This is a genomic window from Methylobacterium sp. J-059, assembly GCF_022829485.1.
Taxonomy (GTDB): domain Bacteria; phylum Pseudomonadota; class Alphaproteobacteria; order Rhizobiales; family Beijerinckiaceae; genus Methylobacterium.
Map to the genome: position 1 here is coordinate 1 of NZ_JAKSYA010000069.1, position 57300 is coordinate 57300.

A 57300-nucleotide genomic window follows, 5' to 3' on the forward strand; every position below is an offset into this window, starting at 1 on the left:
GCGCACCCATGCCTGGTTCAACCGTTTCCGACGCCTGCCCGTACGCTACGAGCGCCGCGCCGACATCTACGAGGCCTTCACCAACCTCGCCGCCAGTCTCATCACCCTCAACCAAATCAGGCGGTTCTGTTAGGCGCTCTAAGTCCCACCCTACGGGATTTGGACGTTTTGCCGCGGCGCTTAGCAACGAAGATCCAGTTCCATTCCTTTTATGGACAGTCACCAGCGGATCTATCGCTGGGACGCACCAATTTATCTTTTGATGATTTCGCATCGATACGATAAAAGTTTATAATTTAAGACTTTATTAGATGTCTAGATTTCACTTTACGCACCAGAGATAGCCTTTCCAGACCGATGCCCTGCCCGAACAATAAGCGTCGTCCCATGGTATTGTCACACGCGCACATAGCTCGGGCACGTCGTATCGCGACGTCAAGCCGACCAGCCCCTTCACGAACAGAGCTTTGCTGCATGCGCTCGGACCTCTCCCTCAAGGTTGCACTGCCCGCCGCCTTTAGCCTTCTCGCTCTGATCTGCGTGAGTCAAAGTGCTCTATTTATCCACAAGACCGCCGATTTTCGTCACGGCGTCACGCGGGTCGCAACCAGCTGGCTCCCTTCGCTTACTGCAATCAACGAGAGTAAGGGCGCGGCGCCTGAGGTCAGGATCAAGCAGCTGAGTTACCGCACCTGCTCTAATATCACCTCTCGGCTTGCTGAGAATGAGGCGCAGCTCACTGTCCCCCATGCCAAGCTAGCGACCATACGCAAGGCCTTTGAACCACCGATATCCCCGGCCAAGCAGCATGGGTTGTACGAGGCTTTCTCTGATACCTGGACGGGGGTGGCTGCGAGCGAGGTGCTGGCCACGGCTCCGGAGCGATCCCCCCAGGTGATGACCCTCACCGCCGAGGTTGGGCACTTACTCGTCACCGTCCGAGCCGCATAAGATAGCAATGGCCGAGATCCTCCCCTTCACTGGGCAGCTGAGTCGCGAGGGCGCAGAGCGTCTGACGACCGTCCTGGCGCAAGCCTTCGCCAGCGGAGCCGACCTCGGCTCGCGCCGGTCACATATCCGCGCGCTCGGCCTCTCGCTTGGATCCCTTGTCGAAGCCCTGCGCGCCGAACTCGATCGACTCGATGACTGCCTAGCGGGTACTTTCCTGTCATCGTCCGACTATCCTGAGTTCCGCGCGCTACTCGCCGATTTCGAGCGCTTCGCCGACCTAGCCAGTGCCTACCGTGCCGCCGACACGCCCGATGTGCTCGACCGCCCGGTATCGTGATCCTGATCCTCCATCCCCCGATCGCGGAGTTAGACGGTGTCCGATTCCTTTGCCTCGCTCGACGAGGAAGGCCGCCTGCGGGCGCTCGCCGCACTGGCTGCGCACGACTGGCTTAGCGCGTCCCCTGATCCCGCACTCACCCACATTGTAGAAATTGTTGCGCGCTTGCTCGACGCGCCTGCTGCCTTCGTTTCGCTCGTCGACAAGGATCGGCAGGTGTTCCATGCCAAAGTTGGCATCGGCTTGTGCGAGACCGCCCGGGACATCGCGTTTTGCGACCAGACCATCGCGCAGGACGGCGTCCTTGTGGTGCTGGATGCTTCGCGTGATCCGCGCTTTCAAGACAATCCACTTGTTACCGGCGATCCGTTCATCCGCTTCTATGCGGGAGCACCGCTACGAACCGCCGACGGCCATGCCATTGGTACGCTCTGTCTCGCCAGCCCCGAGGCACGCACCGTCTTTACCGAGGCCGACCGGCGCACCCTGTCCGACCTCGCCCGCCTTGCGCTCGATCGGCTAGAGCTGCGCAGACTCGAGGTTGCCCGCTGTGCCCTGCAAGCTCGGTTCGAGCACATGGCATCGACCTCGCCCGATGCAATCATCTGCGCGGATAGCTGCGGGCAGATCACCGTCTGGAGCGCGGCGGCCGAGCGTCTGTTTGGATATACGGTACCTGAGGCATTGGGCCGGCCCGTTGCCCTGATTTTACCCGAGAGGATGCGCGGAGGTAACGAGGGCGACCTACGTCGGATGGCGAGATCCGACGGCGGTCTGAGCGGCCGCACCGTCGAACTGATTGCCTGCCATCGGAACGGGGATGAGTTCCCGATCGAGTTGTCGCTGTCGACGTGGCACGAGGACGGAAAGGCCGCCTTCGGCGCGATCGTCCGTGATGTGCGACAGCGCCGTGCCGTAGAAGACCGCCTGTTCCGTCTTGCGCACCTTGACCCGCTGACCGAGTTGCCGAACCGTGCCGTCCTGCGCGGTCGGATCGAGGCGGCGATTTCGGGCGGGCGCGCGGCTGCCGTCCTGATGATCGACCTCGACGGGTTTAAAGAAATCAACGATGCACACGGCCATGGCGTCGGGGATGCCGTGTTGCAGACCGCCGCCCGGCGCCTACGCATTAGCGTTAGTCCTGACAGTATCGCAGCTCGGTTCGGCGGAGACGAGTTCGCTGTTGTGCTGCCGGGCATCGGCGACCCGTTTGCGGCTGTCGGCACGGCTGAGGCGGCGATCGCTGCGCTCTCCGAGCCGTACGATATCGAGGGCTTGGTCCTACGAGTTGGCGCTAGCGTCGGCGTCGCGCTCAGCCCGGCCCACGGCGCGCGTGAGGAGGATCTGGTGATCTGCGCCGATGCTGCCCTGTACCGCGCCAAGGCGGACGGACGCGGACGCTGCCGCCTCTTCACGCCCGATATGCGCGAGGCCGCCCAGCGCGATCGAGCCTGTCGCGACGGATTGCGCAGAGCGGTCGAGCGCGGTGAGTTCGTGCTGCACTACCAGCCCCAGGTACGCCTCTCCGACGGCGCACTCACAGGTGCCGAGGCCTTGATCCGGTGGCAACACCCCGAGTTGGGCTTGCTGGCGCCAGCCGCGTTCCTAACCGTCCTTGACGAGGGGCCAGACGCTGCTCGGATCGGTGATTGGGTACTGCGCACCGCCTGCGCCCAAGCTCGGGCGTGGCGCGACGGCGGTCTACCATCGTTCCGGATCGGGGTGAATTTATGCGTAGCCCAGTTCCGCCGCGGGGATCTTGTCGAACGCGTCGCTTCAGTGCTCACCGAAACCGGCCTGCCAGCGAGCGCACTGGAATTGGAAATTACCGAGACGATCATCCTACGAAACGATCCGGGTGTGGTCACTGCGCTACGGGACTTGCGCAGGTTGGATGTTGGGATCGCCTTCGATGATTATGGCACGGGATACGCCTCGCTCAGCCTGCTCAAAAGATTCCCTCTGACACGCCTCAAGATCGATCGCAGCTTCGTCAACGGGCTGTGCGAAGACCCGCAGGATGCAGCAGTCGTGCGGGCAGTCATCGAGTTAAGCCGCAGCTTCAACTTGGAAGTGATCGCCGAGGGGATTGAGACCGACGAGCAGCGCCGCCGCTTGCTGGCCAAGGGATGTCAGGAAGCTCAAGGCTATCTCTTCGGACGGCCGATGGCAGCGGATGCGTTCGCGGCACACTACGGTGTGGGCAATTGTCGTGCCGACGGCCGAGCAAGAGGTCGTCTTGGCGATTAGCGCGTCGGCCGAGAACCACGGTTTGAAGCAAGCAGACATAAGTAAACTGATAATATTCAGCTCAATATCGAATAACTTGAGCGTATTATTGGCTAACCAAGCCGGACCGACCGTGCGCTTGTCGTCCTATCTATAGTAGCTCGATCGGTCCGCTTCTTGGCGCACCACCCCTAAAGCACACAGACGTGCCCAAGCATTTTCGATCGCGGGCCACAGCTTCATAAGTGTGGCCAGTTCGCCAATCTCATTTTGCGACAAATCTATAAGAAGAGCATTAAGAATTATGCACCGAGCATTAGCGATCGATTTGGTGTAAAATCTAAGATATTCGATCATGATTAAACAAAATTATAGACCAAATGCTTTCGTGCCAAGTTTCGCATTAAAGATGTCATAATATGATGACACCTAAAATGGGCTTTGTGTTTCAATACTAGACACGAAAATATATTAAAGAGTACCCCGAGAGCTTAAGTGAAGATAATTCTGATTGAAGTCGCAGAAGGCTTCTAGGCGCGCGACATCTGGGATGTCTACTTGGCCGCGTTTCAGCATGATCAAATCTTGGTCACACAAATCGCGCAGCATGCGGTTGAGATGCACGACTGTAATTCCGAACACGTCAGCGAGTTCGTTTTGCGTCATCCGAAGCTCGTAGTTGCTCGCCGTGGCACGACCGATAGTTTGCATGCGGATCAGCAATTCGCAGAAGAAGTGCGCTACCATCTTGATCGCTGAACGCTGGCCCATGCTGGTCATCCACTCCCGCATGATCCCCTCGTCCACGAGGGTGGCCCACCAGAAGGCGTTGGCGATATGAGCGCTGGTTGTGATCAGGTCGAGGATCTTCGCGCGAGGGATCGACGCCACCTCGCAGGGGGTGAAAGTGCCGATGCTGTGATCGCGCTGCGCCAGGATCGTCACATGGAGGTCGCAGAAATCACCCGGTAGCAGCAGGCCCAGGATCTGGCGCTTGCCATCGGGCAGGATTTTGTAGCGATACGCGAGGCCTTCCACCATGAGCAGCACAGCCTCAGGGCGGTCCCCCTCACGGCTGAGATCGTAGTCTGCCTCGACCTGCCAAGTCGTGTCCAAGAGTGACTGGAGCGCGACTCTGTCGGCCTCATCAAGATCGCATGCGTGTTCGAGCTTCTGAATGAGCGCGTTCATAGCTGCGCGTGGCCTTTGCGGGAACGGCCTCGTGTCATCCGAGCGAAGTAAGCTCTGCAACGTCCCGAGTTCGGTCACGCTTTTTGGTGCTGTCGCAGCCATCGCGTTGCCTCCTCCAGCGTGGCGAAGATCGGCGCTGAGATCCCGAAAAGCCGTCCGAAGGCCGCCTCGACGAACCAGCCCTTGCCCATTTCGTGGCCCGGGGTATCGAGGCGCACCAACACCACGATCAGCAAGCCGTTGGCTAGGACCAGTCGCCCTTCGCAATCTGGGCTGCTAGTATCGACCATGATCGGCTGCAGCACGAGCAACGTCTCGACGTTGTCTCGCGCATCCATGTCTAACCTCCGCGGAGCTGATTCAGCCATGGCTCGCTCCGGCGTGCACCCCAACGGGTGTTCTTGAGATGGAGATAGTTCGGCGTGAACCGGCAGAACGCCTTCAGTCTCTCGACATCGTGGATCGTCAGAACGCGCTGTTTGATCGTAATCAGGCCGAGATCACGAAGCTCTCGCAACGTGCGGTGCACGTGAACGGCAGAGAGGCCCATCGCATCCGCAAGCTCCACCTGCGTGAACGGGAAGGCGTAGCTGTCGTTCGTGACCTTCCCAACAGCATCGAGCCGGACCAGCAGTTCGCAGAGGAGATGAGCGAGACGCTGGTCCGGTGTACGGCCACCAAGATTGACCAACCACTCGCGCAGCACCGCCTCATCGACGAGGGCGCACCACCAGAAGGCCCGAGTTATCTGGGGGTGAGACCCAGTGATCTCGTCGACTGCCCGACGCGGTATGTCGACGACCTGGCACGCGGAGATCGTGCCGATGTTGTGGTCCATCTGATCGAGGATGAACACATTCAGATTGCAGAAATCCCCTGGGACCATCAGGGCCATAATCTGGCGTTTGCCATCCGGCAGCACCTTGTAGCGGCAAGCGAGGCCGTCGAGGATTAGATGAACGTTCTCTGGTTCGTCACCCTCTTGGATCAAATCGACTCGTGCACCGACCTGCCGGATGCGTGGCACCAGACCCTCCAGGGCCTGTCGATCTTCATCCGACAGGGCCTCGAAGCATTCCAGCTTTCGGGTCAGTGCATGCTGCATCACGTCTCGACTTATATATGGATATCGGGACCGTATACCAAAAAAAACCTTCAGGATTTCATCATTTGATGACTTAATAACCCATAGCGCATAAATTTTACCCTCTGATCTATCCTATCAGCATTCAAAAATTCTTCGATTAGGAGCTGAATGTTCGGCGATGGTCGATAAATCACACTTTTGATGTATTTTCCTTCCTCTCAATCTGATACTGGTAGGTTCTGGCGAACGTAGGCGAAAAATCGCTTCCGCCTGATTGTGCGGAGTGTTGAATGCTTCGGTATTATTTTCACGTCTATGACGACGATCATAGCTCGGACGATGAGGGTGTTGAATTCTTGAACATGCGAGCCGCCGGTGTTGAGGCATTTCGTTTCGCCGGGGATCTCATTAAGGCCAAGGCAGAGCAGATGCTAAGCGGAGAGCCGTGGCATATGGAGGTCAAAGATCAGGAGGGCCTCGTAATTATACGGCTCGATCTTAAGCTGAGCGGTTTTCTCCTGGACGCATCTGCTTCATAGTCAGGTGTTATTATGCGCTCCTTGGTTGGGCGCTACCCCTGTTGCCCCGATCTGACGGCGGATGGCGTCGCTGTCGTAGCTCTTGCCGGCCAGCATGAGCTGACAGGCCGGCGAGCGCTTGAAAAGTTGCGCTCCCGCCTTGCAGTCCGACACCTGATATAGATGAGGGCATCGCGCTCTCCTTCGAAAGCGCCCCACCGAATCAGACTGCGCGCCTCACCGCTACCCGCGACTCAATTCGAACAGGAATGGCTCCAGCGACCCTGAAGCGGAGAAGACGGTCGAGCTCTAGCCGTAGCGGGGGATGTAATATGTCGGTCATGCGCCCTGATGTCGTGGTCGGCCGTACCGGGGCGCCTCAATGCTTCGCGCCTATGATGCGTCGTCGATCATGTGGAGATGACAACGCACGCATGCGGCGAGGCTGCAGTTCGGAAACGTCCAGGAGAACTTTCGCCCCCTGGATGGCAGAGAGGGTTACGGGACTGGCCCCCTGCCACCGCGCTTCGTACTCCAGCATATCTAACTGCTCGATCATCGCCCGAACCGCTTGGTCACTTTGCCCGGTCGGAAATTTGCTCAGCAGATCGATCAACATGTCCATGTGCCGGCACGCGGCCGGGGGGGGACCACTCAGCGCCATATTGATCGTCCTGTACCGCCCCGTGAGCAGGGATCTTGCCAGGATGCTCCGGGGTAGGCGCTCTCATTTGATGATTGGCGTGTCACACTCTCCGCATCACCGTAGCATCTTGCCTACCACCCGAGCCCGAGGGCGCGGGTGTCCTCGCTAGGCTCGGCGGTACGTATGTGCTCAATCACTGCTCTCAGTGCGGGAAGGGCTGCCGCGCGGGTCTCGGCCACTCTCGCCTCTGGCTTGTCGTGTGGTTTGGCGAAAGCAGCGGACGCCCCCAGCGCTACGTCGAGTGCCATGTCGAAAGGTGGCAGGGTGTAGATCCGCTGCCAGCACCTTCTCGACCCTGTCGGAGCGGAGGTTCATCACCGGCGGCTTGGACTGACGCTTGAGAGGAATGATAGTCGCGCTCACCTGATTCCGGCGTATCGAGATGGCCTCAGGCCGCGGCCTGGGAAGCTTGGCGTACCTTGCGGGTCGCTTGATCGACCTGCTCGCTCGCTCGGGCGATGTCCTCCATGCCGCTGGCAATCGTCGTTACCCCATGCGCGGCCGTTTGCATGCTGCCTGACATCTCCCGAGTCACCGCGGATTGTTCCTCGACCGCAGCGGCGATGGCACCTGAGACCTCATCGAGCGAGCGGATTGTCGCCTGGATCGAGCCGATGGCATTGACCGCCTCGCGCGCAGCGGTCTGGGTCGCTACAATCTGCCCACGGATCTGGTCGGTCGCCTTGGCCGTCTGCTCGGCTAGCGCCTTCACCTCGGAGGCAACCACGGCGAAGCTTTTGCCCGCCATGCCGGCGCGAGCCGCCTCGATGGTGGCGTTCAGTGCTAGCAGGTTGGTCTGGGCCGCGATGCCCTGGATCAGGGTCACGACATCGCCAATCTGCGCCGCCTGGTCGCTCAAGCCAGCAACGATGCTGCCCGTGCGCTGTGTTTGCTCAACCGCCTGTCCAGCCATTCGTGCAGCATGGCTTACCTGCTGACTGATCTCGCCAACCGACGCCGACAGCTCCTCAGCGCCAGAGGCGACAGACTGGATGTCGTTCGAGACCTGCCCCACCGTGCCTGCTGCGTCGACCGTTTGACGAGTGACATTCTCTACTGCATGGCCGATCGCATCGAGGGCAGCGCCGATCGCGTGCTGCGCTCTGGCTCGACGCTGTCGCTCGTGAACCTGTGCCGTGATATCGGTAGCGAACTTCACCACCTTGAACGGGATGCCATCTCGGTCGCTGATCGGATTGTAGGTCGCCTGGATCCAGACTTCATGACCGTCCTTGGCGATCCGCCGGAACTCACCTGATTTGAACTTGCCCTGACTAAGATCAGCCCAGAAGCTGCGATAGGCCTCCTCCTTCCGCTCGTTGGCATCGACGAACAGGCTGTGATGCTGCCCACGGATCTCATGGAGTTGGTAGCCTAGCGTACCTAGAAAGTTCAGATTTGCGGTCAGGACAGTGCCGTCGAGGGCAAACTCAATGACCGCCTGCGAGCGGTTCAGAGCGGCAAGTTGGCCTTCCTGGTCGATCGCACGCTGGACTTCGGCCGTGATATCGGTAGCAAACTTCACAATCTTGCGGACGCGGTCGGCGCGATCAAGAATTGGATTGTAGGTCGCCTGGATCCACACGTCGCGACCGTCCTTGGCAACGCGCTTGAACTCGCGGGTCTGCACCTCGCCCCGACACAAAGCATCCCAGAACGCATGATAGGCCGGTGCATCGCGCTCCGCAGGAGGGACGAGGTTCCGGTGGTTCTGTCCCTTCAGCTCGACCAATGTATAGCCAACGAGACCAAGAAAATTGTCATTGGCATCCAAAATCTTGCCGTCAGGAGCGAACGTGATACGGGCATTTGAACGATCGATAATATCGAAAAGCGCACGTAAGGGAGTGACGAACAGGCGCACAGGCGAACTCCGAACGAATAGGCAGGGGCACCCGCTTATATAAGCTGAGTTCCAAGAACAATTCCTTAAAAAAATCACCCAATCAAATGAGTTTCATCAATGATCAAATGATGAATATGACTCTAGATTGGTCATAGAGGGGGGATAAAATTTTCTGAGGATGAGAATTTTGATAGGATGGGTGATTGGCGCCTCGCCGGATTTAGTTCTGGCGGCGCCCTGAACGCGCCTTACAGCAATTTGAGAGGCACCGCGCGGGATGCACTCGATAGGTGCTTGCGCCTTCGAGGCCGCCCCTGCCCAGCAGTCCCTCCGGGGCGGTTGAACGCTTGCGCTTGGCTACGCTACGCGAGATGTCGGCAGAAGCACCAGCTAGCTAGGCGCTGATATTGTGGTCTACCAGCGCGATCAGGGCATGAGGTGGGACACCGGACCGTCGATACCGCCGCCGGCCTCGTTATGCTTTACATAGCGGGATTATAGCTGATCAGATCGGTATCCGGCCCCGGAAGCCGAAGGCGTTGTAAGGGTTAGAGAGGATGAAGGGTAAGCTGCGGCCGAGCTAACATTACCGGCTGACGCTGCGGGCGGACTACGCCGCTATGCCAACAGCGATCAGGAAATCCCTGGGCTAATGATGATGGGTTTCGTCGAGCCGATCGAAGCCACTTCCGCGGACTGTTCGAGGGGGTGGGCGATTACTGATGGGGGCCGAACGGCAGCTGGGTTGGGTCGGGACCGGTGCGCCCGCTGCACGACCGGATCGGGTGTTTTACGGTCGGTCCGTTATCGGGCCACAAATTCGATAAACAGACGGCCGCCACTCAAACAGCCGGCTGAAAGGTGCCGCTGTATCACTTCTCGCCCCAGATCCTGCGCACCCGCGTCACGGCCGGCCGTGCGATCATGCGCTTGTAATGCCCGGCGAGGTTGGGTGGGAGTGCGATGCCCTCCTGCGGCGCCCAGCGTGTCGCGTAGAACAACGCGCTGTCGCCGATCGTGAACGCATCGCCCGCGACGTAAGGGCGGGATGCCATCTGCCGATCAAGGATAGCTAGAGCCTCGTCGATGATCGCGCGACCCTGTTCCTTCACCGAGGTCTGCCCGAGCTTGAGCGTCTGGTGCAGCATGTCCTGCGGCTCGTAGTTCGCTGTCTTGAACAGCCGTCCGAACCCCTGCAGATGCAGCGTACCGATGGCGTAGTCCATGACCTCGATGCCCCGACGCTCCGCTTCCGGGTCGGCGGGGATCAGCGCCTTGTCCGGGTTGGTGCGAGCCAGCCATGTGGCGATCGCGCCGTACTCGGTCATGATCGTCCCGTCGGCAAGCACGAGGGCGGGGACCTTGCCCTTCGGGTTGATCGTCTTGAACGGCTCTCTTCCGGCCTCGCCGCCGGCGACATCCATCTTCACGCTCTCATAGGGCTTGCCGATCTCCTCCAGCAGGATGTGAATGCCGATCGCGCAGGTGTGCGGTCCCCAGTAGAATTTCATCGCTTGTCCCGTGTCTTCGAGGGCTGCGGTGTGGATCGGGGCAACGACGGAAAATCGTCTACCCGCGGCATTTAGGTCGTCCCGATGCCGAACGTTGCGCGCTCGGTTTGGAAAGCAGGGGGTGGAGGCGAAGTTCCTCCATCACACCGCCTGCCAGCACAACGAGCGAGGTCTGCTTTCAGGACGATAGGTGTACGCTGTGGATGGCCGTCATGGGCGAAAGCGGCTTGAACTGGGGTGAGTCGAAGGACCGCTTTCGGGCTCGGCTTAAATTGAGTTCTGCGACCGGCTCGGGTCGGAGGCGGAACGGCCGCTTCGGGACGTATGGTCGATGTCCGAGGCTATCTTCGACCGGTCATTCGCGTAACACGCACATACGGAACACGGCTTAGTCGTTTTTCCGCCAGATCTCCTCGGCGAGCAGCGTCGCGAATGACACCCACGCGACCAGCGGGGTGCCGAGCTTACCGGCGGTCTTGTCGGCCTGACTGGCCGCAGCCACGTAGCCAACTGCACTTGCGCCCAGCGCGGCCGAGGCGACGGCGCCCCATCCCGTCGAGCGATGACCGAAGAACACCTCACTCCAGCCCGCGATGCCGACTTGGTTCGCAGCCCAAAACGCCAAGGCTGTCGTCCGCTCGGGCGACCCCTCGGCACGCAGTAGCCGGTAGCCGCCATAGGCGAGCGACGCCTGGATGCCGGTCCAAGCGACCGGATAGACAAAGGACGGCGGCGCGTAGTTCGGCTTGTCGAGACGACGATACCACCGCTGCGTTCGAGGGTGTTCAGGCGTCGGGCTCGCGCGCCGTCCAATCAAAAGCGCCGCCGTGACGGCGCCGATCGCAAGTACCGCGGCCTGGGCCGGGGACAGGCCTCCCGTTCGTGCTTGAATTGCCACGATGATACTACTCCCTTAACTTCGGCCGTTGATGTGGCGCGACAGGGGACATCGGCCCAGGGGCGGGAATCTATCGGTGGTGATTTATTTGGGTTGAGAGCGGTCGCAAGCGCCAGTCTGAGAAAGGCGTACCATTTCCAGAACACCGTCCCCGTCCGCTTTCGACCCTTCGCAGAACCTCAGAAGGTCCGCTTCGCGGCACCTTGGTGAGGATGATCTACGTCCGTGTCGGGTGGAAAGCAGCTTGTCTGCTACTCGCGCATTAAGGGCCAGGGCAGACGTTCGTACTGCGCCAGCCAAGTTGCCTCACGAGACATCGATGCAAGTTCGGTATCGATCGATCCAGCAATTGAGTTGGACGGCATTATCTTGCCGCCGCATGAATGGGGTTCGGCAAACAGCCACCGCTGGTAGTTAGTTCCTGCGAGAATGGCTCAGCCTTTCTGGAGGAAAGTCATGTCTCAAGAGAGGCAGGGTCTGCACAGTACCAAGATCAGGTATGTCATTCTAGCGCTGATCTTTCTGGCGACAACGTTTAATTATGTCGATCGAGCCACCTTGTCCGTGGCCGCCTCCGCCATGCGAACTGAGTTCGGCTTCGACGCCATCACGATGGGTTTGGCCTTCTCGGCGTTCGGCTGGGCGTACACGGCCCTTCAGATCCCCGGCGGCTGGGTGCTCGACAAGTACGGCGCCCGTCTGGTCTACGGGACAGGCCTGATCCTATGGTCGGCCCTCACGATGATGCAGGGGCTCGTGCACCTCGTCACCTTCACGTTCGTCGCGCTCTTCGCCCTGCGCTTCCTCATGGGCATCGCCGAGGCGCCGGCCTTTCCTGCCAACAGCCGGCTGACCGTGATGTGGTTCCCGACCAAGGAACGGGCCTTCGCGACCTCGATCTTCCAGTCGGCCCAGTATTTCGCGCTCGCCGTGTTCACGCCGATCATGACGTGGATCCTGCACGCCCATAGCTGGCAGGCGATCTTCTTCTGGGCCGGCGGCGTGGGCATCGTCCTCGGCATCATCTGGCTCGTCTACGTACAGGAGCCGCGTCACCACAAAGGCGTAAACCAAGCCGAACTCGACTACATCGAGGCGGGCGGTGGCCTGCCGAACATGGGGGACAAGCGCGATCGGATCCGGTGGTCCGAGGTGAAGGCGCTGATTGGCAACCGCATGATGATCGGCATCTACATCGGGCAGTTCTGCCTGACGACGATTACGTGGTTCTTTCTGACGTGGTTTCCGACCTACCTGCTCGAAGCGCGCGGCATGTCGATCCTCAAGGTCGGCCTCGTAGCCGCGATCCCGGCGATCTGCGGGTTCCTCGGTGGGCTGGCCGGTGGCCTCTGGTCGGACTGGTTGCTGCGGCGCGGGTTCAGCCTGACCGTCGCGCGCAAGCTCCCGATCATCCTTGGCCTGATGTTCTCCAGCACAATCGTGCTTGCGAACTACGTCCAGTCCGACGTGTTCGTGATCGCTGTGATGAGCATCGCCTTCTTCGCCAAGGGCATCGGCAATCTCGGCTGGTGCATCGTCGGCGATGTGTCGCCAAAGCAGATCATGGGTGTCAGCGGGGGCATCTTCAATCTGTGCGGCAACCTCGCCAGCATTGTCACGCCGCTGGCCATCGGCATCATCGTCAAGGAGATGGGCTCCTTCGACCTGGCGCTCGTTTACATCGGCACGGTCGCGCTGATCGGTGCCCTATCCTACCTCGTCGTCGTCGGGCCACTGAAGCGGCTTGAGATCGGAGAAGATGAGCAAGCCACGGACAGGCCATTGGTCCGGCCGGCATCTCTCCATACCGCGCAGGCCTAAGCGCCCAAACGTGTCGGCTACCGACAATGACTGAACGCCGGAGAAGAACATGAACGAGACCGTCACTGGGATCCGCCTGCGCTCGGTCTACCTGCCGCTTAAGACCCCAATCAGCGACGCCAAGGTGCTCACCGGGCGCCAGAAGCCAATGACCGAGATCGCGATCCTGTTCTGCGAGATCGAGACAAGCGCGGGACATCGCGGCCTCGGCATCAGCTATTCCAAGCGGGCCGGCGGACCGGGACAGTTCGCCCATGCCTGCGAGATTGCGCCAGCGCTCATCGGTGAGGATCCGAGCGACATCGGCAAGGCTTGGGACAAGCTCGCCTGGGCGGGCGCCTCGGTCGGCCGCAGCGGCCTTGCCGTTCAGGCTATCGGCGCCTTCGACGTGGCACTATGGGACCTGAAGGGGAAGCGGGCCGGCTTGTCGCTGGCCAAACTGCTCGGTGCGCAACGCGAGGCAGTTCGTTGCTACAACACCTCCGGTGGCTTCCTTCACACGCCGCTGGACGAGCTGCTGGTCAACACCGACCGTTCCCGTGAGAAGGGCATCGGCGGCATCAAGCTCAAAGTCGGCCAGCCGGACTGGGCCCTCGACATCGCGCGCGTTTCGCGGGTGCGCGAGCACCTTGGCGATGCCTTCCCAATGATGGTCGACGCCAACCAGCAATGGGACCGGCCGACCGCCATGCGGATGGGCCGCATCTTCGAGCGGTTCAACCTGATCTGGATCGAGGAGCCACTGGATTGCTACGACGCCGCCGGGCACGCAGCGCTTGCGGCTGCGCTCGACACGCCGATCGCCACCGGCGAAATGCTCACCAGCGTCTCCGAGCACTGGGACTTCATCCGGCAGAACGGAGCGGACTTCCTGATGCCGGATGCCCCCCGGGTCGGCGGTATCACGCCGTTCCTCAAGATCGCCACGCTCGCTGAATTCGCTGGTCTGACTATCGCACCGCACTTCGCGATGGAACTGCACATCCATCTCGCCGCAGCGATGCAACGTGAGCCCTGGGTCGAGCACTTCGAGTGGTTGGAGCCGTTGTTTAACGAGCGTCTAGAGTTGAAGGACGGTCGGATGATTGTGCCGACGCAGCCCGGTCTCGGCATCAGCATGAGCGAGCAGGCGATTGCCTGGACCCGGGAAACCGTGGGGTTCGGCAGCCTGGACTGAACCGCGCGAAAGTTCGTTGGCTCGACCCGAAATGACTGTTTTCGAGTAGCTTTCGATGGGCGAGGGGTGACCTATTTGGGTCGCAGACGGAACGTCCGCTTCGAGGCAAGTGGCCAACTCCCGCTTCCCACCCGTTACCGACTTCGCTGGTGGGCACCAAGCGTCAGATTTGGACTACTAGCGAGGGGTGATCTCGCCCTGCAGCCATCCCTGGAGGATGGCGAAATGGACGATGTGCGCGCGGCTGTTGATCCCCACCTGCAGCAGGCACGCGCCTTCTGGGCTTCCACCGCCTTCGAGGTCACCCCGACATCCTCGACCGCATCCGCCACGGCGACCGCGTCGAGGCCTATAAGATCCAGCGCCGGCACAAGGACGGGCACGTCGTCGACATCCTCCTGCGCGTCTCGCCGATAAGGGACGGCAACGGCAGGGTCATTGGCGCCTCCAAGATCGCACGCGACATCTCCGACCGCCGGGCGGCCGAGCGGCAGCAGCGGCGGCTCAAGGACGAGCTGAACCATCGGGTGAAGATCACCCTGATGACCGTTCAATCGCTCGTCAGCCAGACCCTGCGCAGTTCGCCCGACCCGGTCGCGTTCAAGCATTTCTTCGAGACGCGGCTGGTCGCGTTGTCGCGCGCCCATGACCTGCTGGAGAGGGGGCAATGGAAGGGGGTCGAGCTTCGCGACCTCATCACGCGCAACCCGGCGCCTTTCGCCGAACCCGACCGCATCGGGATGACGGGACCGACGGTGCGGCTCGGACCGGAGGCGACGGTGTCGCTCGGGCTCGCCTTCAACGAACTGACCCTGAACGCGCTGACCGTCGGGGCGTTGGCCGGGATCGACGGTCACCTCTCCGTCACCTGGGAGACGGCGGATTCTGGCGACGGGCGAGGCCCGTGCCTTCACCTCGACTGGGTCGAGCGGCACGACCGGATGCGCGGGATACCGACCCGCAGGGGGTTCGGGCGCCGCTTCCTGGAGAATGCGCTCATGCGGCAACTCGATGGCGGCGTCACGTTGGCCCTCGGTCCCGACGGCGTCCATTGCCATCTCGACCTGAGGCTGGCGGCGCTTCATCCTCGGCGTTCAGGCCATGAGTCCCCCGGCCGGGGATGGTTGCTGCCGGGACATGAACGGCGAGTGCATTGGACACACCCCGGGAGGGAACGGCGTCGATGATACAGAGCGCCTCGCCACGATGGTCCGGTACGGCATCCTCGATACGCCCGGCGAGGAGGCCTTCGACGGCATCGTGCGCCTGGCGACCAAGCTCTGCGGCACGCCCATCGGCATGATCACCCTCGTCACATCCAAGCGGCAGTGGTTCAAGGCACGCGTCGGCCTCGACGAGATGGAGACGCCGCTGGACCGGTCGATCTGCGTCCATGCCCTGCCCGAGCCCACCCTGTTCGTCATACCCGACCTGACCCGGGATGCGCGCACGATGGCGAACCCCGCCGTCACGGGCCCCTCTGCGATGCGCTTCTATGCGGCGGAGCCCCTGCGTACCGCTTCCGGCCATGGGCTCGGAACGCTGTGCGTCATCGACCGCGAGCCTCGCGAGACCGGCCCCACGCTTTCACAGGCGGAGATCCTGACCGCCTTGGGCGATCGGGTCATAAGCCTGTTCGAGGCCCGTCGCGCCTCGCTTGCCGAGAAGGAGACCGCGTTGCGGCTCCGGCCGAGCGAGGCGCTCATCCAGGGCGTCCTCGCGGCGTCTCCCGATTGCATCATGGTGCTCGACCTCGAAGGCAACCTCGTCTTCATGAACGAACCGGGCATGAGCCTGATGGGGATCGACGACTTCGGTGCCATCGCCGGATCCTCCTGGCATCGGTCATGGACGGGGTCCGCCGGGGCAAAGGCCCGTCAGGCGGTGTCGACGGCGAGGGCGGGGACCCCCGCTCGCTTCGAGGGGTGGGCCGACACGAGGCCCGGCATATCCAAGTATTGGCATGTGATGGTCACCCCCATCGCCGGTTCGGACGGGCGGCCGGACCGCCTGTTGGTCGTATCCCGCGACCATACGGAGACGAAGCGGGATGTGGAGCGCCAGGCCGGGCTCGTGGCCCTGAATAGAACGCCTGCGGGGCATCGCCGACCCCACGGAGGTCGGCGCCCGGGCCGCCGAGATGGCCGGGCGTGCCCTCGCCCTGTCGCGGGCCGCTTACGGAATCGTCGACCCGTCGGCAGGGGCCATCGTGTTCGAGCGTGATTGGACGCGTCCCGGACAGCGCAGCGTCGTCGGGCGCCATCGCTTCGCGAATTACGGCACCTACGCCGAAGACCTGAGCCGCGGCGAGACCGTGGTCATCCCCGACGTCCGCGCGGACTCCCGGACGGCGTCGAAGGCGATGGAACTCGGCCTCTACGGCATCGCCTCGCTTCTCGACGTGCCCGCGATGGCCGAGGGACGCCTCGTTGGCGTCCTGTGCCTCCACGATGCCGATCCGCGCGATTGGACGGAGCGGGACATCGTCTTCGCGCGAGCCGCGGCGGAGCGAGGGCGCGCCGAACTGGCCCGGATCGCGGCGGAGGAGCAGCAACAGCTCTGGACACGCGAGGTCAGCCATCGCTTCAAGAACCTGCTCGCGAAGGTCCAGGCCATCGCCACCCAGACCATGCGGTCGACGGACGACTTCAAGGTCGCAAGCGACATCCTCGCCGGGCGTCTCGCCGCAAAGCATGCAGTTCAGGTGGAGATTAGTGATCCAGACGGCTGCAGATCTGAATCACAACATTGTCAGAACGAAGAGGTGGCCAGTGCGACCCTCGCAGCCGCGATTATGGGTGCCCGCCCCCTCCACGGCGTCCGGGGCGATGAACTGGTTTCCCGCCACGACGCGCCCCGGGGACGGGTCGACGCGGCCAAGGCCCAGGACGGCCTCGCCGCGCAACTCGCCGGGGCCTTCCGCGGTGACGTCATAAATTTCTGTCACGACGTCCGAAGCGCCATCCCGTCGGCCAAGCCGTGCCGGCTGCTCCACCCCGAGGGAATGCGGGACCCGACGACCCGGGGCGAGCTCCGGGCAGGCAATCTCACGCGCTGAGGATGGGACAGGCTTTTCGCCGTCGCCCACTTCCTCGGCCACGAAGTCGTAATTACCCTGCACCCCCGGTCGGCGGTCGCGGATTTCCCGCTGGCAGCGCGGTGACGCCCAGGATCGCCTCGACCTTCCGGACGATCTCGCTGTCGGGATCTGCGCCGGGCGCCAGTCTCAGGCTCACGTCGCGCGGATACCCCGCCCTCGAATTGTAGAACAGCGTCAGCGCCTCGGACGCCGAGGGCGCCAGGTCGACGTAGCACCGGCCCGTTGTCGTCCCCCGCTGTCCCGTCTGCCGCATCGTCGCCAGCCCGGCCTCGACCAGGGCGTCCATCGGTCCCCATAGCGCATCCCGGGAGGCTATGACGGACGCCTGCCTGCTGAAGAGCTCCTCTATGTACTCGGGGGAGGCAAGCCGGACGGGCCGCGTGCCGTCGAACGGATCGACCTCCGGCTCGTCCCTGACATCCGCGTCCGCCGTCGCCGGCTTCCAGTCCTGCGCCTCCTCGTCCCAGGCCTCCTCGGCGGGGCCGCGCGTCCACCGTCCCTCCAGCGGGACGAGTGCCCCAGCCCCCGGGACGCGCGTCCACTCGATGAGGCCGTCCCGCACGGTCGCTTGGCACAGCCCACCGTCCCACGCCTCAAGGCGCGCCCAGGCCGCGCCGCATGCCAACCGACGGGTTTCGTGGATGCCGATGAGCGGGTTCGCCATCCCATCCGGCCGCCACGCGTCGACGGCCTTGGCGACCTCCATGTCGATCTCGTCACTCTGGCAGGCATCCCCAGGCGAAGCCTCCGCCGGGAGCCTCGGCTTCGGGTTGTCCGCCCCGGGGACGGGCGGGCGCCAGCCAGGGGGGAGCGGGTCGCCCGCCTTCCAGGCGGGCCACCACCATGACCCGCAGGGGAACCCGGTCGTCAGGGCCGCGTCGACGGCATCCATGAAGGACAATTGCTCAGCCACGATCAGGCCTCCGCCGACCCGAAGATCTCCGCCCTGAGCTCCGGGCGAAGCTGTCGCCGGTGCCGCCAGACGGCGGCCAGCGCCTGGCTGCCCTCGATGGTTGAGAGCTCCTTCAGCGAGCCAAGGACGTGGCCCACGTGGGTGTGGCTCTTGCCCCAACCCGCATCGTTTCGGATCGAGGCGCGGTCCTCGTCGAAGGAACAGAGGATCTTGACGCCCGTGTGCACCGCCTGGAGGACACCCGGCACCTGGGCCCGGGCCAGCCAATCGTGGCTGGGGTCTCGGGCCAGGCGGTCGCGCACTTTTTCTATGGCCTCGTCGACTTGGCGGACGAGGGTCCGGGCGACCTTGGCGCCCCCGATTGTCGGGTACCCGCCGACGCCCAGCGGCTCCTTTAGCAGCGTATCGGCGAGCAGGCGTTTCTTCGTCGGCCAGGCCCAGAACAGCTTGTCGAGGGAGACCCGCAGCGCATCGAGGTCGGCCTGCCGGCCGGGCCCGTTCGCCTCCGCCTCCTTGATCTCACGCTCACGCAGGTAGGCCTGGACACGCGCCTTGCCTTCGTCCTCGGCGACGATGGCGGCCTCGGCGGCGGCGATGGCGGCCTCGGCGGCGGCTTCGTCCGCGGGGATGGGCTCCCAGCAGCACGGCGTCAGGACGCCCTCGCGGGCCTCTGTCCTGTCGTCGGTCCACGAGTACCCGGCGTCCCGGAGTGCCGTGCGGGCCACGTTGTACGCCCGGCTGTAGATGGCCGGATCACCGAGGCCAATCCAGAGCACGCGGTCGCCGTACCGGGTCTTGAGTTCCCGGTCCCGGCGCCAGGCGAGGCCAAGCGCGGAAACGGGGATGGCCTCGGCGACGGGGAGCGGCCGGGCCGAGGCCGCGTAGGCCTGCGCCGCGATGAAGGCGAGGCCGATGAGGAGGAGGGCGAGGGTGACCATGGCGGGGGCTGTCCTGGAGTCCTGTTGGCTAACAGGATTAAACCACAGCCCATCTGTAATGGGCAAGCTCCGGTAAAGACGACGACGACCGGTACAATGTACCGATCACACTCTGTGGGGCCGTCCGACTAGGCCATGTGGCCTATGACCAAGGTGACGCACCCCCATGGTTTTCGATTTGGAGGCGTGTAGGCTGTTTGGGTGCCCCGGAGTCGCCGGTGCACGCACTCAATACTTGCTTCGAAAGTCGAAGGATCGCATCCATGGCCACTCCAGAGACGGAGCGGGTTGTCGCCCTGCTACGGGAACGAACCGAGGAAGCGGGGTCTGTCCGCGCATTCGCCGACCAGCACGACACGTGTCACACGTACGTCTCGGACGTGCTCAAGGGGGCCAAGCTCCCCGGCCCGAGGATCTTGGTCGCCCTCGGGCTGATGAAGGTCATCTCGTATGTCGAGATCGACGGGGGCCGCCCGTGAGGCGCGGACAGACGGTCGACGCGCACATCTACGCGACGCCCGATCCCGCCGTCGTCGCCCGGATCATCTCGACGAAAGGCGTCGAGGCCGCGCAGGAGAGGTGGCACTGGTGCGAGAAGCGCACCCTGATGGCCATCGCCAGGTCGGGGCGCGCCCGAACTGGCATTGCATCGAAGGCGACGCACGTCCGGACGAGCGCCCTCGATGGACTGGAGGCCGTGGCGGTCGAGGCGACGCACGTCCTCGGATCGATGGCGGCCGTCGATCACGCCCTCGGCGTCGGGAAAAACGCGACGCGGGCGCTGTACTTCAAGCGCGGTCTCGACCTGCCCAAGGGCCACGGCGAGCGCGTCGCCGAGGGATGCCTGGGACGGCGCATCAATGCCGGCGACGCAACCGCCGTCGCCGAGCGCGAGGCCAAGCGCGCCCACGCCCGAGCGGTCTGCGACGTCCTGGTGGGGGCCCTCGCCCTGGTTCCGGATCAGCCCATGACCGGACGCTACATCCTCCCCCCGGTCGACGACGCCCTGCGCGACGCCCTCGCGGGCCTGCCCCAGTCGGCCGTCGAGGCCGTGTTCCCGGACATCGCCCCCGTCGCCGCCCCGGCTCCGGCCGAGGATGCCGTCACCCTCGCCATTCCCCTTCCCGATCCCGTTCCCGCCGAAGAGGCTCCCGCCGTGACCGAGACCATTCCCCCTACCGCCTCGCGCCGCCTCCGGTGGCCCGACGAGGCCACCGTCCGGGCCGATCACGCTGACGGCGAGGCCATGGTCGTCCTGGCGGCCCGCTACGGTGTCCCGCCCGCTGCGCTGTATTCGCGGTGGAGGCGTTACGGCCTGGCCGGGACCGGGCGTCTCGCCGGCTTCCTTGACGCCCGTCGAGAGGTCTCCGCCCGCGTCAAGGCGGCCCAGGCGGATGCGATGGATCAGATGAAGACGGCGGCGGACGTCCCCGCCGAACCGGCGGCCCAGGAGCCCGTGGCCCCGCCCCGGCAGATCGACCCCTATGGCGCACTCTCGTTCGAGGACGCCGTAGCCGAGATCGCCTTCATCGAGGGCGCGGCGCCGCTCGGCACGCGCGACCTCGCGCGTGCCGTCGACCTCGCGGTCGAGAAGGGGCTCGACCGGGCGACCGCCATCGCCTGGATCAGGGCCGACATCCGGGCCGTCGCAGAGGCGCGGGTCATCATGACGACGGACCAGATCACGTCGGTCGCCAACGACGTCTTCCACGAGCTGATGCTGGCCGACGAGCGGGGGACGCGTCAGTGACCGCCCCGGGGCTGCCCAAGGCGGGCGAGAAGGGCACCGTCGACCGGATCGAGGCGGACGAGGGATGGTTTTGGGTCCGCCTCATGACGCGCCAGGCGCTGGAGCGCGAGGGCGCCGCCATGTCCCACTGCGTCGGGGACGGCGATTACCGTTACCTGTGCGGGGGCGAGGAAATCACGGACGACGCGATCTGGTCCCTGCGGGACGCCGAGGGCGCCTCACGCCTGACGGTCCAGATCACAGACAACGACATCGACAGCGCCAAGGGCCCGCATAACCACGATCCGGGCAAGCACGCCGCGATGCAAGTCCGACACCTGGTGTCCGCCTTCAAGGCGGCCGGCAAGGACCTGATCTGCCGGACGAAGGATATCGTCCTCGGTCCAGACGGGCGGACCTTCCGGCACGACCGCGTCCCGGCCGACGTGCAGGCCGCCATCGACGCTGCGAGGCGGGAGGCCCAGGAAGCCCGCGAACGTCGGATGCGTGAGGCCGAGGAACGTCGCGCGACGGAGCCGGTCTATCGGCTCGCCCCCGGTCAGGTCATGTTCCGCATTCTCGATGGGCAGGACCGGACCTGGAGACAGTTCGGTGACGTCGAGAGCTTCGAGATCCGCACTAGAGAGGCTCCCCTCAGCCCCGTGCTCGCGATGATCCCGCAGATCGCCTTCGGGATGACGTTCACCCCCGGCGCGAACCGCATCGGCCGGCCACCCCATCCGATCTTCGGCATGTTCGAGGACCTGCCGAACCCCCTCATCGCGATGTGGTCGCAGGGCAACGGCACCGGCATGACCCTCGGCCTGCAGGACGGCCAGGAAATCCGGCTGACCGCCGATGAAACCGCCGCCATCGCCGTGCGCGGCGACAGCCTGATTGATCCGGGCGGGCTCCTGCACGGGAAGGTGATGGCCCTGCAGCCGGCGGACGATGCCGCCGGTTCCATCCGCATCCAGTCCCTCCCCGAGGTCCGGTGCGCGATGGTCCATCTCCTCGCCCACGGCGCGAAGGTGGCCGCGGTCACCGCCCAGGGCGTCGATCTCGTCGAGCGCGACGACTTCAGCGTCTCCCCGCTCAGCGGCCGCATCGCGTTCCATGACGACTTCCGGGACGTCGAGATCCTGTGGGAGAGCCCACGCGTTCCGCCGGCGCCCAGGACCATCCGCGAAGCCGTCCTGGATCGCGTCCGCGCCCGGCTCCTCGTCACCGTCGACGAGACGGAGCGCAGTCCCTGGGGGAGCTTCGCCCTCAGCGCGGACGTCGCCAGCCTACGCGTCGGGGGCACGCCATGACCGGGTACGACTGGCAGGCCGAGTCCGTGATCGTGGACGCCCTGGCGGACGCGCTCCTCGCCGGGGACGGCCCCGCTGCGGCCAGGGCCGTCGAGGCGGTCACCGATCCGGGCGCATCCGCCCGGATCTGGGGTCGCGCCCGTCTCATCGTCTTGTGGACCGAACTGGCAGGGAAGGACTGATCCATGACCCGCAACGAAACGAACGACATCATTACCGAGCAGGTCGCCTCGGACGCCCGGCCGGACCACGTGAGCCGGCTCGTCCACGCCATCCGCATCGGCGGCGTGGATTTCGCCATCGACGTCCTGGCCGACATGCACGACGTGAACTCGGACGAGGAGCGAGATGCCCTCATGGCGCGGGCGGAGGCCGTCTCCGACGCCGTGGGCCCCATCGATCCGGCGACCCCCGGGGCGGTGCCGCTGCAGCGGATCGCCGAGATCCTCGGCGCGCCTGAGAACTACTGGACGGTCCGGTCGTGGACGTCCCAGGGCTGCCCGCACGAAGGATACGGCTCCACGCTGCGTTGCGATCCGGTTGCGCTCGCCGCCTGGTGCGCCGCGAAGGCGGACGGCATCTCCTCGGAACCGGAGGCCCACCGGTTCCGGACGCTCGCCCAGCGCCTCGCCGATCACGCCGCCCTGCAGGCAGCCTGATCGGGCGCCGGGACCGCCAGGGCCACGATCTTAACCCTGGTGCTCATCGCCGATTGCGAGCGACCAAACATTAGGCGATTCTCCACGCAATGACCGCGACTTACACCCTGATCACATCCCTGGACGTCGCCCTTGACCACTCCGAGGGCGCCCGCCCGATCCTCGCCGCTTCCGGCGACGACGTGCCGTGGGCGCTCCACCGGGCTGTCTGGGCGCCCGAGCTCCAGGGCCTGTGGGGCTTCCCAGCCTACTCCGTCGCGGATCTCCGCGGCGCGATCAGGCGGGGCGAGCTCAGGGTGAGCCGTCGCGGTCGCCTCATCGAGGTGTCGCGCCGGCAGCTGCGCGAGTGGAGGAACGCGTGGCAGTCAAGCGACGGAAGGGACCCCGCAAGCTCGGGGTCACAAGGAGGGGCGAGCCCTATCTCTGGTACCGCCCCGGACGCATCGGCACCGACGGCATCGAGCGTGGTGGCGTTTGGATCATCCTCCACCGGGCCAAGCAGGTCCGCAGCACTGACTGCGGCCTTGGCGAAGGCCCGGAACGCGAAGCGCTCCGGCAGCTAGAGGACTACAAGGCCAGCCTCGCCATCGCCGCGGTCGAGGCCACGCCCGTCCGCAAGGGCAGGCCGGCCGGGGAGGTCCTCGTCGCCGAGGTCCTGTCCCGATACCTCGACGCGAAGAAGGGCACGCCCGACCCGGTCACCGGCGAGCTCAAGGGCGGCGTCGCCCGGTACGAGGAGCTCGCGCAGCGCGTGATGACGCTCCTCGAATGGTGGGGCGAGCGTACGCTGGACGACGTGGACAGCGCCACCTGCAAGGCCTACGTGACCGCCCGCGTCGGGACGCCATGGAAGACGCATGCGCGCCTCGGAACCGGCAAGGACGGCAAGCCCGCCCGGCGCGGGCACTCGAAGCCGACCAAGGCACGCGTGGTCGGCGAGGGCGGCGCCCGGCGGGAGCTTGAGGACCTGCGCGCCGCCGTGAACGACGCGGTCCGGGACGGGCTCACGCGCGACGCCGTCCGGGTGACCCTGCCGGCCAAGGCCGAGGCCCGGGACCGGTGGCTCACGAAGTCGGAGGCCGCCCGCCTGGTGCGCGCCGCCTGGCACAAGCGCGAGGTCCAGACGATCCATCGCGGCAGCCGGAAGGGCGAGACCTACCTCACGCCGCGGCGGCCGAGCCGGCACCTGGCACGGTTCATCCTGGTGGCGCTCCGGACCGGCACCCGCTCGGGCCCGATCTGCCAGGCGAGCTTCATCCCCGAGATCGGCAAGCCGTGGATGGAGCTAAAGACCGAGACGGTGACCGAGTCCCGCGTGGAGCGGGTCACCGTCGACGGCGTCGAGTACGAGCGCCGGTTCGACGTCCAGGCCGAGAAGCGGGTCGCGCTGTTCCACCGCAAGGCGCTCGGGGCCGCGGCGAAGAAGACCAAGCGCCAGCCCACGGTCCGGATGCCCGACGCCCTCGTCGCGCACCTCTGGCGGTGGCACCACGTCCTCGGCCAGCGCTACGTCGTCGAGTGGCAGGGCAAGGCGGTGGGCTCGACCAAGAAGGCCTTCGCGAACCTCGTCCACGACGTCGGCCTCGGCGACGACGTGGTCCGCCACTCGCTCCGGCACACGGCCGTCACCTGGGGCGTCCAGGCCGGGACCGACCTGTGGGAGCTGAGCGGGTACGTCGGGATGACCGTCGAAATGATCCAGAGCCGGTACGGCCACCACGCGACGGACCACATGGAAGGGGCGCGCGAGGCGATGGGCCGGGGCGGCCGGAAGGTCCGCAAGGCGGCCTGACGGGGTCTGTGCGAAAACCGCACACACCCGGGCCTTGTCCCGTGCGGGGCCGGGGCGCACATTGACGGCATAGGGGAGCGGCTTCGGCCGGTCAGCCTCACGCACCCCCAGCGGGTTCCTCACATCGCACCGGCGCCAGGCGCCGGGCAAGGAACCACGCCATGCGCACCGTCGACGCCACCGCCATCGAGCCCTTCATCCGCGAGGCCCTGCCGCTCGCCACCGACGACGAGGTCGCCGCGATCCTTGAGCGGCTGGACGGTCGCGTCGTCCGGCCCGAGGAGGCCGAGCGCGTCCGCCCCGGGCAGCTTCGCCTCAGGCTCGATGACAAGGTCGACCGGCTGCGGGGCTTCATCACGCACGCCATGACGGGTCAGCCCGGACAGGGGTATTGGCCGTCCATCATCGCCCCGAACACCCGCCGCCTCGTCGACGTTCCGGCCAGCCGCGAGGCATAGGCCGGGGCGCGCGAACGCGACCGATGTTTGGTCGAATGTTTGGTCGGGGAAATCCTCTGCGCCTCGGGAAGGCTCGTTGCAGAGGGGAAACTTGGTCGGAGTGGCAGGATTTGAACCTGCGACCCCCACGTCCCGAACGTGGTGCGCTACCAGACTGCGCTACACTCCGAAGGCCGGCGGCTTCGCCAGCGAGCGGGGGTATAGCCGGCACCCGGGCGGGCCGCAAGCGGCATCTCGCGGAGCAGTGCGTTTCGCGGGCGATCAGCACGGGGGGCGGTCCGGCCAATCCGGCGGCAGGGCGCAGCGGGCGATGGCCGCGCCCGGCGCCCGGATCGCCGCGGCGCCGACCGTGCCGGGTCCGGGTTCGAGGTGGTGGAGGCTCCAGGCCTCCGGGTCGTCGCCGGCGATCGCGACGAGGCGGGGCGGCGCCGGCGGCAGGGTCAGGACGAAGCGGTCCAGCGGCAGCGACAGGCCGGCACCCAGCGCCTTCACCACCGCCTCCTTGCGCGTCCACAAACCGGTGAAGGCGAGACCGAGCGCCTCCGACGTCAGGGCCGCCAGCGCCTCGGCTTCCCAGGGCGCGAAGTGCGCGCGGGCGATGCGCAGGACGTCCGGGATCGGGCGGACCGCCTCGACATCGACGCCGATCGCGGCCGTGGGCGAGACCCCGACGAGGGCGCGGGTGCCCGAATGCGACAGGTTGAAGCGCAGGCTCCCGGCCAGCGCGCCGGCCAGCTCCGGCTTGCCGGCCGGCCCCGCCGTAAAGGCGAGCGCGTCGCCCCCCAAGCCGAGGGCCGGGGCGAGGATCAGGCGCAGCGCCGCGTGGCTCGCGCGAAAACGGTCGCGGTCCTCCGCACGCAGGAAGCGATCCGCCCGGGCGGCCTCGTCGGGCGAGAGCCGCGCGTCGCAGCGCGCGAGCTGGCGCGCCGACAGGGCGAGATCGATGCTCCACACCCGGATCGCCATGCTGGGTCCGGGTTCGGTGACGACCCAGGCACCGTTCACAAGACATACGCCGAAGCCGGCAACGCGTACTTCCCTCCCCCCTCTGCGGGGGAGGGTGGCCCGCGAAGCGGGTCGGGAGAGGGGAGCGCCGTATCCGGTAAGGTCGCTCCCCTCTTCCGACCCTCGCTGACGCGAGGCCCTCCCTCCCCCGCAGAGGGGGGAGGGAGAAGCGCGCGTGCCTTGCCGCGCGTTATCGTATGGTCGGGGCCGGACGAGCGGGGCGGATCTGCGCGCAATGAGGAGCCTTCGGGAATGAGCGGCGCGGAGGATCCACCGGCGCGGGCGGCCCCGCAAGCCGGAAGCGCCGTCGCGATCGCAAGCTTCGGCATGCGGCTGCCGACCCTGCAAGATCGCGGCGCCCGCTACGGCGTGTTCTTCGCCACCTATCTCTACCAGGGGCTGGTCGCCGGGTTCTCGCTGACCGCGCTCGCCAACCATCTTGCGGCGCAGGGCGTGTCGAGCGCCGAGGTGGGCGTCCACTTCGCCATCGCCGGCCTGCCCTGGACAGTGCAGCCGATCCTGTGGGGGCCGCTGGTCGACCGGGCGAGCGGGTTCGCGATGGGGCGGCGCCGGGCCTGGAGCGTGCTCGCGATCCTCGGCTGCCACGCGGCGCTCGCCGGGCTGCTGCTGGTGCCGGACGCCCGCGCGCTCGGCGCTCTGGGGGGCGTCTTCCTCGTGCACAGCACCTTCGCCGCCCTGCTCGACACCGCCTGCGACCGGATGGTGATGGACCATGTCCCGCCGGGCGAGCTCGGGCGGATGAGCGCCTGCACGCGGGCCGGCTTCGTCGCCGGCACCAGCCTCGGCGCCGGCCTGTTCGGCTGGCTGCTCGCCGCCTACGGGTTCGGGTTCAGCACCGCCTGCCTGCTCGCGACCGCCATCCTCGCCGGTCTGCCGATCCTGCTGGTGCGCGAGGCGCCGGGCGACGCCCTGCTCTCGCCGGCGCGGCGGCCGAGCGCGGGGGGCGGGCGGAAGGTCCCGTTCGCGCGGTTCCTGCGCCGGCTGGCCCTGGGCCTGCGCCGGCCGAACGCCCTCCGGCTCGTCGCCCTGTGCTTCTCGGTCGACGGGGCGCTCGCGCTGTTCGAGCTGCCGTTCTCGGTCGATCTCGTCCAGGCGCAGGGCTGGGATGCCGCCGGGCTGTCGCGGCTCCAGGCCGGCATCGCCTTCGCCGGCGGAACCCTGGGAGCGCTCGGCATCGGCCTGTGGTGCGACCGCGCCGGGCCGTTGCCGGCCCTGCGCACCCTGTTCGCGGCGAGTGCCGCCGCGTTCTTCGCCACCGCGTGCCTGATCGCGGGCGGCTTCGCCGGATCGGCCGGCCCGCTGATCCTAGGCTTCACCAACGTCCTGCCCGGCCTGCTGATCGTCGCCCTGGTGCCGGCGCTGATGCAGGCGAGCCGAGGCCGGGCCGGCGCGGCGACGCAGTTCGAGGTGTTCATGGCGGTGATGAACCTCGGCTCCGTCGCGGGCGGGGCGGCCTCGGGCGTGCTGGCGCCGGTGCTGCCGCTGTCGGGGGTCGCCCTCCTTGCCGGGCTGGTCCTCGTCGGCGCGGCGGCGCTGGTCCGGCGCCCGGACCTGATCCTGCCGCGGCAACGGCCCGGCGATGCACGATCGCTGTGAATCGCGACGCTTCGGCTCGGTCTCCAAGTGATCCCGGCCGGGGGGAAATCGGTTAGAAGCCCGATCGCCCCCTGCGGAAGTCTCGAGCCCGATGCCGAAGCCCCAGCCTGCCGCCTCGAAGTCTGCCGCCCCGAAATCGGCCGGCGTCGAATCCGTCGCGCCGGAGGCCGACACGCTCACCGCCGAGGCGGCGCGGGCGCGCCACGCCGCGCTCTCCGCCGAGATCGCCGAGGCCGACCGGCTCTACCACCAGGAGGACGCGCCCGAGATCTCGGACGCCGCCTACGACGCCCTGCGCCGGGAACTGGAGACGCTGGAAGCGCAGGTCCCCGACCTTGCCGGCACCGGCATCGCCAGCGCGTCGGTGGGCGCGAAGCCCTCCGAGAAGTTCGCCAAGGTGCGCCATGCGGTGCCGATGCTCTCCCTCGGCAACGCCTTCGCCGACGCCGAGGTCGAGGAGTTCGTCGCCCGCGGGCGCCGCTTCCTCAACCGCCCGGAGGAACCGCTCGCCTTCACGGCCGAGCCGAAGATCGACGGTCTTTCGCTGTCGCTGCGCTACGAGGACGGGCGCCTCGTCACCGCCGCCACCCGCGGCGACGGGGAGACCGGCGAGAACGTCACGGCCAACGCCCGCACGGTCGAGGACATCCCCCAGGCGCTCGCCGGCAGCGGCTGGCCGGCGGTCTGCGAGGTGCGCGGCGAGGTCTACCTCTCGCACGCGGATTTCGCCGCGATCAACGCCCGCCAGGAGGCGGCGGGCAAGCCGCTTTTCGCCAACCCGCGCAACGCCGCCGCCGGCTCGCTGCGCCAGCTCGATCCGTCGATCACCGCCGCGCGGCCGCTGAAGTTCTTCGCCTACGCCTGGGGCGAGGTGGTGCCGCCGTTCGAGGGAACGCAATCGGGGGTGATGGACCGGTTCCGCGCGTGGGGCCTGCCGGTGAACCCGCTGACCGTCACCTGCACGGATGCGGCCGGCATGATCGCGCATTACCGGCGGATCGAGGCCGACCGGCCGACGCTGGGCTACGACATCGACGGCGTCGTCTACAAGGTCGACGACCTCGCCCTGCAGAAGCGGCTCGGCTTCGTGTCGCGGAGCCCGCGCTGGGCCCTGGCCCACAAGTTCGCGGCGCAGGAGGCGTTCACGGTGGTCGAGGGCATCGACATCAACGTCGGCCGCACCGGCTCGCTCAACCCGCTCGCGCGCCTGCGCCCGGTGACGGTCGGCGGCGTCGTGGTCTCGAACGCGACGCTGCACAACGAGGGCTACGTCAAGGGCGTCGGCGGCGACGGCGAGCCGATCCGCGACGGCCGCGACATCCGCGTCGGCGACACCGTGGTGGTGCTGCGGGCCGGCGACGTGATCCCGAAGGTGATGGACGTGGTGCTGGAGAAGCGCCCGGCCGACGCGAAGCCCTTCGACTTTCCCGAGACCTGCCCGGCCTGCGGCAGCAAGGCGGTCCGCGAGATCAACCCGCGCACCGGCAAGCCCGACGCGGTGCGGCGCTGCACCGGCGGGCTGATCTGCCCGGCCCAAGGGGTCGAGCGGCTGAAGCACTTCGTCTCGCGCAACGGCTTCGACCTCGAAGGCTTCGGGCAGACCTACATCGAGGTGCTGTTCGAGGCCGGGCTCGTGAAACAACCCGCCGACCTGTTCACCCTCGAATTCGAGCCGCTGAAGGCTGCGATCGTCGCGCGGCGCGAGGCCCTGTCGGCGGAGCGCCGGGCGGAGGGGGCGCCGGCGCCGAAGAAGCCGACCAAGAAGAAGGGCGACGCGGAGGACAAGGCGATCCACAACCTGCTCGCAGCGGTCGCCGAGCGCCGCAGCTTGCCGATGAACCGCTTCCTGTTCGCCCTCGGCATCCCCGACATCGGCGAATCGACCGCCAAGGCCCTAGCCAAGCGGTTCTCGGGCTTTTCGGAGCTGAAGGCGGCGCTGCGGGCGGCGGCAGACGCGCAGGCCGGGCCGGACTGGATCGAGCTCTCAGCGGTGCCGCGGATCGGGCCGACCACCCGCGACCGGCTGCTCGAGGCCGGCCTGCCGGGCGAAGCGGCACATTCGGCTGACGCGGAACCTCCGGCGGAAGCGGGCGATGCCGAGGAGGGCGAAGCCGCGCCGGCGGACGCCGGCAGGATCCGGTTCAGCACCAGCCAGCGCGCCAGCCTGATCGCCCATTACGGCAGCCTGGACGCCGCTCGGGCGGCGATCGCGCGCGCGGCCGAGCAGCGACCCGGGGACGCCTACCGGGTCTTCGCCGACGACGGCGAGATCGGCCCGGTGGCGACCGACTCGCTGATCGCGTTCTTCTCCGAGCCGCACAACGACGCCGCCGTCTCGGCGCTGCTCGCCGAGGTGACGGTGGCGCCGATGGAGGCGGCCGCGCGCACGGCGGCGTTTTCGGGCAAGACCGTGGTCTTCACCGGAACGCTGGAGAAGATGACCCGCAACGAGGCCAAGGCCACCGCGGAACGTCTCGGGGCGAAGGTCTCGGGCTCGGTCTCGGCGAAGACCGACCTCGTCGTCGCCGGCCCCGGCGCCGGCTCGAAGCTGAAGGATGCCGAGAAGCACGGGGTGCGCGTCGTCTCGGAAGACGAATGGCTCGCGATGGTCGCAGGCGCTTGAAGCGCGAGTCCGCGGGTCATAGACCTGGGTCATGACACCCCCGCGGCCGTCCCGTTCAGGCACATGACCGTCGTCGCCCTCGATTTCGAGACCGCCAACGAGCGGCGCGACAGCGCCTGCGCGATCGGGCTCGCCTGGATCGAGGGGGGCCGCGTGGTCCGGCGCGCGTCCCGGCTGATCCGGCCGCCGGAGCTGCGGTTCTCGCCCGGCAACATCCGCGTCCACGGGATCGTCCCGGCCGACGTGCGCGACAAGCCGAATTTCGGCGAGGCGGTCGCCGAGTTCCTGCCCGACCTCGCCGGCGGGCTGATCCTCGCCCACAACGCGAGCTTCGACATCGGCGTGCTGCGGGCCTCGCTCCAGGCCTGCGGGCTGCCGGCGCCCCCCTTGCGCTACCTCTGCACGGTGCAGGTCGCCCGCCGCGTGTTCCCGGACCCGGAGGGCTGCGGCCTCGGCAAGGTCGCCCGCCGCCTCGGCATCCGGTTCGAGCACCACGATGCCGGCGAGGACGCCTATGCCTGCGCCGAGATCGCGCTCGCGGCCGTCCGGCAGACGGAGGCCGCGGACGTGCCCGACCTGTCGCGGGTGCTGTCGCTGCCGGCGACGCGGATCGACGGGACCGCCGCGATCCCGCGGGCGGGCGCCGGCGCGATCAGCGGCCGCATCCTGCGGGCGCTCAAGCCGGCCGAGCCGGACGCGCTGCGCTTCGCCATGCGCGGCAGCACCGGCAACCGCTACGAGGTCTCGCTGGAGGACCGCAGGAGCGGCTTGATGCTGCGCTGCACCTGCATGGCCGGCCGCCACGGAGTGCGCTGCCGCCACGTGAAGGCGCTCGTCGTCGGCGACATCACCGACCTGCTGTCGAACAACCACGCCGACGTCGAGGTGCTGCGGCGCCGGCTGGCCGCGGTGGGGTGAGACGGGACGCCGTCTTGAATCCAAACGCCCACGATGCCGTGAGCTCCCTCCCCCTGAAGTGGGGGAGGGAAAGGGCGATCACGCCGCCTGCTTCGCCGCCTCGCCGTAGAACGTGCCGCCGCTCTCGGCCATGGCGCGCAGGTTGTCGGGCACCGCGAAGCGCGGGCCGTGCTTGGCCTCAAGCCCCTCGGCCAGGGCGACGAAGTCCTTCGCGCCCATGAAGTCGATGTAGGACAACGCGCCGCCGGTGAACGGGGCGAAGCCGAAGCCGAGGATCGAGCCGACGTCGGCCTCGCGCGGATCGGTGATGACGCCCTCGCCCACCGTGCGCGCGGCCTCCAGCGCCTGAACCACGAGGAGCCGGTGCTTCAGCTCGGCGATGTCGAGGGTGTCCGGGTCGAGGTGGGTCGGCTGCAGGTCCTTCAGCCCGGGCCACAGGCGCTTCGGCGCGCCCTCCGGGTAGTCGTAGAAGCCCTTCCGGTTCTTGCGCCCGAGCCGCCCCTGGTTCTCGACGAGCTCGACGAGCAGCGCCTTCTGCGCCGGGTCGACCGCGTCCGGGCCGAGCTGCGCCTCCGTCGCCTTGGCGATCTTCAGGCCGAGGTCGAGGGCGACCTCGTCGTTGAGCGAGAGCGGGCCGACCGGCATGCCGGCCATCTTGCCGGCGTTCTCGATCATCGCGGGCGGCACGCCCTCGTTGAGCATCTTGTGCCCTTCCAGGATGTAGGCGCCGACGCAGCGGTTGGCGAAGAAGCCGCGGGCGTCGTTCACGACGATCGGCGTCTTCTTCACCGTGCGGACGTAGTCCAGCGCGGTGGCAAGCGCCCGGTCGCCGGTGGCCTCGCCCTTGATGATCTCGACGAGCATCATCTTCTCGACCGGCGAGAAGAAGTGGATGCCGACGAAGGCTTCCGGGCGCGAGGACGCCTTGGCGAGGCCGGAGATCGGCAGCGTCGAGGTGTTGGAGGCGAAGATCGTGTCGGGGCCGATCACCGCCTCGACCTTGGCGATCACCTCGGCCTTCACCTTCGGGTCCTCGAACACCGCCTCGATGACGAGGTCGCAATCGGCGAGATCCGCGTAGTCGGCCGACGCCTGGATGCGGGCGAGCAGCGCGTCGCGGTCGGCGGTCTTGGCGCGACCCTTGTTGATCTGCCCGGTGATCAGCGCGTGGGCGTAGGCCTTGCCCTTCTCGGCCGCCTCGGTCGACTGGTCGACGAGCACCACCTCGAGGCCGGCATTGGCGGTGACGTAGGCGACGCCGGCGCCCATGAAGCCGGCGCCGACCACGCCGACCTTGCGCAGGCTGGTGGCGGGCACGTCCTTCGGGCGGCGCGCGCCCTTGTTCAGCTCGCCCATCGAGATGAACAGCGTGCGGATCATCGCCGCCGCCTCCTTGGTGCGCAGGATCATCGCGAAGTAGCGGCTCTCGACCTTGAGGCCGAGGTCCATCGGCAGCTGCAGGCCCTCGTAGACTGAGGCCAGGATCGCCTTCGCCGCCGGGTAGTTGTCGTGCGTCTCGCGCCGGTAGATCGCGTTGGCCGGGGGCCAGATCATCATGCCGGCCGGCGAATAGACCTTGCCCGACGGGGCCTTGAACTTCGGCACATCCCAGGGCGCCACCGCCGAGCCGCCGGCGAGGATCCAGGCCTTGGCCTTGGCCACGATCTCGTCCTTGCCCGCGACCTCGTGGACGAGGCCCATGCTCCTGGCCATCGCCGGGCGGATCTGCTCACCCTTGAACAGCATCTGCAGGGCGTCGCCGGTCTGCATCAGCCGCGCCACGCGCTGGGTGCCGCCGCCGCCGGGAAACAGCCCGACCTTGATCTCGGGCAGGCCGACCCGGGTCTTCGGGTCGTCCGAGACCACGCGGTGATGGCAGGACAGCGCCAGCTCGAACGCGCCGCCGAGGCAGAGCCCGCTCACCGCCGCCGCGAAGGGCTTGCCGGAGGTCTCGAGCTTGCGGAACACCAGCGAGAGCCGGCGCGACGCCTCGAAGAAGTGGCGCATGGCGGGCTCCTCGCCTTGCTCGCGCTTGAGCTTCTCGTATTCGAGCCCGAGGCCCTGCAGCATCGTGAGGTCGGCGCCGCCCGAGAAGTTGTCCTTGCCCGAGGTGATGACGCAGCCCTTCACGGCCGGATCGGCGACGACCGCGTCGACGATCGCCTCGATCTCGTCGATCACGGCCTGCGTGATGACGTTCATCGAGCGGCCGGGGCAATCCCAGACGGCCAGGGCGACGCCGTCGGCATCGGTCTCGAAGCGAAAGTTCTGGAGATTCATCGCTGATCCTCGGATGACCGAACGCATGTAGTCCGGCGCGTTAACAGTGTGGAGATACTTGCTCTTCAGAAGGCTTGAGGGGGTCGAGCAACGGAAACTAGCCCATGATCGTCGATGCCGAGCCTGCCGATGCCAGACCAGCCGACGCCGCGCCGGCCGACGGGAAGGCGACCGCCGGGAAGTGCCGGGCCTGCCGCAACGGCGAGGAACTCGGCTTCGCCTTCACCATGGCGTTCCAGCCGATCCTGGACACGGTCGACGGCCGCGTCTGGGGCTACGAGGCCCTGGTCCGCGGGCCGGAAGGACAGTCGGCGGCCTCGATCCTCGACCGCGTGACCGACGAGACGCGCTACCGCTTCGACCAGGCCGCCCGGGTCAAGGCGATCGAGCTCGCCGGGCGCCTGTTCCCGAAGGACGACCGGACGCGCCTGTCGATCAACTTCATGCCCAACGCCGTGTACGAGCCGGCGGCCTGCATCCGCGCCTCGCTCGAGGCCGCGCGCCGGGTCGGCTTCGAGCACCGCCGGATCATGTTCGAGTTCACCGAGAACGAGCGCTTCCGCGACATCGCCCACGTGAAGCGCATCATCGCCGAGTACCGGCGCCAGGGCTTCCTCACCGCGCTGGACGATTTCGGCGCCGGCTATGCCGGTCTGAGCCTGCTGGCGAACTTCCGCACCGACCTGATCAAGATCGACATGGACCTGCTGCGCGGCATCGACGCCGATGCCGGGCGCGGCGCGATCGTGGCGGGCCTCGTCGCCATCGCGCGCGGCCTCGACGTCTCGGTGCTGGCCGAGGGCGTCGAGACGCAAGCCGAGTTCGACGCCCTGCGCGACCTCGGGATCACGCTGTTCCAGGGCTATCACTTCGCCAAGCCCCGGTTCGAAGGCCTGCCGGAGGTGGCGGGCTTTCCCGGGTCGGAGCGATCCGCGCAGGCCGCCTGAGCTGGGCTGGGGGGCCATGCCCGGATCGCTCCGCCGCCGACGTCAGCGCGCCGGGGCCGGCGCGGGCGCCGGAGCCGGCGCAGGCATCGGAGCCCCGGCCTTCGGCGTGTTGTCGCCCGCCGCCGCGATCGCCAGCATGTTGAGCAGCTTCGTCACCGAAGCCTGCGAGATCGCCGTCACCGACGAGGACGGGTCGGCGTTGATGGCCTGGAACTTGAGGTAGGTCTTGTCCTCGTAGATCTCGTTGAGGTGCTTGAGCTCGGCCAGCGTGAACTTGGTCGCGTATTCCTTCGACAGGCCCTCGACCATGATGCCGCTCTGCTTGTCGAACTCGGCCATCAGCTCCTTGCGGACGGAGTCCGACTTGTCGTCCGGCATCGCGGCGACGGTCTTCTCGAGCGCGGCGTCGAAGCCGGTCTTCAGGTTCTTGATCAGCGTCTTGCTGACGAGCGTCTTGGCCTCGGCGACCTTGTCGGCCGCCTCGTCCGCGCTGGCGGCGATGGGCAGGGCGAGCGCGGTCGTCAGGCACAGGGTGGCGAGAAGGCGGGTCATCGTTTCTCCCAAAGGTTCGTGTCGTCCCCGCCGTTTCCCGGCACGGGTCGGGGCCGGCTCTAGCAGCGTTCGCGCCGAATAGGGAACGCGCCGGCCGGTTCGAGACCGCGTCAGACCCGCTCGATGATCGTCGCCGTGCCCATGCCGGCGCCGATGCACAGGGTCACCAGGGCGCGCTCCTTGCCCGTGCGCTCCAGCTCGTCGAGCACGGTGCCCAGGATCATCGCGCCGGTGGCGCCGAGCGGATGGCCCATGGCGATGGCGCCGCCGTTGACGTTGACCTTGGCCGGATCGAGGTCGAACGCCTGCTGGAAGCGCAGGACCACGGCGGCGAAGGCCTCGTTGACCTCGAACAGGTCGATGTCGGAGAGCTGCATCCCGGCCCGCGCCAGCACCTTCCTCGTCACGTCGACCGGGCCGGTCAGCATCAGCGCCGGATCGGAGCCGATGTTGGCGAAGGCGCGGATTCGTGCACGCGGCTTCAGGCCCGCGGCGACGCCCGCCTCTCGCGAGCCGATCAGCACCGCGGCGGCGCCGTCGACGATGCCCGACGAGTTGCCGGCATGGTGGACGTGGTCGACCGCCTCGACGTCCGGATGCGCGTCGACCGCCACCGCGTCGAAGCCGCCCATCTGGCCCATCTGCACGAACGAGGCCTTCAGCTGCCCGAGCGACTGCATGTCGGTCGCGGGCCGCATGTGCTCGTCGCGGTCGAGCAGGGTGATGCCGTTCACGTCGCGCACCGGCACGACCGAATCCTTGAACAGGCCTTCGGCCCAGGACCTGCCCGAGCGGGTCTGGGACTGCACGGCGTAGGCGTCGCAATCGTCGCGCGAGAACCCGTACTTGGTGGCGATCAGGTCGGCGGAGACGCCCTGGGGCATGAAGTAGGACTTGATCGCGATCGCCGGGTCGACCGGCCAGGCGCCGCCCGAGGCGCCGAGGCCGACGCGGCTCATCGACTCGACGCCCCCGCCCACCGTCATGTCGTGCTGGCCGGCCATGACCTGGGCGGCGGCGAAGTTGATCGCGTCGAGGCCCGAGGCGCAGAAGCGGTTGATCTGCACGCCCGGCACGTGGTTGCCGTAGTCGGCGACCAGCGCCGCGGCGCGGGCGATGTCGCCGCCGGCCTCGCCGACCGGGTCGACGCAGCCGAGCACCACGTCGTCGACCTTTCGAGTGTCGAGGCCGTTGCGGTCCTTGAGCGCGCGCAACGCCGTCTCGGCCAGGCGGAGCGCCGTGACCTCGTGCAGCGACCCGTCCGGCTTGCCGCGGCCGCGGGGGGTGCGGACGTGGTCGTAGATGAAGGCCTCGGTCATGGCGTTTCCCTCGGGTCTTTGTCCACTTGGCAACAGCGAGGGCTTGCGCGGTCCGACGCTCCCTCGTGTCCCTCCCCCCTCTGCGGGGGAGGGTGTGCCTCGCGTCAGCGAGGGTCGGGAGAGGGGAGCGCCGTATCCGGAACCGTCGCTCCCCTCTCCCGACCCGCTTCGCGGGCCACCCTCCCCCGCAGAGGGGGGAGGGAAGGGCGTGATTAGAACGCCTCGGCCGGCAAGGCCATGGTCGTGTCCGCGCCGGCCTTGACCCGCCCGAAGCGCATCGCGGTCTCGGGCAGCACCCGCTCCATGTAGAACCGGCCGATGGCGAGCTTGGCCTCCATGCGCTCCGGCCGCTCGGCCTTCTTGGCGTTCGCCGCCTTGGCAATCTTGCCCCACATGTAGCCCATCGCGACGAGGCCGAGGAGATGCATGTAGTCGGTGGCGCCGGCGCCGGCGTTGTCCGGCTTCGAGAACGCGTTCTGCATGAACCACATGGTGGCGCCCTGCAGGTCGTTGAGCCCGGCCTGGAGCGGCCCGGTGAAGGGTTTCAGCGCCTCGTCCTCGCCGTTGTCCTTGATGAAGGCCTGGACCTCGCCGAGGAAGGTCATCATCGCGCGACCGCCGTCCTTGGGCAGCTTGCGCCCGATCAGGTCCATCGCCTGGATGCCGTTGGCGCCCTCGTAGATCATCGCGATGCGGGCATCGCGCACGAACTGCGACATGCCCCATTCCTCGATGTAGCCGTGGCCGCCGAACATCTGCTGCGCCTCGACCGCGTTGGCGAAGCCCCGGTCGGTGAGCACGCCCTTGACCACGGGGGTGAGCAGGCCGAGCAGGTCGTCAGCGGTCTGGCGCTCCTTCGCGTCCTCGGAGCGATGCGAGATGTCGGATTGCAGCGCGGTCCAGAGCATCAGCGCGCGCGCCGAATCGTTGAAGGCGCGGATGCCCATCAGCGTGCGGCGCACGTCGGGGTGGACGATGATTGGGTCTGCGGCCCTGTCCGGCGCCTTCGCGCCGGTGAGCGAGCGGCCCTGCAGCCGGTCCTTCGCGTAGGCCACGGCGTTCTGGTAGGCGACCTCGGACTGGCCGAGGCCCTGCACGCCAACGGCGAGCCGCGCCTCGTTCATCATCACGAACATCGCGTTGAGGCCGCGGTTCTCCTGGCCGACGAGCCAGCCGGTGGCGCCGTCGTAGTTCATCACGCAGGTCGAGTTGCCGTGGATGCCCATCTTGTGCTCGATCGAGCCGCAGGACACGCCGTTGCGCGCGCCGACCGAGCCGTCCGCGTTCACCAGGAACTTCGGCACCACGAAGAGCGAGATCCCCTTGGTGCCGGCCGGCGCGCCCTCGATCCGGGCGATGACGAGATGGACGATGTTCTCCGACAGGTCGTGCTCGCCCGCCGAGATGAAGATCTTGGTGCCGGTCAGCGCGTAGGAGCCGTCGCCGTTCGGCACGGCCTTGGTCTTCAGGAGGCCGAGATCGGTGCCGCAATGGGGCTCGGTGAGGTTCATGGTGCCGGTCCAGGCGCCCTCGACCATCTTCGGCAGGTAGGTGCTCTTCTGCTCGTCCGAGCCGTGAACCAGCAAAGCCGCCATCGCCCCCTGCGTCAGGCCCGGATACATCCCGAGCGCGAGGTTGGCGCCGGAGGCGAATTCCTGGATCGCGGTGTTCAGCGTGTGCGGCAGCCCCTGGCCGCCGTATTCCTCCGGCACCGACAGGCCCATCCAGCCGCCCTGGGCGTAGGCGTCGTAGGCCGCCTTGAAGCCCTTGGGCGTCGTCACCGAGCCGTCGGCCCGGCGGAGGCAGCCTTCGAGGTCGCCGACGCGGTTGAGCGGGGCCAGCACCTCGTCGGCGAGCTTGGCGCCCTCGTTCAGCACCGCCTCGACCATGTCCGGCGTAGCCTCGGAGAAGCCCGCGAGGTTGGCGTGGTTGTGGAAGCCGAGCACGTCGTTGAGGAGGAACAGGGTGTCCTCGACCGGGGCGCGATAGCTCGGCATGTGTCGATCCTCCAAGGGGGCGGAGGCCCTGCCCGGTCCGTCGCGGAGCGGTGGGTCTCTCGATAGTTCATATATAAACTATCCCGCCGTCCGGGGGCAAGAGGGGTGCGGCCGGGTTCCGCGGTTTCGACCGATGCAACCCATGTTCGACCTCTTAACCTGGTGTTTACCAAGAAAGTTAATGGTCCTGGACAACCGATCCGAGGACCGCGTTCCGGACACGTCGCAAGCGTGCGCGAACGTGGCCGGGGCCCGGTGCCGAACGCCGCCGAACGCAGGCCCGATGATGACCCGAACCGCGACGCCGAGCTTCGACAACTTCGATCCCGACGTGCTCAATGCTGCCCGCGACGTGGCCCGCCGCGCCGGCGTTCCGCTGGAAACGTGGATCGCCTCCGTCGTGCCGGACAAGGCGAAGGCGGGCTCGGTCAAGGCGGCGGCGAAATCCAGCACGAAGGTGCCGCGCCGCGCCGCCTCGGATCTCGGGACGTCCCGGCCGGCCGCACAGGCAGCGCCGGCTCCCGCCGCCGCGACGATGCCCGACGCCGCCCCGGACGGCGCTCTCGGCGCGACCATCCAGGCCCTGCTCGCGCGCATCGACGGGCTCGACCGCACCCTCGCCGAGGAGCGGCTGTCGGTGGAGGACGCCGCCCAGCGTCGGATCGCCGACATCGAATCCCGCATTGGCGCGGCGATCGGCGCCAGCGCCGCCCCGGTCCAGCAGGTCGCCGAGCGCCTCGGCGACATCGAGCGCCGGATGTCGGCGTTGGGCGAGCAGCTCGCGGCGACCCGGCCCCCGGGCCGGCGCGGCCGCCCGGCGGCCGCCGAGATCCAGGATGCGGTGCAGGACATCCGCCAGCGCCAGCGCGAGCTCGGCGAGAACGCCGGCGCCAGCGTGGTCGCGACCATGCGCGAGGACATCGCCCGCCGCCTCGACGCGACGGTCGAGGACGCCGCGCTGCCGGACACCGCGGTGTCCGAGCTGCGCCGCGAGACGAACCGGCTTCGCGAATCGATCGGCCATCTCGCCACGCGGCGCGACCTCGGCGCCCTGGAGCAGGCGGTGATCTCGCTGGCCAGCGGCGTCGAGCGCGCCGGAGCGCCGGCGGACCTCGCCGCCATCGCCGAGCCGATCGAGCTGATCCGCGCGCAGGTCGAGCGGCTGGCCGACGACGTGGCCGAGAACGTCCACACCCGCGTGGCCGGCGAGGTCGAGCGCCTCGCCTCCCGGCTCGATGCCGTCGTCGCCACCGGGCACGGCAGCGCCGTCGATCACGACGCGCTCAAGCACCTGTTCGACGAGATCGAGGAGATCCGCCGCCTGATCGCGGCGCTCGCCGGGCCGGAGCGGATCCAGAGCCTCGCCGCCGGCGTCCAGGCGATCAGCGCGCAGATCGCCCAGCTCCAGAAGGCCGCGACCGCGGGCAGCGACACCGCCCTGCGCCCTCTGCTGGAGGAGATCCGCAGCGGCCTCAACGCCAGCGTTCCCGCCCCGACGGCGCTGGTCGACCAGATCGACGCGATCGCCTCGAAGCTCGACGCGATGCAGGCGGGCGCACACGGCGCCGACGCGGCCAGCTCTCAGGCGATCCTCGGGCGGATCGACGCGCTGTCGGACAAGGTCGACCGCGTCAGCACCCAGCCGGTGGGCGACCTGATCGGGCGCCTGGAAGGCCTCGGCGAGAGCCTGCGCATGCCGGCGATGCCGGGCGGCGACGTCGCCTCGATCCACGCCATGCTGCGCAACCTCGCGGAGAAGGTCGACCGCGTCGGCGCGCGCTCCGGCGACGACGGCCTCGACGCCCTGGAAAAGCAGGTGGTGTCGATCGCCGACCGGCTCGACGCCCGCAGCGGCGACCCGACGCTCGCAAGCCTGGAGCGGTCCATGGGCGACCTGCTCAAGCAGGTCTCCGCGCTCCGCGACGAGGCGCCGATCGAGGCCGCCGTGGCCCGTGCCACCCGCAGCGCCGTAGCCGATTCGATCGGCGGCCGCGGGAACGCCGAGACGAGCGAGTTCGGGCTGCTGCGCGCCGGCCTCGCGGACATGCAGGCCCGGCAGGCGGCGTCCGACCAGCGCCTCGCCACGACGCTCGAAGGGGTGCAGACCGCCCTCGAGCGCCTGACCGGGCGCCTCGATGCGCCCCCGGCCGCCGCGCCGGCCCGCGCCCCGATCGGCAACCGCGCGGTGCCGCTGGAGGAGCGTCTGCTCGCCTCGACCACCGTCGAGGCGCCGCGCCCCCGCACCGCCCGGCGCCCGGAGCTTCCGAGCGCCGCCGCGACGGGCCCCGAGACGGCCCGGGCCGGCGACGAGCTGCTGGAGCCCGGCGCGGCGCGTCCGTCCAAGGACGCCGCCCCCCGGGAGCGCCAGACCCGCGACCGGGCCGAGCCCGCCGAGGCGGACGGCGCGACCGACATCAAGACCAACTTCATCGCCGCCGCCCGCCGGGCCGCCCAGGCCGCCCAGGCCGAGGTCGCCTCCGAGGCCGACCTCTCGGCCGGCCGCCGCGAGCCGCGCCCCGCCGCCCGCCGGCCGATGCCGGTCGCGGACGCGGCCGGCGACGGACCGGTCGCGCGCCTGCGCGCCGAGATCAACCGCCGGCGCCGGCCGCTGCTGCTCGGCCTCGCGGCGATCGTGCTCGCGCTCGGCGCCCTGCAGGCGATCAGCATGCGCCCGACCGCGAACGGCGACACGGCGCGCGCGCCCCAGCCGCCGACCGTGCTGGCCGACACCAACGCGTCCGCCGCGCCCAAGAGCGACCCGAAGGCCGAGCCTCGCGCGGACAAGGCCGAGCCGGCGATGCCGGCCGAGGCCCGCCCTGCCCCGGCCGACCCGCAGACCACGCAGGCGCTTGCCACCGCCGCCCCCGCGGAGGCGAAGGCAGCGCAGGCCCGGAGCGCAGTGCCGCAGGTGTCGAGCATGGCCTCGCTCGCCGGCGACCTTGCCACCCTGCCCGCCGGCCTGTCGAAGCTCCGCCAGGCGGCGCAGGACGGCGACGGCACCGCGGTCTGGGAACTGGCCGGGCGCGCCGCGGACGGGCGCGGCCTGCCGCGCGACCTGTCGCTGGCGGCCAAGCTCTACGAGAAGCTCGCCGGCGCCGGCTACGCGCCGGCCCAGTACAAGTACGCCGGTCATTACGAGAAGGGCGCCGGCCTCGTGCGCGACCTCGACAAGGCCAAGATGTGGTACGGCCGCGCCGCCGAGCAGGGCCATGCCCGCTCGATGCACAACCTCGCGGTGATCTACGCCGAGAACCCGAGCGCGACCGGCAAGCCGGACTACGCCTCGGCCGCCTCGTGGTTCAGGCAGGGGGCCGAGTACGGGGTGCGCGACAGCCAGTACAACCTCGCGGTGCTCTACGCCCGCGGCCTCGGCCTGACCCAGGACCTCGCGCAATCCTACGCCTGGTTTGCCGCCGCCGCCGCGCAGGGCGACGAGGATGCCGGCAAGAAGCGCGACGACGTGGCGACCAAGCTGAGCCCGGCCGACCTCGCCGCGGCGCGCAGCATCGCCGCGAACTTCAAGCCGCACCGGCTCGACCGCGCGGTCAACGAACCCCCGGTCGCCAAGGACGCCGCCGGGCCGATGACCCTGCTCGGCGCCCCGGCCCCGATCGCTCCCGCCCTCGGCCAGACCGCCCGCAAGGGCGTCTGAGCGCGAGCGCACGGGTGGCCCGGGCCGGTGTTCCGGGCGACGGAAGCTTGACCATGATGCCGCAGTGCGGGAACCCTCCGCGGCGGCGTTCGTAGGATACGTGATTCGATATGCGACCGCCGATCCGCAGCGGGCAGCCCGGAGGTCGGATGGCGCGCGTCTCCCCCGTACCGACCGGCGCCGTCCTCCTCGGCGTCGCGGGACTGATTCCGTTCGTCGGCTTCGCCGCGCTCTCCGTCAGCGGCAGCGACGGCGGCCTCGGCACGATCGGCCTGTCGCCGCGCACCATCCTCTCGGCCTACGGCGCGGTGATCGCGTCCTTCCTCGGCGGCATCCGCTGGGGGGCGGCGGCGGCGCGCAACGCCGGCAACGCCGATTACCTCATCGCCATCGTCCCGTCGCTCCTGGCCTGGGCCGCGCTCGCGGCCCCCGCCCCGTGGGACCTGCGGACCCTCGGCATCCTGGTGCTCGCCTGGGGCGTGGTCGACCAGGACCTCGCCCGGCGCGGCCTCGTCCCGGTTTGGCTCGGTCGCCTGCGCCTGGTGCTTTCGGGCGTCGCCGGCGCCGCCCTCCTGGTCGCGGCCTGATCGTCGCGCGGGTCGCCGACCGTCGACGACCCATTCCCCCGGCGATCGGCCTGCGCGGGACCCGGCCCGGGCCTCAGAACGGCAGCTTAATGCCGGGCGGCAGGGGCAGGCCCTTGGTGAGCTCGGCCATGCGCTCCTGCGCCGCCTGCTCGGCCTTTCCGCGCGCGTCGTTGACGGCGGCGAGGATCAGGTCCTCGAGGATCTCGCGCTCGTCGGCGACCATCAGGCTCGGGTCGATGGCGACGGCCTTGACGAGGCCCTTGGCGGTCATCGTCACGCGCACGGAGTCGCCGCCGGAGGCCCCTGAGACCTCGACCGTGTCGAGCTCGGCCTGGATGCCGGCCATCTTCTCCTGCATGGCCTGAGCCTGCTTCATGATGCCCATGATGTCGCGCATGCGGATCGGTCTCTCGTTCGTGGGGTGAAGCGTGATCTGGGAAGCCGGGCGGGCGGATGCCAGCGTCAGGCGTCGTCGGCCTCGCCGTCCTCGGTCGCGGCCTCGTCGAGGCCTGCCGGGGCTTCGAGGCCTGCGGAGGCCGCCTCGGGGGCGTTGTCGCGCACATCGACGATCTGCGCGCCGGGGAAACGCGCCAGCACCTCGCGCACCAACGGGTGCGAGGCGGCGTTCTCGCGGCGGCTCTCGATCGCGGCACGGGCCTGCGCGTCGAGCGTCGGCGCGCCCGCCTCCCGCGAGGGCGTGACGATCCAGCGGCGGCCGGTCCACTGCTCGAGCGCCTTGGCGAGGTCGGCATGCAGGGAGGGGCGCCCGCCGTCCGCCTGACGGAACTCGATGCGGCCGTCCTCGAAGCGCACGAGATGCGCCTCGCGCTCCAGCGCCGACTTCAGAAGGATGTCGCGGCGGATGTCGGCGAGCGCCACCACGTCCTCGAACCGGGACAGGCGCGGGCCGGCCGGCTCGGCGGGCCGGCCCTGCACCACGGGCGCGGGCGCGACCGGTGCCGGGACCAGGACCGGACGCGGCGGCGGAAGCGGCCGCGCCTCCGGCAGGGGCCGCGCTTCGGCAGGCGGCGGTACGGCGGCCGGCTCGGGCGCCGGAGGCGGCACCGAGACGGGGGCCGGCGGAGGCGGCGCGATCGCGCGGGGCGCCGGGGCGGTGAGGGCTGGTCGAGCCGGTGCGTCGCCCTCCTGCGCACCGGCGGCGAGCGCTTCGGCCCTGAGTTGTCGCAACGCCTCGTCCGGCGTCGGCAGGTCGGCGGCGTAGGCGAGCCGCACCAGGGCCATCTCGGCCGCGGCGAGCGGGCGGGCCGCACTCTGCACCTCGGGTATCGCCTTCAGCAGGATCTGCCAGGCCCGCGACAGCGCCCGCACGGGCAGGCGGCCGGCGAAATCGCCGCCACGCCGCCGCTCGATCTCGCTCAGCGTCGGGTCGGCGGCCGCCGCCTCCGGCGCGAGCTTCAGCCGGGTGACGAGGTGGGTGAAGGCGGCGAGATCCGAGAGCACGACCGACGGGTCGGCACCGGACTCGTACTGGCTGCGCAGCTCGGCGAAGGCCGCGGGCACGTCGCCGCGCATCACCGCCTCGAACAGATCGAGGATGCGGGCCCGGTCGGCGAGCCCGAGCATGTCGCGCACGCCCGCGGCGGTGACGGCGCCGGCGCCGTGGGCGATGGCCTGGTCGAGCAGCGAGAGCGCGTCGCGCACCGAGCCCTCCGCCGCGCGCACGATCGCGGCCACCGCCTCGTCCTCGGCGCCGACGCCTTCGGCCGCGCAGATCTTCTGGAGATGGGCGGAGAGCACGTCGGCCTCGACCCGGCGCAGGTCGAACCGCTGGCAGCGCGACAGGATGGTGATCGGGACCTTGCGGATCTCGGTCGTCGCGAACACGAACTTCGCGTGCGGCGGCGGTTCCTCCAGCGTCTTCAGGAACGCGTTGAACGCGTTGCCCGAGAGCATGTGGACCTCGTCGATGATGTAGACCTTGTAGCGCGCCGAGACCGGCGAATAGCGCACGCCGTCGATGATCGCGCGCACGTCCTCGATGCCGGTATGCGAGGCGGCGTCCATCTCCAGCACGTCCATGTGCCGCGATTCCATGATCGCCTGGCAATGGACCCCGAGCCCCGGCATCGCGATGGTCGGGCCGGTGTCGGGCGCGCCGACCGGCGCGTAGTTCAGGCCGCGGGCGAGGATGCGGGCGGTGGTCGTCTTGCCGACGCCGCGCACGCCGGTCAGCATCCAGGCTTGCGGGATGCGCCCAGCCGCGAACGCGTTGCCGAGCGTTCGCACCATCGCGCCCTGGCCGATCAGGTCGTCGAAATCCTTGGGACGGTATTTGCGCGCCAGCACGCGGTACGGCGTCTGCGCGAGGGCAGGCGCCGGAAACCCGGGCAGGCCCGGCTCGTCGTCAGGCGTGCCGGTGCTCGCGTCCATGCGCTCTTCGGGGGTGCGTCTTCGCTCTTCGCGGTCGTGCCTTGGCCGCCGCTGCGAGCCGATCGACCCGCGGTTCCTGCGGTGGAACGAGGTGGGAGGCTGGACGAAGACCCGCTCGGTCTCGTTAGGGCTGCTTCCTTCCGGACCTGACCCGGTTGGCGAGTGAAACGTCCCTCGCCAACCTCCCGCGGCCTATATGGCGGGAGCTTCCGGCGATGGCAAGCGGGCGGGGCGCCGGCTGCACCCCCCGGCGTCGACGGCCGGGCCGGACGCGGCGCGATCAGGCCTGCGCGCCCGCCGGATCGCCGCTCCGCGTCATCGCGGAGGCCGCGAGCACGAGGGCGAAGCCGAACAGGAACACCTGGTTGATCGACAGCTCCTCGAACATCAGCGAGGGCACCATGAACAGCACCGTGTAGAACGGGAGCGGGCCGAACCGCTGGGGGGCGAGGACGATCCGGACCGTTCCGGCCAGGAAGGCGAGCACGACGAGGACGCCGCTCTGGAGCGCGAGGGTGACGACGGCGTTGTGCGGCGTGCCGACGCCGGCCATCATCAGCAGCTGGTTCTCCTTGGAGACGTTGCCGAGGCCGAACGGATGGGCGGCGGCAAGCTGCAGCCCGGCCGCGGTCGAATCGAGACGCTCGAGGATGTTGCTGTCGGCGTGGCTGTCCGCGACGAACCGCTTCTCGATCGCCGACTGGAGCTGCTCGGGGACGGGGGCATAGCCGGTGGCGCTGAACAGCATGACGAGCCCGCAGATGGCGGCGGCCCCCAGCAGCACGGCGTAGACGCTGACGCTCTTCCGGAGGATCAGCCCGAGTACGATCGCCGGCAGGAAGAGCCCGGCGCGGTTGTTGGTCAGCGGGAAGCTGACGAGCAGCGCGGCGAAATACGCGATGTAGATCGCGCTGCGGCCGGTGCGGTGCCAGAGGTAGGCCGCAGCGGCGCCGGCGAACGCGAAGACGTGCCCGGTCTCGTTGCCGGCGGCCCACAGGCCGCCGAGCTTGTCCTTCATGAACAGGACGAGTTCCGGCTCAAGGCCGTCGGTCGGCACCGCGAGCCCGACGCTGATGAGGTCGATGCCGGCCGAGGCTGCGACCAGGACCAGGAGCGACCCGGCGAAGCCTCCGAGCGTGCCGGCCGCGAAGCTGTCGGCGCCCGCCGGATCGCGGAGCAGGATCACGAGCTGGGTCGCCTGGACGAAGTACAGAAGCAGCACCAGGGTCAGGTACAGGTCGCCCTGCTGGACGTCGGCCTTCGCCAGCAGCGAGGCGACGAGCAGCATGACGACCACCCCGATCGGCAGGGCCCGCGCCAGGAGCGTGGACAGGATGCGCGGGCGGAGCAGGAAGTACGGGATCGTCAGGAAGGGCAGCGCGTCGGACAGGCGCATGAACGGCAGCCCGAAGGTCGAGGTCAGCACGTTGAACTGCAGCGCGAAGCCGACGCCGAGGATCACGAGCCGGTCTAGACGGCTCAGGGACGCGCCTCCGGACACTGCAACCGCACGCTGCGGCTCGGCCGGGACGATTCCTCCCTTGGCGATCCGCATGCACGCCTCCTCGAAGACCGGCACCCTCGGCGACCGGAGAGGGCCGACCTTGCACGGGATACGTTTGGAAAGGCTTGCGACGGCGGACGAAGAAAAGGCCTGATCCCGGCTGGCCGGCGGACGCTGCGGATTGCACGTCGCCGGTCCGTTGCCCCCCGCCCCTTCTACCCCATGTCCCGTCGCAGCATCCCCGAGTGCGTTCGGAAACCGGAGGACGGATGGACAGTTCGAAGGGCCACGGCCGCTACGGCTACAGCGCGCTGCCGGACCGGCCGCTCTACGACTGGCCGGGTGGCCGGCGCCTGGCGGTCTACGTCGCGCTCAACCTCGAGACCTTCGATTTCGGGTCGGGGCTCGGCGCCGAGCTCGCCCCCGGCGGGCCGCAGCCCGACGTGCTGAACTATGCCTGGCGCGACTGGGGCAACCGGGTCGGGGCGTGGCGGATCAAGGCGATGCTCGACGCGCTCGCGCTGCCGGCGAGCGTCCTGGTCAACAGCCGCCTCTATGCGGATTGCCCCGGCCTGATCGAGGCCTTCCGCGCCCGCGGCGACGAGATCGTCGGGCACGGCCGCACCAACGCCGAGCGCCAGGGCAGCCTCGACGAGGCGGGCGAGCGCGCGCTGATCGCCGAGGCGACGGCGCTGCTGACCGAGCACGAGGGCCGCCCGCCCGCCGGCTGGCTCGGCCCGTGGATCTCGCAGTCGACGGCGACGCCCGACCTCCTGGCCGAGGCGGGCTACCGCTACCTGCTGGACTGGGCGCACGACGACCAGCCGACGTGGTTCGGGACCCGCGACGGCGGCCGCATCCTCTCGCTGCCCTATCCGCAGGAGCTGAACGACATCCCGGCGATCGTCGCCCGCAAGGAGACCGGGCGGCAATTCGCCGACGCGATCTCCGACGCCTTCGACGAGATGCTGGAGCAGTCGCTCCACGCGCCGCTGGTGATGGGGATCGCGCTCCACCCCTACATCGTCGGCCAGCCGCAGCGCCTGCGCCCCCTGCGCGCGGTGCTGGCCCGCATCGCCGCCCACCGCGACACGGTCTGGCTCACCACCGCGGGCGCGATCGCCGAGCACGCGGTGCACGTGATGGGCTGAGGCGGTCCCGTCGCGACGGGACCAGCACGGAGGACGGCGCCGCCTGACGTGAGGGCCTGGAGGCTCGCCGCGAGTGGTGAACCGGGGTCGGCGTCTCAACCGAACGCGGATGGTCCGCGCATAACCCGACGCACCGGTCATCGCGGCGGGGTCGGGTCCGGAACGGCCAGCAACCCGATCAGCACCAGGGCCGGCACGAGCACGCACCAGAAGGACAGGGCGGCGACCCCGAACGCGCCGGCCAGGGCACCTGCCGCGAAGGCCAGCACCGCGGACAGCGTGCGCCGCAGGCGGCCGCCGGCCTGCGCGCCGAGCTTGGTCCCGCACAGGTGATCGGTGATGTCGATGACGGCCTGCGTGACGTTCACGGTCATCACCGTCGTCGCGGCGAGGTGGCCGATCACCAGGCGCCCGATGCCGTTCTGGATGCCCATCGCGGCGACCCCGAGCATGCCGATGCCGATCGCCCGCGCGCCGTCCGGCGAGCCGAGCGGCGACAGGGCCGCGCCGAAGATCGCGAAGGCGATCAGGACGGCCGCCTCGAGGGCCAGCAAGGGGCGCAGCGGCGACGTCCCGCGCCGCTCCAACGCCAGGGCGATCAGGCGCGTGAGCGCGACGGCCAGGATGAAGGTCGGCAGGGCGAGCAGCTTGGCGAGGACGCCGGTCGAGGTCGAGACCAGCTCCGCGCCGATCAGGACGAAGTTGCCGGTGACGTGGGCGGTGAACAGGCCGGTCAGGGCGATGAAGGCGGCGGCGTCCACGAAGCCGGCGACGAAGGCGAGCCCGACGCCGATCGCGGCGTCCCTGAGCGATGGGGTGAACACGATGCCTTGCTCTCCTGCCCGTCCGAGCCGGTCGCCGCTCGCCATCCGCCGAGCGCCCGGGGCGCGGACCTTCCAGGCGTCCGGGCCGGACCGCAAGCGGGCGCTCGCCGGGCCGAGCCCAGGCCGCGGCACCGCCTCGCCGCGGCCGCGCTTGCGATCCGCGCGCCCACGCCCGATGGTCCGCCCGTCGCGGGCCGCGGGGCGGCCCCTGGGGATGCGTTCATGAGCCGCCAAGCGGGCGAGGCCTTCGTCGTCGATCCCGGAACCGAGGACGCGCAGCGCCGCGCCGCCGACCCGCGCGCCTCGGCCTGGGTCTCGGCCAATGCCGGGGCCGGCAAGACCAAGGTGCTCACCGACCGGGTGGTGCGCCTGCTGCTCGACGGGGCCGCGCCGTCGCGCATCCTGTGCCTGACCTTCACCAAGGCCGCCGCCGCCAACATGTCGATCCGGATCTTCCGGACGCTGGGGCGGTGGGTGACCCTCGGCGACGCGGCGCTGTCGGCCGAGCTCGCCGCGCTCACGGGGCGCACCGCCTCGCCGACCGACCTCGATGCGGCGCGGCGCCTGTTCGCCCGCGCGGTCGAGACGCCGGGCGGGCTGAAGATCGAGACGCTGCACGCCCTGTGCGAGCGGCTGCTGCACATGTTCCCGTTCGAGGCCAACGTGCCCGCCCGGTTCGCGGTGCTGGACGAGAACCTGTCGCGCGAGATGTTCGCCAACGAGACCGACCAGGTGCTCGCCGCCGCAATCGGCGGCGACGCGCGGCTCGGCCACGCCCTCGACCTCGTGACGCCGGAGGCGACGGGCGATGCGCTGCGCAAGGCGATCCGGCAGGCCATGGCCGCGCGCACGGTGCTGGCCGCGCGGGGCGGGCTGACGCGGCAATTCGCCCGGCTCGGCACCGCCCTCGGCCTCGCCGCGGGCCAGACCGACGCGTCGCTGGTGGAGACGATCCTGAACGGCGGGATCTCCGACAAGCCGGCCTTCGCCGAGCGCCTGCGCACCGGCAAGGCGACCGACGAGAAGCTCGCCGACGGCCTGCTCGCGGCCGAGGCCGCCGACGGCCGGCCGGAGGCGCTCGACCTCTATCGCGCGGTGTTCTTCACCGCCAAGGACGAGCCGAAGGCCGACAAGAGCCTGGGCACCAAGGCTGTCCCCGAGGACGTGCGCGCGGCGCTGATCGACGAGCGCGACCGGCTCGCGCCGCTGTTCGACGCCCTGCGCAGCGCCCGGGCGCTCGCCCGCACCGAGGCGCTGTTCACCCTCGCCGCCGAGATCCACCGCCGGATCGAGGCGCAGAAGGCCAAGCTCGGGGCGCTGGATTTCGACGACCTGATCCACAAGACCCTCGACCTGCTCGCGCGGGTCGACGCCGCCTGGGTGCTGTACAAGCTCGACCGCGGCGTCGACCACGTGCTCGTGGACGAGGCGCAGGACACCAACCCGCAGCAATGGCAGATCCTCGACCGGATCACCGCCGAGTTCGCCACCGGCGCCGGCGCGCGCGAGACCCTGCGCACCCGCTTCGCCGTCGGCGACCCCAAGCAGTCGATCTACAGCTTCCAGGGCGCCGAGCCGCGCGAGTTCGCGACGATGCACGGCAAGTGGAAGGGCGAGGCGCGCTCGGCCAAGCTCCGGTTCGAGGACGTCGACCTGAAGCTGTCGTTCCGCTCGACGCTCGGCGTGTTGCGGGCGGTCGACGCCACCTTCCACCTGCCCGAGCACTACGACGGCCTCGGCTTCGACGATGCGGCGGTCGGCACCGTCCACACCACGGCGCGGGCCGGCGCGCCCGGCACCGTCGAGCTGTGGCCGATCGCCGAGCCGGTGGAGGAGGTCGAGCCCGACGCCTGGGCCGCGCCCGTGGACGCGCCGGAGGCCAACGCGCCGGCGATCGTCACCGCGCGCCGGATCGCCCGCGCGGTGCGGACCTGGGTCACCGCGGGCGACACCAGCGGCCGGGTCTGGCGGCCGGGCGAGGTGCTGGTGCTGGTGCGCAAGCGCGGGCCGGCCTTCGAGGAGGTGATCCGCGCGCTGAAGGGCGCCGGCGTGCCGGTCGCCGGCCAGGACCGGCTCGACGTCGGCGCACACATCGCGGTGGCCGACCTCGTCTCGATCGGCCGCGCCGGGCTGCTGCCCGCCGACGACCTGACGCTGGCCTGCGCGCTGAAGACGCCGCTGGTCGGGCTCACCGACGAGGATCTCGTCCGCATCGCCGCCGGCCGCAACCGGTCCGAGACGCTGGAGGACGCGCTCGCCCGGCATGCGGACGCGGGCGACCCGGCCGCGATCGTCGGGCGCGAGGCGCTGGCCGGCTGGATCGCGGCCGCCGGCGCGCAGGGGCCGTTCGGGTTCTACGCCGCCCTGCTCGGGCCGGGCGAGGGCCGGGCCCGCCTCGTCGCGCGCCTCGGCGGCGAGGCGGGCGACGCGATCGACGTGTTCCTGCTCGGCGCGGCGCAGGCCGAGGCGGGCGCGGACGCACCCTCGCTCGCCGGCTTCCTGGCGCGCTACTGCGCCGGCGGCCGGGGCGAGGCCGGCCACACGGTCAAGCGCGACATGGAATCCGGCCGCGACGAGGTCCGGGTGATGACCGTGCACGGCGCCAAGGGCCTGGAGGCCCCGGTGGTGGTGGTGATCGACGGCTGCGAGGCGCCGGGGGGCAACGACCCGCCGCTGCTCGCGATGCCGGGCGACGTCCCGCCGGTCTGGTCGAGCGCGAAGCCCTACGATTCCGAGGCGATCGGCGCGGCGCGCGAGAGCCTGCACGCGCGGGCGCGGGAGGAGCACAACCGCCTGCTCTACGTGGCGATGACGCGGGCCGCCGACCGGCTCGTGGTCGCGCCGTTCCGCGGCCAGACGCCGGTGGGCCCGACCGCCTGGTGCGAGATGATCCGCACCGGGATGGTGCAGGCCTTCGGCGAGGGCGAGGCGGTGGAGACCGCCTACGGGCCGGCCACCCTGTGGCGGGACGGATCCGGGCCGGAGACCGGGACCGCGCCGGCCGAGGCGGCGCCCGAGCCCGGCGCTCTGCCGTCCTGGCTGCGCGAGCCGGTCGCGGCCGAGGCGGCCCCGGCGCCGCCGATCAGCCCGTCCGGCGCGATGCGCGCGGCCGACGGCGAGCGCCAGATCCCGCCGCGGCAGGCCGATACCGAGGCGCGCCGGCGCGGCAAGCTGATCCACGCCCTGCTGGAGCACCTGCCGCGCCTCGACCCGGCCGCCCGCGAGAGCGCCGCGACCGCCTTCGTGGCCGCCCGCGCGCCGTCCTTCTCGCGCCCGAAGCGCGCGGCGATCGTGCAGGCGGCCCTGAACCTCATCGCGACGCCGGACCTCGCGCCGCTCTTCGCCCGCGAGGCGCGGGCCGAGGTCAGCCTGTCGGGGCGGGTCGTGGTCGCGGGCATCGAGCGGCCGGTCTTCGGCCGCATCGACCGCCTCGCGGTCGCCGACGGCACAGTGCGGCTCGCCGACTTCAAGACCGGGCGGCCGCCCGCCGAGGGCGCGCCGCCGCGGCCCGAGACCGCGCAGATCGCCCTCTACGCCCGCCTGCTCGCGCGGATCTACCCGGACCACGCGATCCGCCCGATGCTGGTCTGGACCTCGGGACCGGTGATCCGGCTCCTGAGCGAGGCGGAGATCGCGGAGGCGCTGGCCGGGCTCGGGCTGGCCGCGGCGTGACGCGGCCGCACGTGGCAGGGTCCTGAGCGGCCGGGTCCTGAGCGCCCGGGTCCGCGCCTGCGGCGGGGTCCCCCTGCGGAAATGGCGGTTGCGTCTGGGGCCGAGAACCAGCATCAGGCGTCTCGTATTTCGGGCCGTTCGGATCGCCGCCGCCAGGTGGAGCGATCCGAAGCGCCGTCGCCTGTCGACGCCGTCCGTTATCGTCCAGGCACAGGGAACCCGACATCATGAAGACGCGCGCAGCCGTGGCGTGGGAGGCGAAGAAGCCGCTCACGATCGAGACCATCGACATCGAGGGGCCGAAGGCCGGCGAGGTCCTCGTCGAGGTGATGGCCACCGGCATCTGCCACACCGACGCCTACACCCTCTCGGGCCTCGATTCGGAGGGCAAGTTCCCGGCGATCCTCGGCCACGAGGGCGCGGGCATCGTCCGCGAAATCGGCGCCGGCGTCACCGACCTGAAGGTCGGCGACCACGTGATCCCGCTCTACACGCCCGAATGCCGCGGCTGTAAGTCCTGCCTGTCGCAGCGCACCAACCTCTGCACCGCAATCCGCGCGACGCAGGGCCAGGGCGTGATGCCCGACGGCACCAGCCGCTTCTCCTGCGTCTCCACCGGCGGCAGCCCGGGCGGGTCCGACACCCTGTTCCACTACATGGGCTGCTCGACCTTCTCGAACTTCACCGTGCTGCCGGCGATCGCGCTGGCGAAGATCCGCGAGGACGCCCCCTTCGACAAGGTCTGCTACATCGGCTGCGGCGTCACCACCGGCATCGGCGCGGTGATCTACACCGCGAAGGTCTGGCCCGGCGCCAACGTCGTGGTGTTCGGCCTCGGCGGCATCGGCCTCAACGTGCTCCAGGCCGCGCGGATGGTGGGGGCCGACAAGATCATCGGCGTCGACATCAATCCCGACAAGCAGGAGATGGCGCGCAAGTTCGGGATGACGCACTTCATCAACCCGAAGGAGGTCGGCAACGATCACGTCGTCGCGGCGATCCTCGACGCCACCGGCGGCGGCGCCGACTTCTCGTTCGACTGCACCGGCAACGTCAACGTGATGCGCCAGGCGCTCGAGTGCTGCCACCGCGGCTGGGGCGAGTCGATCGTCATCGGCGTGGCGGAGGCCGGCAAGGAGATCTCGACCCGCCCGTTCCAGCTCGTCACCGGCCGCGTCTGGAAGGGCTCGGCCTTCGGCGGGGCGCGGGGCCGCACCGACGTGCCGAAGATCGTCGACTGGTACATGGAGGGCAAGATCAACATCGACGACCTGATCACCCACACCATGCCGCTCGACGAGATCAACCACGGCTTCGACCTGATGCACGAGGGCAAGTCGATCCGCTCGGTGGTGCTGTACTAGGACCGACACTCGGACCGACGCGCGCTTCCCTCCCTCCTCTGCGGGGGAGGGAGGAGCCTGTATCGACCCATCGGCCGGTAACGGCCCCAGAGCCCCCAGGAGATCACCCCATGGAAACCGTCTCGAAGGCCCTCTCGCACGGTGGCGTCCAGGGCGTGTACAAGCATGACGCGACGACCACCGGCTGCCCGATGACCTTCGCGGTCTTCGTGCCGCCCCAGGCCAAGGACGGCCCGGTGCCGGTGCTGTGGTACCTCTCGGGGCTGACCTGCACCCACGCCAACGTCATGGACAAGGGCGAGTACCGGCAGGCCGCCGCCCGCCACGGCGTGATCGTCGTCGCGCCCGACACCTCGCCCCGCGGCGAGGGCATTCCCGACGAGGCCGGCAACTGGCAGTTCGGCTCCGGCGCGGGCTTCTACCTCGACGCGACGCAGGCACCCTATTCCGCGAACTACCGGATGTGGAGCTACGTCACCGAGGAGCTTCCGGCGCTGGTCGCGAAGAACTTCCCCGCCGACATGAGCCGCCAGGGCATCTTCGGCCACTCGATGGGCGGGCACGGCGCGCTCACCATCGCGCTGACCTATCCCGACCGCTTCAAGTCCTGCTCGGCCTTCGCGCCGATCGCCCAGCCCTCCACGGCGGGCTGGTCGAAGCCGGCCTTCGAGAAGTATCTCGGCACGGACTCGGCAGCCTGGCGCGCCCACGACGCCACCGCGCTGATCGAGGACGGGCACCGCTTCCCCGAGTTCCTCGTCGACCAGGGCACCGCCGACAGCTTCCTTCAGGACGGGCTGCGGCCGTGGCTGCTGGAAGAGGCCTGCAAGAAGGCCGGCATCGCGCTGACCCTCAACATGCGCGAGGGCTACGACCACTCCTACTTCTTCATCTCCAGCTTCATGGACGACCACATCGCCTGGGCCGCCGCCCGGCTGAAGTGACAAAAAACCCTCCCGCGATCGGGCGATCGCGGGAGGGTTTTTGCTTTCGGCGTCGTCACGACGGCTCACGCCGCGACGGCACGCGTCGAACGATGATCGCGGTCGTCCCATCCATGAGGCCTTCGGCGGACATCGGGCCTCGACGTGCAGGATGACAGGGATGGACCGCGTCGCGGTGTCCCCGCCGGCGGCCGGCCTGAAATCAGCGCAGGGCCGTGACCTGCACGGGCGCCGCGTCCGCGACCTGCGACGGGGTCTGATCCGCCAAGTAGATCCGGCCGCCGACGAACAGAAGCGCCAGAGCCCAGAACACCAGGGCCGCACGGCGCGTCTCGCGGTAACTGCCGGCTGCGCCCACGGCCTTCGCATCGACGCAGGCGCGCGGCATCTCCATCGGCTCGCCGAAGGGATCGTAGGCGGTCGTGCGCTGGTCGAGCTGGGCGGTCATGATGGGAGATGTCGCGCTTGGCCGCCGCCGGATCAATGGTTGCGTCTTCCGAAGATTCCTTGACAAAGAGAGGCTTCTTCTCCGCTGGATCGTCGGCGTGGAAGTTCGTTCCTCGACGCATCCCCGGATGCGGAATCCGCCGAGCGAGAGGCCGCGTGACCGCAGACTCGAAGCCGATGACCCCGCCCGCGCACGCCGCGCCCACGGTCGCCGCCGGCCCGTTCGCGCTGCTGCCGGGCATCCTCGTCTGCGTCGCGATCACCGGGATCGCGATGGGCGTGCAGGCGGCCGAGGAGCGCGCGCTCGACCATCCGTATATCGAGGCGCTGGTGATCGCGATCCTGCTCGGCATCGCGCTCCGCAGCGCGTGGGTGCCGGGGGCGCGCTTCCGCAGCGGCATCGCCTTCAGCGCCAAGCAGCTGCTCGAGCTCGCCGTGACGCTGCTTGGCGCCTCCCTGAGCCTCGGGGCGATCGTCGCCTCCGGCCCGGCGCTGCTCACCGGCATCGTCGGCACGGTGATCCTGACGATCGCGGCGAGCTACGGCATCTGCCGCATGCTGGCGCTGCCGGCGCGGATGGCGATCCTCGTCGCCTGCGGCAACGCGATCTGCGGCAACTCGGCGATCGCCGCCGTCGCCCCGGTGATCGGGGCCGACAACAAGGACATCGCCGCCGCGATCGCCTTCACCGCCGTGCTCGGCGTGCTGATGGTGCTCGGCCTGCCGCTGTTCGTGCCGTTGGCCCACCTGTCCGACAACCAGTACGGCGTGCTCGCCGGGCTCACCGTCTACGCGGTGCCGCAGGTGCTGGCCGCCACCGTGCCGGTGAGCCTCGCCAGCACCCAGGTTGGCACCCTGGTCAAGCTGGTGCGCGTGCTGATGCTCGGCCCGGTGGTGCTCGCCTTCTCGCTGATCGCCCGCCGGCTGCCGGCCGAGGGCGGCGCGGCGGCCCGGCCCGGGCGCCTGAGCCTGACCAAGCTCGTGCCGTGGTTCATCGTCGGCTTCCTGGTGCTGGCGAGCCTGCGCTCCCTCGGCCTGATCCCCGACGCGGCCGCGCTTCCGCTGACGAGGCTCGCCGGCATCCTCACCATCGTCTCGATGGCCGCGCTCGGCCTGGGCGTCGACGTGCGCATCCTCGCGCGCGTCGGCGGACGCGTCACCGCCGCCGTCACCGGCTCGCTCCTCGTGCTCATCGGCATCAGCCTCGTGCTGATCCGGGCCCTCGGCATCGCCTGAGCGGCTGCGACGCCACCGCCGAGTCGGTCTATCGTCCGCGTTCCTCAGCCCGACGCCGTCACGAAGGATCAAACCCCATGCGCCTCGATGCCTCCGAACGCGGCGTCTTCCCGATCGCCCCGACGCCGTTCCACCCGGACGGCCGCATCGACCACGACTCGATCGACCGGCTGACCGACTTCTACGCCGCGAACGGCGCCACCGGCCTCACCGTGCTCGGGGTGATGGGCGAGGCGCCCAAGCTCGACCAGGGCGAGGCGCTCGACGTCGCCCGACGCTTTATCGTGCGGGCGAAGGGCCTGCCGGTGATCGTCGGCGTTTCGGCGCCGGGCTTCGCCGCGATGGCGTCGCTGGCCCGCAGCGCGATGGATGCGGGCGCGGCCGGGGTGATGATCGCGCCGCCCAGTTCCCTGCGCACGGACGACCAGATCGTCGCCTACTACGCGCAGGCCGCCGAGGCGATCGGCGCCGACGTGCCGTTCGTGATCCAGGACTATCCCCTCACCTTCACCGTGGTGATGACGCCGGGCGTGATCCGCCGGATCGTCAACGACAACCCGGCCTGCCGGATGCTCAAGCACGAGGACTGGCCGGGGCTCGAGAAGATCTCAACTTTACGCGGCTTCGAGGCGGAGGGCTCGATGCGGCACATTTCGATCCTGTGCGGCAACGGCGGCCTGTTCCTCGATTTCGAGACCGAGCGCGGCGCCGACGGGGCGATGACCGGCTACGCCTTCCCCGACATGCTCGCCGACGTGGTCCGCCTCTCGGCCGCCGGCGAGCGCGACGCCGCCCACGACCTGTTCGACGCCCATCTGCCGCTGCTGCGCTACGAGCAGCAGCCCGGCATCGGGCTGGCGGTGCGCAAGTACGTCATGGCGCGCCGCGGGCTGATCGCCTCCGCCGCCCAGCGCAAGCCCGGCGGCACGCTGGGCCCGAAGGCGGTCGCCGAGGTCGAGTACCTGCTCGGCCGGCTCGCCCGCCACGATCCCCGCGCGGCGCTGGCGCCGGTCTGAGGCTGCGGCTCGCCTCTGGATCGATTCGGAGGCCGCTCTCGCGCCTTTCCCTCCCCCCACTGCGAGGGAGGGAGACGCGT

The 57300-nt window shown here is 69.0% G+C and carries 47 protein-coding genes, 1 tRNA gene, 1 other RNA gene and 2 pseudogenes; 29 read left to right on the top strand and 22 right to left on the bottom strand.

Features of this window, described 5'->3' with window-relative positions; genetic code table 11:
• The 4 genes and pseudogenes from MKK55_RS07700 to MKK55_RS07715 all read left to right on the top strand — a co-directional run.
• Positions 1-133: pseudogene (locus MKK55_RS07700) on the top strand (IS5/IS1182 family transposase); the annotation flags it as partial.
• A 341-nt stretch (positions 134-474) separates the two neighbouring features.
• Positions 475-951, top strand: coding sequence for a hypothetical protein (locus tag MKK55_RS07705; RefSeq protein ID WP_243934042.1), 477 nt, complete (start codon positions 475-477; stop codon positions 949-951).
• Between the two features lie 7 nt (positions 952-958).
• Positions 959-1288: a hypothetical protein gene (locus MKK55_RS07710; protein WP_243934043.1), complete on the top strand. Its 330-nt coding sequence runs from the start codon at positions 959-961 to the stop codon at positions 1286-1288.
• Between the two features lie 36 nt (positions 1289-1324).
• Positions 1325-3538: a putative bifunctional diguanylate cyclase/phosphodiesterase gene (locus MKK55_RS07715; RefSeq protein WP_243934044.1), complete on the top strand. Its 2214-nt coding sequence runs from the start codon at positions 1325-1327 to the stop codon at positions 3536-3538.
• Positions 3539-3988: 450 nt separating this feature from the next.
• Here the strand turns inward: MKK55_RS07715 and MKK55_RS07720 are convergent, their stop codons facing one another.
• Genes MKK55_RS07720 through MKK55_RS07730 form a run of 3 tightly spaced genes read right to left on the bottom strand, consistent with a single transcriptional unit; the run spans position 3989 to position 5813 of the window.
• Positions 3989-4810: a Crp/Fnr family transcriptional regulator gene (locus tag MKK55_RS07720; protein WP_243934045.1), complete on the bottom strand. Its 822-nt coding sequence runs from the start codon at positions 4808-4810 to the stop codon at positions 3989-3991.
• Positions 4783-5046 (bottom strand): hypothetical protein, encoded by a 264-nt coding sequence (locus MKK55_RS07725; protein WP_243934046.1) that lies wholly within the window; start codon positions 5044-5046, stop codon positions 4783-4785. The genes MKK55_RS07720 and MKK55_RS07725 overlap by 28 nt, the downstream gene beginning before the upstream one ends.
• Before the next feature lie 2 nt (positions 5047-5048).
• On the bottom strand, positions 5049-5813 hold the full coding sequence (locus MKK55_RS07730; protein ID WP_243932269.1) for a Crp/Fnr family transcriptional regulator: 765 nt from the start codon (positions 5811-5813) through the stop codon (positions 5049-5051).
• Between the two features lie 272 nt (positions 5814-6085).
• Between MKK55_RS07730 and MKK55_RS07735 the strand changes: the two genes are divergently transcribed.
• Entirely contained in the window at positions 6086-6334 is a 249-nt protein-coding gene (locus MKK55_RS07735) for a DUF6894 family protein (RefSeq protein ID WP_243934047.1), read from the top strand.
• 24 nt (positions 6335-6358) lie between these two features.
• Here MKK55_RS07735 and MKK55_RS07740 read toward each other — a convergent pair.
• The 5 genes and pseudogenes from MKK55_RS07740 to MKK55_RS07760 form a co-directional block, all read right to left on the bottom strand.
• Positions 6359-6490: pseudogene (locus MKK55_RS07740) on the bottom strand (IS5/IS1182 family transposase); the annotation flags it as partial.
• Positions 6491-6692: 202 nt separating this feature from the next.
• The gene (locus MKK55_RS07745; protein WP_243934049.1) at positions 6693-6938 is read right to left on the bottom strand and encodes a hypothetical protein; all 246 of its coding nucleotides are present in this window, start codon (positions 6936-6938) and stop codon (positions 6693-6695) included.
• Positions 6939-7407: 469 nt separating this feature from the next.
• A complete protein-coding gene (locus MKK55_RS07750; RefSeq protein WP_243934051.1) occupies positions 7408-8883 on the bottom strand; it encodes a PAS domain S-box protein in 1476 nt (491 codons plus the stop codon).
• An 854-nt stretch (positions 8884-9737) separates the two neighbouring features.
• The gene (locus MKK55_RS07755; protein ID WP_243934053.1) at positions 9738-10376 is read right to left on the bottom strand and encodes a glutathione S-transferase family protein; all 639 of its coding nucleotides are present in this window, start codon (positions 10374-10376) and stop codon (positions 9738-9740) included.
• A gap of 388 nt (positions 10377-10764) precedes the next feature.
• A complete protein-coding gene (locus MKK55_RS07760; protein WP_243934055.1) occupies positions 10765-11274 on the bottom strand; it encodes a TspO/MBR family protein in 510 nt (169 codons plus the stop codon).
• A 456-nt stretch (positions 11275-11730) separates the two neighbouring features.
• Between MKK55_RS07760 and MKK55_RS07765 the strand changes: the two genes are divergently transcribed.
• From MKK55_RS07765 to MKK55_RS07785, 5 genes are all read left to right on the top strand, one after another.
• The gene (locus tag MKK55_RS07765) at positions 11731-13095 is read left to right on the top strand and encodes an MFS transporter (protein ID WP_243934057.1); all 1365 of its coding nucleotides are present in this window, start codon (positions 11731-11733) and stop codon (positions 13093-13095) included.
• A gap of 49 nt (positions 13096-13144) precedes the next feature.
• Positions 13145-14272: an L-talarate/galactarate dehydratase gene (locus MKK55_RS07770; RefSeq protein ID WP_243934059.1), complete on the top strand. Its 1128-nt coding sequence runs from the start codon at positions 13145-13147 to the stop codon at positions 14270-14272.
• Between the two features lie 323 nt (positions 14273-14595).
• Entirely contained in the window at positions 14596-15459 is an 864-nt protein-coding gene (locus MKK55_RS07775; RefSeq protein ID WP_409566034.1) for a sensor histidine kinase, read from the top strand.
• A gap of 19 nt (positions 15460-15478) precedes the next feature.
• On the top strand, positions 15479-16495 hold the full coding sequence (locus MKK55_RS07780; RefSeq protein ID WP_243934063.1) for a PAS domain-containing protein: 1017 nt from the start codon (positions 15479-15481) through the stop codon (positions 16493-16495).
• On the top strand, positions 16413-17330 hold the full coding sequence (locus MKK55_RS07785; RefSeq protein ID WP_243934065.1) for a GAF domain-containing protein: 918 nt from the start codon (positions 16413-16415) through the stop codon (positions 17328-17330). Before MKK55_RS07780 ends, MKK55_RS07785 begins: the two co-directional genes overlap by 83 nt.
• Before the next feature lie 52 nt (positions 17331-17382).
• Here the strand turns inward: MKK55_RS07785 and MKK55_RS07790 are convergent, their stop codons facing one another.
• Both MKK55_RS07790 and MKK55_RS07795 read right to left on the bottom strand, forming a co-directional pair.
• Positions 17383-18078 carry a hypothetical protein gene (locus MKK55_RS07790; protein ID WP_243934067.1) on the bottom strand — a complete coding sequence of 232 codons (696 nt, stop codon included), beginning with the start codon at positions 18076-18078 and terminating at the stop codon, positions 17383-17385.
• Positions 18079-18287: 209 nt separating this feature from the next.
• Positions 18288-19223: a hypothetical protein gene (locus tag MKK55_RS07795; RefSeq protein WP_243934069.1), complete on the bottom strand. Its 936-nt coding sequence runs from the start codon at positions 19221-19223 to the stop codon at positions 18288-18290.
• Between the two features lie 263 nt (positions 19224-19486).
• Between MKK55_RS07795 and MKK55_RS07800 the strand changes: the two genes are divergently transcribed.
• From MKK55_RS07800 to MKK55_RS07830, 7 genes are all read left to right on the top strand, one after another.
• On the top strand, positions 19487-19702 hold the full coding sequence (locus MKK55_RS07800) for a hypothetical protein (protein WP_243934070.1): 216 nt from the start codon (positions 19487-19489) through the stop codon (positions 19700-19702).
• Positions 19699-20973: a hypothetical protein gene (locus tag MKK55_RS07805; protein ID WP_243934071.1), complete on the top strand. Its 1275-nt coding sequence runs from the start codon at positions 19699-19701 to the stop codon at positions 20971-20973. Before MKK55_RS07800 ends, MKK55_RS07805 begins: the two co-directional genes overlap by 4 nt.
• Before the next feature lie 83 nt (positions 20974-21056).
• Positions 21057-22265, top strand: a complete 1209-nt coding sequence (locus MKK55_RS07810; RefSeq protein ID WP_243934072.1) for a hypothetical protein — start codon at positions 21057-21059, stop codon at positions 22263-22265.
• Positions 22262-22447, top strand: a complete 186-nt coding sequence (locus tag MKK55_RS07815) for a hypothetical protein (RefSeq protein ID WP_243934073.1) — start codon at positions 22262-22264, stop codon at positions 22445-22447. Before MKK55_RS07810 ends, MKK55_RS07815 begins: the two co-directional genes overlap by 4 nt.
• A 3-nt stretch (positions 22448-22450) precedes the next feature.
• Positions 22451-22924, top strand: a complete 474-nt coding sequence (locus MKK55_RS07820) for a hypothetical protein (RefSeq protein WP_243934074.1) — start codon at positions 22451-22453, stop codon at positions 22922-22924.
• 358 nt (positions 22925-23282) lie between these two features.
• On the top strand, positions 23283-24716 hold the full coding sequence (locus tag MKK55_RS07825) for a hypothetical protein (protein WP_243934075.1): 1434 nt from the start codon (positions 23283-23285) through the stop codon (positions 24714-24716).
• A 161-nt stretch (positions 24717-24877) separates the two neighbouring features.
• Positions 24878-25174, top strand: a complete 297-nt coding sequence (locus tag MKK55_RS07830; RefSeq protein WP_243934076.1) for a hypothetical protein — start codon at positions 24878-24880, stop codon at positions 25172-25174.
• Positions 25175-25266: 92 nt separating this feature from the next.
• Here MKK55_RS07830 and MKK55_RS07835 read toward each other — a convergent pair.
• Together MKK55_RS07835 and MKK55_RS07840 are read right to left on the bottom strand one after the other, a co-directional pair.
• Positions 25267-25343 (bottom strand) — tRNA-Pro (locus MKK55_RS07835).
• A gap of 92 nt (positions 25344-25435) precedes the next feature.
• Positions 25436-26140, bottom strand: coding sequence for a 4'-phosphopantetheinyl transferase family protein (locus tag MKK55_RS07840; protein ID WP_243934078.1), 705 nt, complete (start codon positions 26138-26140; stop codon positions 25436-25438).
• A 291-nt stretch (positions 26141-26431) separates the two neighbouring features.
• Between MKK55_RS07840 and MKK55_RS07845 the strand changes: the two genes are divergently transcribed.
• The 3 genes from MKK55_RS07845 to MKK55_RS07855 all read left to right on the top strand — a co-directional run bounded on the left by MKK55_RS07845 (position 26432) and on the right by MKK55_RS07855 (position 31337).
• Positions 26432-27796 carry an MFS transporter gene (locus tag MKK55_RS07845; protein ID WP_243934080.1) on the top strand — a complete coding sequence of 455 codons (1365 nt, stop codon included), beginning with the start codon at positions 26432-26434 and terminating at the stop codon, positions 27794-27796.
• A 91-nt stretch (positions 27797-27887) separates the two neighbouring features.
• The gene (gene ligA / locus MKK55_RS07850) at positions 27888-30419 is read left to right on the top strand and encodes an NAD-dependent DNA ligase LigA (RefSeq protein WP_243934082.1); all 2532 of its coding nucleotides are present in this window, start codon (positions 27888-27890) and stop codon (positions 30417-30419) included.
• Positions 30420-30482: 63 nt separating this feature from the next.
• Complete coding sequence (locus MKK55_RS07855; RefSeq protein ID WP_243931738.1) at positions 30483-31337, top strand: 3'-5' exonuclease; 855 nt, start codon at positions 30483-30485, stop codon at positions 31335-31337.
• 78 nt (positions 31338-31415) lie between these two features.
• On the opposite strand, the gene MKK55_RS07860 is transcribed toward MKK55_RS07855, so the two are convergent.
• A complete protein-coding gene (locus MKK55_RS07860; protein WP_243934084.1) occupies positions 31416-33617 on the bottom strand; it encodes a 3-hydroxyacyl-CoA dehydrogenase NAD-binding domain-containing protein in 2202 nt (733 codons plus the stop codon).
• 227 nt (positions 33618-33844) lie between these two features.
• Here MKK55_RS07860 and MKK55_RS07865 point away from each other — a divergent pair, with 227 nt between their 5' ends.
• Positions 33845-34564, top strand: a complete 720-nt coding sequence (locus MKK55_RS07865; RefSeq protein WP_243931746.1) for an EAL domain-containing protein — start codon at positions 33845-33847, stop codon at positions 34562-34564.
• Between the two features lie 42 nt (positions 34565-34606).
• On the opposite strand, the gene MKK55_RS07870 is transcribed toward MKK55_RS07865, so the two are convergent.
• From MKK55_RS07870 to MKK55_RS07880, 3 genes are all read right to left on the bottom strand, one after another.
• Positions 34607-35116 (bottom strand): hypothetical protein, encoded by a 510-nt coding sequence (locus tag MKK55_RS07870; RefSeq protein ID WP_243934085.1) that lies wholly within the window; start codon positions 35114-35116, stop codon positions 34607-34609.
• Between the two features lie 110 nt (positions 35117-35226).
• The gene (locus MKK55_RS07875; protein ID WP_243931744.1) at positions 35227-36435 is read right to left on the bottom strand and encodes an acetyl-CoA C-acetyltransferase; all 1209 of its coding nucleotides are present in this window, start codon (positions 36433-36435) and stop codon (positions 35227-35229) included.
• Positions 36436-36647: 212 nt separating this feature from the next.
• Positions 36648-38432, bottom strand: coding sequence for an acyl-CoA dehydrogenase C-terminal domain-containing protein (locus tag MKK55_RS07880; protein WP_147844357.1), 1785 nt, complete (start codon positions 38430-38432; stop codon positions 36648-36650).
• Positions 38433-38715: 283 nt separating this feature from the next.
• On the opposite strand from MKK55_RS07880, the gene MKK55_RS07885 reads away from it, so the two are divergent.
• Positions 38716-42084 carry a hypothetical protein gene (locus MKK55_RS07885; protein ID WP_313898956.1) on the top strand — a complete coding sequence of 1123 codons (3369 nt, stop codon included), beginning with the start codon at positions 38716-38718 and terminating at the stop codon, positions 42082-42084.
• 149 nt (positions 42085-42233) lie between these two features.
• Entirely contained in the window at positions 42234-42671 is a 438-nt protein-coding gene (locus tag MKK55_RS07890) for a DUF3429 domain-containing protein (RefSeq protein ID WP_243934086.1), read from the top strand.
• Positions 42672-42744: 73 nt separating this feature from the next.
• Here MKK55_RS07890 and MKK55_RS07895 read toward each other — a convergent pair whose 3' ends face one another.
• From MKK55_RS07895 to MKK55_RS07910, 4 genes are all read right to left on the bottom strand, one after another.
• A complete protein-coding gene (locus MKK55_RS07895) occupies positions 42745-43068 on the bottom strand; it encodes a YbaB/EbfC family nucleoid-associated protein (protein WP_243934087.1) in 324 nt (107 codons plus the stop codon).
• 65 nt (positions 43069-43133) lie between these two features.
• Positions 43134-45062, bottom strand: coding sequence for a DNA polymerase III subunit gamma/tau (locus tag MKK55_RS07900; protein ID WP_243934088.1), 1929 nt, complete (start codon positions 45060-45062; stop codon positions 43134-43136).
• 89 nt (positions 45063-45151) lie between these two features.
• Positions 45152-45250: signal recognition particle sRNA small type (gene ffs / locus MKK55_RS07905), an RNA gene on the bottom strand.
• A gap of 92 nt (positions 45251-45342) precedes the next feature.
• The gene (locus MKK55_RS07910) at positions 45343-46617 is read right to left on the bottom strand and encodes an O-antigen ligase family protein (RefSeq protein WP_243934089.1); all 1275 of its coding nucleotides are present in this window, start codon (positions 46615-46617) and stop codon (positions 45343-45345) included.
• A gap of 218 nt (positions 46618-46835) precedes the next feature.
• On the opposite strand from MKK55_RS07910, the gene MKK55_RS07915 reads away from it, so the two are divergent.
• The gene (locus MKK55_RS07915; RefSeq protein WP_243934090.1) at positions 46836-47717 is read left to right on the top strand and encodes a polysaccharide deacetylase family protein; all 882 of its coding nucleotides are present in this window, start codon (positions 46836-46838) and stop codon (positions 47715-47717) included.
• A 137-nt stretch (positions 47718-47854) separates the two neighbouring features.
• Here MKK55_RS07915 and MKK55_RS07920 read toward each other — a convergent pair whose 3' ends face one another.
• Complete coding sequence (locus MKK55_RS07920; protein WP_243934092.1) at positions 47855-48541, bottom strand: YoaK family protein; 687 nt, start codon at positions 48539-48541, stop codon at positions 47855-47857.
• A gap of 222 nt (positions 48542-48763) precedes the next feature.
• Between MKK55_RS07920 and addA the strand changes: the two genes are divergently transcribed.
• From addA to fghA, 3 genes are all read left to right on the top strand, one after another.
• On the top strand, positions 48764-52213 hold the full coding sequence (gene addA / locus MKK55_RS07925) for a double-strand break repair helicase AddA (RefSeq protein ID WP_243934094.1): 3450 nt from the start codon (positions 48764-48766) through the stop codon (positions 52211-52213).
• A gap of 227 nt (positions 52214-52440) precedes the next feature.
• Positions 52441-53577, top strand: coding sequence for an S-(hydroxymethyl)glutathione dehydrogenase/class III alcohol dehydrogenase (locus MKK55_RS07930; RefSeq protein ID WP_243934096.1), 1137 nt, complete (start codon positions 52441-52443; stop codon positions 53575-53577).
• A 110-nt stretch (positions 53578-53687) separates the two neighbouring features.
• A complete protein-coding gene (fghA, locus tag MKK55_RS07935) occupies positions 53688-54521 on the top strand; it encodes an S-formylglutathione hydrolase (RefSeq protein WP_243934098.1) in 834 nt (277 codons plus the stop codon).
• Positions 54522-54723: 202 nt separating this feature from the next.
• Here the strand turns inward: fghA and MKK55_RS07940 are convergent, their stop codons facing one another.
• The gene (locus tag MKK55_RS07940) at positions 54724-54969 is read right to left on the bottom strand and encodes a hypothetical protein (protein ID WP_147727890.1); all 246 of its coding nucleotides are present in this window, start codon (positions 54967-54969) and stop codon (positions 54724-54726) included.
• A gap of 176 nt (positions 54970-55145) precedes the next feature.
• Here MKK55_RS07940 and MKK55_RS07945 point away from each other — a divergent pair, with 176 nt between their 5' ends.
• Positions 55146-56204, top strand: coding sequence for a YeiH family protein (locus MKK55_RS07945; protein WP_243934150.1), 1059 nt, complete (start codon positions 55146-55148; stop codon positions 56202-56204).
• A 77-nt stretch (positions 56205-56281) separates the two neighbouring features.
• Complete coding sequence (locus MKK55_RS07950; RefSeq protein ID WP_243934101.1) at positions 56282-57220, top strand: dihydrodipicolinate synthase family protein; 939 nt, start codon at positions 56282-56284, stop codon at positions 57218-57220.
• Positions 57221-57300: the final 80 nt, after the last annotated feature.

Excerpts from the sequence above, each read along its gene's own strand:
- MKK55_RS07705 (WP_243934042.1), top strand. The coding sequence starts at position 475 with ATGCGCTCGGACCTCTCCCTCAAGGTTGCACTGCCCGCCGCCTTTAGC.
- MKK55_RS07710 (WP_243934043.1), top strand. The coding sequence starts at position 959 with ATGGCCGAGATCCTCCCCTTCACTGGGCAGCTGAGTCGCGAGGGCGCA.
- MKK55_RS07720 (WP_243934045.1), bottom strand. The coding sequence starts at position 4,810 with ATGGCTGCGACAGCACCAAAAAGCGTGACCGAACTCGGGACGTTGCAG.
- MKK55_RS07725 (WP_243934046.1), bottom strand. The coding sequence starts at position 5,046 with ATGGATGCGCGAGACAACGTCGAGACGTTGCTCGTGCTGCAGCCGATC.
- MKK55_RS07730 (WP_243932269.1), bottom strand. The coding sequence starts at position 5,813 with ATGCAGCATGCACTGACCCGAAAGCTGGAATGCTTCGAGGCCCTGTCG.
- MKK55_RS07735 (WP_243934047.1), top strand. The coding sequence starts at position 6,086 with ATGCTTCGGTATTATTTTCACGTCTATGACGACGATCATAGCTCGGAC.
- MKK55_RS07745 (WP_243934049.1), bottom strand. The coding sequence starts at position 6,938 with ATGGACATGTTGATCGATCTGCTGAGCAAATTTCCGACCGGGCAAAGT.
- MKK55_RS07755 (WP_243934053.1), bottom strand. The coding sequence starts at position 10,376 with ATGAAATTCTACTGGGGACCGCACACCTGCGCGATCGGCATTCACATC.
- MKK55_RS07765 (WP_243934057.1), top strand. The coding sequence starts at position 11,731 with ATGTCTCAAGAGAGGCAGGGTCTGCACAGTACCAAGATCAGGTATGTC.
- MKK55_RS07770 (WP_243934059.1), top strand. The coding sequence starts at position 13,145 with ATGAACGAGACCGTCACTGGGATCCGCCTGCGCTCGGTCTACCTGCCG.
- MKK55_RS07780 (WP_243934063.1), top strand. The coding sequence starts at position 15,479 with ATGGTCCGGTACGGCATCCTCGATACGCCCGGCGAGGAGGCCTTCGAC.
- MKK55_RS07785 (WP_243934065.1), top strand. The coding sequence starts at position 16,413 with ATGGCCGGGCGTGCCCTCGCCCTGTCGCGGGCCGCTTACGGAATCGTC.
- MKK55_RS07790 (WP_243934067.1), bottom strand. The coding sequence starts at position 18,078 with ATGGAGGTCGCCAAGGCCGTCGACGCGTGGCGGCCGGATGGGATGGCG.
- MKK55_RS07795 (WP_243934069.1), bottom strand. The coding sequence starts at position 19,223 with ATGGTCACCCTCGCCCTCCTCCTCATCGGCCTCGCCTTCATCGCGGCG.
- MKK55_RS07800 (WP_243934070.1), top strand. The coding sequence starts at position 19,487 with ATGGCCACTCCAGAGACGGAGCGGGTTGTCGCCCTGCTACGGGAACGA.
- MKK55_RS07810 (WP_243934072.1), top strand. The coding sequence starts at position 21,057 with ATGACGCGCCAGGCGCTGGAGCGCGAGGGCGCCGCCATGTCCCACTGC.
- MKK55_RS07815 (WP_243934073.1), top strand. The coding sequence starts at position 22,262 with ATGACCGGGTACGACTGGCAGGCCGAGTCCGTGATCGTGGACGCCCTG.
- MKK55_RS07820 (WP_243934074.1), top strand. The coding sequence starts at position 22,451 with ATGACCCGCAACGAAACGAACGACATCATTACCGAGCAGGTCGCCTCG.
- MKK55_RS07830 (WP_243934076.1), top strand. The coding sequence starts at position 24,878 with ATGCGCACCGTCGACGCCACCGCCATCGAGCCCTTCATCCGCGAGGCC.
- MKK55_RS07840 (WP_243934078.1), bottom strand. The coding sequence starts at position 26,140 with ATGGCGATCCGGGTGTGGAGCATCGATCTCGCCCTGTCGGCGCGCCAG.
- MKK55_RS07845 (WP_243934080.1), top strand. The coding sequence starts at position 26,432 with ATGAGCGGCGCGGAGGATCCACCGGCGCGGGCGGCCCCGCAAGCCGGA.
- ligA (WP_243934082.1), top strand. The coding sequence starts at position 27,888 with ATGCCGAAGCCCCAGCCTGCCGCCTCGAAGTCTGCCGCCCCGAAATCG.
- MKK55_RS07855 (WP_243931738.1), top strand. The coding sequence starts at position 30,483 with ATGACCGTCGTCGCCCTCGATTTCGAGACCGCCAACGAGCGGCGCGAC.
- MKK55_RS07860 (WP_243934084.1), bottom strand. The coding sequence starts at position 33,617 with ATGAATCTCCAGAACTTTCGCTTCGAGACCGATGCCGACGGCGTCGCC.
- MKK55_RS07865 (WP_243931746.1), top strand. The coding sequence starts at position 33,845 with ATGGCGTTCCAGCCGATCCTGGACACGGTCGACGGCCGCGTCTGGGGC.
- MKK55_RS07870 (WP_243934085.1), bottom strand. The coding sequence starts at position 35,116 with ATGACCCGCCTTCTCGCCACCCTGTGCCTGACGACCGCGCTCGCCCTG.
- MKK55_RS07875 (WP_243931744.1), bottom strand. The coding sequence starts at position 36,435 with ATGACCGAGGCCTTCATCTACGACCACGTCCGCACCCCCCGCGGCCGC.
- MKK55_RS07880 (WP_147844357.1), bottom strand. The coding sequence starts at position 38,432 with ATGCCGAGCTATCGCGCCCCGGTCGAGGACACCCTGTTCCTCCTCAAC.
- MKK55_RS07885 (WP_313898956.1), top strand. The coding sequence starts at position 38,716 with ATGATGACCCGAACCGCGACGCCGAGCTTCGACAACTTCGATCCCGAC.
- MKK55_RS07890 (WP_243934086.1), top strand. The coding sequence starts at position 42,234 with ATGGCGCGCGTCTCCCCCGTACCGACCGGCGCCGTCCTCCTCGGCGTC.
- MKK55_RS07895 (WP_243934087.1), bottom strand. The coding sequence starts at position 43,068 with ATGCGCGACATCATGGGCATCATGAAGCAGGCTCAGGCCATGCAGGAG.
- MKK55_RS07900 (WP_243934088.1), bottom strand. The coding sequence starts at position 45,062 with ATGGACGCGAGCACCGGCACGCCTGACGACGAGCCGGGCCTGCCCGGG.
- MKK55_RS07910 (WP_243934089.1), bottom strand. The coding sequence starts at position 46,617 with ATGCGGATCGCCAAGGGAGGAATCGTCCCGGCCGAGCCGCAGCGTGCG.
- MKK55_RS07915 (WP_243934090.1), top strand. The coding sequence starts at position 46,836 with ATGGACAGTTCGAAGGGCCACGGCCGCTACGGCTACAGCGCGCTGCCG.
- addA (WP_243934094.1), top strand. The coding sequence starts at position 48,764 with ATGAGCCGCCAAGCGGGCGAGGCCTTCGTCGTCGATCCCGGAACCGAG.
- MKK55_RS07930 (WP_243934096.1), top strand. The coding sequence starts at position 52,441 with ATGAAGACGCGCGCAGCCGTGGCGTGGGAGGCGAAGAAGCCGCTCACG.
- fghA (WP_243934098.1), top strand. The coding sequence starts at position 53,688 with ATGGAAACCGTCTCGAAGGCCCTCTCGCACGGTGGCGTCCAGGGCGTG.
- MKK55_RS07940 (WP_147727890.1), bottom strand. The coding sequence starts at position 54,969 with ATGACCGCCCAGCTCGACCAGCGCACGACCGCCTACGATCCCTTCGGC.
- MKK55_RS07945 (WP_243934150.1), top strand. The coding sequence starts at position 55,146 with ATGACCCCGCCCGCGCACGCCGCGCCCACGGTCGCCGCCGGCCCGTTC.
- MKK55_RS07950 (WP_243934101.1), top strand. The coding sequence starts at position 56,282 with ATGCGCCTCGATGCCTCCGAACGCGGCGTCTTCCCGATCGCCCCGACG.